Here is a 57,671-nt window from a genome sequence, read left to right on the forward strand (position 1 = left end):
TATCTCTCTATAGTATAGTCTGTAAAGCATAGGATTGTTTCATATATCAGTATTAAGTGCTTGGGTAATCATTTGTAAATAAGTAATTTACAGGTTGTTGCACTTAACAGCCAGGTGATGCAGCTAATTAAATGCTACTTGTGTGCCTGCCCGCGTCCTACTTATTGCTGTGTATAATTTCTGAAAGGTAACTGTAATGCAGAGGTCTCTATAAGTGTTGATATTTAATAGCGAGCTGGTGTTTTTCATAATTTGCACCTCATTTTGCCAGAGCAGGAGCTAAAGGTAATTTTTGGCAAAGAAGTTGCTTTTATACAACTGGCTGTCGCTTTTGCGTTTTAAGTATGTGGCCTTTAAGTTTACTTTCTCTGCTATGCTATACATTAAAAGATTAACCATTGTTTTAGGGCTTGTGCTGACTTCTGTGTTCGGTATGCAAGCTACTGCAGCAACTGTTGCAGCGCCTGGCTTGGCTGTTGCACCTGCTGCTGTAGGCACACGCGATATTGTTCAGGAAATAATTAACGTTATCGGCTTAAAGCCCCGTTTCGAGTTGCTTCCGGCTGATATCGATAATGCTGCTGCTGTGGTGTACAATGGCAAGCGTTATATACTTTACAACGAGCGGTTTTTGGCTGCCATAAACAATGCCGTGCACACAGACTGGGGCGGGGTAAGTATAATTGCACATGAAATAGGGCACCACCTGAATGGACATACATTAAGTAAAAGCGGCAGCAACCCAGGCGATGAACTGGAAGCCGATGAGTTTTCTGGTTTTGTACTTCGTAAAATGGGCGCGAGCCTTGCAGAGGCGCAGGCAGCAATCAATTTATTGTCCGAAGAAAGATCATCACGCACCCACCCCGGCCGAAACTACAGGTTAGAGGCTATAAGCAAAGGCTGGAGAAGCGCCAATGAGCAAGTGATGGCAAGTGCAAAGCAGCCGCAGCCAGACCAACGAGCCATTGCCAGAGGACAACCTCAGCAACAGCAGATGCAAAGTCAGCAGGGCCAGGTGCAGCGCGCATCTTTGGATAGCCGTTTGGTACTCTCAAGAGTGCATTTTTCGAAAGCACCGCGTGAGGAGTTTTACATTACAACTAAATTGCAGTTGGTGCACGTAACCACCGATGGCATTCGGATCATAGGTAAGTTAGCTAAAACAAATAACCCGGAATTTCCTTACTATTTCGAAAGCAACCAGTTGCAGCCTGTTTTTGTAACGGAACGTGGCGTGCTGGTAAACAGAAGAGGAGAAAAAGTAGGCTATCTGGCTTAATTCTAAAGTATAATTGCAAAAGCCGCAACAGGTATGTCGCCAGTTGTGGCTTTTACGTTTTAGTATGTATAGTATTTTAGCTATATTGCTTTACGTTATACTTAACACATAAGCCAACTCTATGAAATTTCTGAAAATACCTGCTGCTTTTTTTGCTTTGCTTTGCCTGAGTGCCTGCGACGAATCCGGACCTTGCCTGAGCGGTGAAGGTGATGTAGAGGCTCGTACAATAGATATTGGTAGTTTTGAAGGAGTGAAAGTACAGGGGAGTACTAAAGTATACATTCAGCGCGGAAACAGGCAAAAAGTAGAAGTGAAGGGGCAGCCGAATATTTTAGATGAACTGGAGACAAATGTAGAAAGCGGAGTATGGGAAATTGGCTTTGACCGCTGCCTGCGAAACCACGAAACTGTTGAAGTATACATTACAGTACCTGAACTTAATTTGGCAACTGTCAGCGGCTCAGGGTATATTGAGCTGGAAGACAGGTTCAGGGCGAGAGAGTTTGAGGCAGCTGTTTCGGGCTCTGGCGATATCAAGGGCAGGGTAGATGCAGAAAACCTGACTGCCCGCATCAGCGGCTCCGGCACCATTGACTTGGCTGGCGCAGCCAGAGAGCAGGATGTTCGCATATCCGGTTCTGGTAGCTATTACGCTTATGACTTACGTTCGGAGCGTGCAGAAGTAAACATTTCCGGATCAGGAAAAGCGCAGGTAAAGGCCTCCGATAAACTTGATGCCGGTATAAGCGGAAGTGGCCGCGTGTACTACAAAGGAAACCCAGAAACAAATTCAACTGTTTCAGGGTCTGGTAAATTGATTAAAGATTAGCATGACTATAAAATTAAGAAATTACCTGCTGGTGCTGGTGCTTTTAGTAGCCGGTGCAGCCTGCAAAACAAAAGATGACTTTGATGCTTTTAAGGCGGCAGAATACAGCCTTAAAGGTATAGATGAGGTAAGGGTAAATGGTATCAACCTTTTGGAAAAGAAGCGGGCAGAAGATTTTTCTTTTAGCGAAGCTGCCGTTTTATTTTCTGCCTTCTCTGAAAACAAGCTAAATGCTACCACCACTCTTAACCTAAATGTAGAGCTGGGCGAGGACAACAAAGACAGAACCATGACTGTTACACAACTGAAGTGGCAGATGCTGGTAAACAACGAGAAAGCCCTTAGTGGCGTGATACAAGAAGCCATCCAGTTAAAGAATGGCCTAAACACGATAAAAGTAAGCTCACCGCTGGCTGTAGCCCAGGAGAGTGGCGGCACCAGTTTAAACAGTTTGCTGCGGATGGCTACCCTCCTGAACCAGGAAAAAGGCAAAGCCCAGGTACAGCTGCAAATTAAACCAACCATAGAGACTTCCGTGGGACCAGTAGAGCTTCCCGCATTCATCAATATTAAATAAACAAGAAAGCCAGGTTAACCACTTGGCTTTTTTTATACGGTGTTTGCCCACACAAGGCTGTGCAGCTAATTACATAAGCTGTAAAACTTTTTTCTGCTGCGGCCGTAGTGGCACGTTCCTTGCACTAAAAAAGACGAAACAAATTGTAAATTTTAAAGCCAGACCAGATGATCAAGCCAAAGAAAAGCGATCTGATTTTAAGCTATAGACAAGGTGTAGCGGCAAGTGCCATGAGAACTTATATGCGTAGCAGCGGATGGGTACCAAAAGGCGAAACACAAGGATACAAAGAAGACCTTACGCAGGAAACAGTACAGAACAAATCCACTAGAATAGCAAGTAAAAACCAGCCACCCCGTCAAAGAAACTGGGTGGCATGGGTAAAAGCATAAGCAAAGGCATTTGCCAGGCACCGCTACATGTATTATCTTCAGACTTTTAAAAGCTATGAAGAAACTGATCTTGCTGGCGGGCCTGGCCGCCATACCTTTACTCGGAAGTGCCCAAAAACTTCCGCTAAGCTCAAAGCAGCTACTGCACGATATTAAAGTACTTTCAGCAGACTCCATGCAGGGGAGGCTAAGTGGCTCGGAAGGAAGCAACATGGCGCAGGAATATATCCTGAAGCGCTTTGCGGAAATAGGGCTGAAGCCGTTTAACGGGAATTACAGGCAGCACTTTAAACTGGAAAGCCGCAGGCTAACCGTAGACAAAGCAACAAACCTGGTAGGCTACATCCAAGGCAAATCTTCTAAAGCAATAGTAGTAAGTGCCCACTACGACCATGTTGGCGTCAGGAATGGCGAAATTTATAACGGCACCGACGATAATGCCTCTGGTGTGGGGGCTTTGTTGGCTGCAGCTGCCTATTTCAAGAAAAATCCTCCACAGCATACTATAATCTTTGCTGCATTTGATGGTGAAGAATTAGGTTTACAGGGAGCCAACGCCTTTCTGGAAAATCCTCCTGTCGCGCTGGAGCAGCTTATACTTAACGTTAACATGGATATGCTGAGCATTAACAACAAAGGCGAGTTATATGCTAGCGGCACCCACCATTATCCGCAGCTTAAGCCATACTTGCAGCAGGTAGCAGCCTTGCCCCATGCAAAATTGCGCATCGGGCACGACAGACCAGAGCAGGGGACAGATGATTGGACTTCTCAGTCAGACCACTTCCAGTTTCACAAGCGCCAGATACCTTTCGTATACTTTGGCGTTGAAGACCATCCGCATTACCACAAGCCCACCGACGACTTCAACAACATCAACCCAACGTTTTATGCCGATGCCGCTGCATTGGTCATTAATTTCTTAATACTTGCCGATAGCGGTTTAAGTGAGAGGAAGGCGGTAAAGTAAGCAATGCCCTTTAAGTTATTGTAAGTAAGTTGTTTATACTAGCCTGAGGCTATGCTATAACTTGTTTGATCTAAGTATAAACATCTTGCTATTTGTATAATTCCAATATTAAGATATAAGTATAATGAAATCATCATCTTTTTATTTGATTAATCGTAGATAAAACAAAAGCGAAGGGTACTGAGAATTGATAGTATAGGCAGCTTTTGACGATCAGAAGCCAGCACTATAGTTTTGCCAGAATAAGTACCTGTCGCGCTATTGTTGTATAATCTATCTCACGGTGTATGAGCAGAAACCTTAGCTGTTTCATCATTTTTATATTTGTTTTTTTACTGTTGCCACTCGGTACGCAGGCCCAGGGAAATGCAATCCAGCGAATGGGTAAAAGCAAGCTGCCGGAGCGTGGCCTGGTAATAGTAGCAGGCGGCGGTGTTGCTGCAGTTAAAAGTGATATTTGCGGCAGCCCCGAATGCAATGATCTGGGGCTTAATGTAAGTGTAGGTGCGTGGTATAAACTGTCGCCTTTTGTAAGCTTGGCAGGTGGCATAGATTACGTGCGCCTCGGAGCCGAAGAAAAAGACATCCGAAAGCCTCGCAATGTCGCCTTTCAATCAGAGGTGATTGAGGTTACAGGTACTGTTGTTGTAAACCTGTTGGATAGCTACGCTGGGTCTGGCAAGTACAGGTCGTCCCGGAAGCGTTTCGTTGTACCTTATGTAAGGGGCGGCGGCGGATTTGTATACTATACGCCCACCTCATTTCCAAGCGAGTCTGATCTGGAAGATTCCCAGACAACCTACGACCCGGAACGAAACTACCCTGCCATTGCAGCTGTGATCCCGTTTGGCGGCGGCCTGCGCTTCCGTTTTTCCGATGAGATAAGCGTTGCTGGCGAGGCCATTTATCATATCACCACAACAGACTACTTAGATAATATCGGCCCAAGGTTGGGTAGCCCTGGAACAGATCACTACGGAGTGCTAGCTGTTAAAATTATGTATACCCCCATCATCAAGAACAAAATCTTCAGCAAAAAAGCCCAGATTAACTAACCTGCAGTCTTAGTAGATAATCTAACTTGCTTCTGTTTGCAGCCGTAGAGGTAAAGCGACAACAAAACCAATTTAGCGCTACTATGAATGCAAACGACAAAAGTAAACTCTGGTGGTTAGCTGCCGGAGCAGGTGCCATATTTGCTGCCCGCACCGTTTACCGTAACCTCACAGCTTATGATTTCTCTGGTAAAACAGTTCTGATAACCGGCGGTTCCCGTGGGTTGGGGCTTGTAATGGCGCGCCAGTTAGCCAAAGAAGGGGCCCGCCTGGTACTGTGCGCCCGCGACGAATTTGAGTTGGAAGACGCGCGCATGGAGCTTGCCGGTAAGGGCGCAGACGTGCTTGTGCAGAAGTGCGATGTAACCGTGGAGCAGCAAGTAAACGACATGATCACGAATGTACAGAACGAGTACGGTCCGATTGATGTGCTGATAAACAATGCAGGCATAATAAGCGCCGGCCCCATTGCCGAAATGACTGTGCAGGAGTTTGAAGAAGCCATGAACACACATTTCTGGGGGCCTGTGTATACTACATTGGCGGTGCTGCCAAGTATGAAAGCGCGCGGAGAAGGCAGAATACTGAACATAGCCTCTATTGGAGGAAAAATAAGTGTGCCGCACCTGGTGCCGTATAGCGCAAGCAAGTTTGCGCTGGTAGGTTTATCGGAAGGGCTGCGTGCCGAGCTGATGAAGTATAACATTACGGTTACTACCGCTAACCCCGGGTTAATGCGCACGGGCAGCCCACGGCATGCCATCGTTAAAGGCCAGCATAAGCAGGAGTATGCCCTCTTCAAGATATTGGACTCTAGTTTGCTTACTTCTAAAAGTGCAGAGGCTACCGCTAAAAAGATATTAGATGCCCTGCGCCACGGCGATGCCGAAATAACCACAACGCTGCCAGCTAAAATGGGTGCCCGACTGCATGGGGTATCGCCATCGCTGATGACCAGTATCTTTGGACTTGTAAATAAATTGCTGCCCGGCGAAGGCGGTATTGGCAAAGCAAGAGCAAAAGGCTATGAAAGCGAGTCTGAATTATCCATGTCTAGCTTAACAGAAAAGACCCAACAAGCAGCTATACGCAACAACGAAGTTTAATATTTATACTTTACATATACTTTATACCTTTGCCTAAGCCGTATTTTTGGCTTTAGACAGAAACTTTATGAAAATCAATAACAGAGAGATTGCCTACAACGGCTACTTTAAAATTTATAAACTAACGGTAGAGCAGGAGGGGCAAACATTTACCCGCGAGCAGTTTGACAGAGGAGACGCTGTAGCCGCCCTTATCTACGACACTCAAAAGCAGGAATACATACTGGCAAGGCAGTTTAGGGTTGGCCCAGAGGACGCCCTCACGGAAGTGGTAGCTGGAATGGTTGACAAAGGAGAGGCCCCCGAGCAAAGTATAAGTCGCGAAATTGAAGAAGAAACAGGCTATGAAGTGGATAAACTGGAGCACCTGCATACTTTTTACTCCTCGCCGGGTGGCACAACCGAAAAAGTGATGTTATACTACGCTGAGGTATCAAACCAACATAAAGCTGGCGGTGGAAATGAGCATGAAAATGAGCACATCGAGATCATACGCCTTTCTGCGGAAGAGTTGCAGCAACTGCAAACCCCGGACGCTAAAACAATAATTGCCCAGCAATGGGCAAGGCTGCAAAAGCAGGCTAAGGTGTAATTGGGGCCACCCAAGTAGCTGGTTTCCCTTATTCAAGTGCCTGTGGTAAGGTGCAAAGGGTATTCATATTGGTTCGCGCTAAGATGTTTATACTTGATCTGAGGGGAATGGTAATGTGTTATTTCTTTGCAGAGAGACTAGTATAGAATTGCAGGCTTGCAATCGGTGTAAGGGATACCGTTATTATGATGCATTAAGTATAAAAGCAGGCTTATAACCTGCTTTTATACTTAATGCTATTTTTTTGTTCCTCTTACTACACTTTGGGCATCGGCTGCACCTTCTAACGTAAGGTATTCCGCCTGTAAAGTCCTGATTTTGATTTTGTCTGTTGTTGGTATCTGCCCTTCTACCTGGCCACGGCGCTCGTTTAGCTGCCCGTATACATTATCCACGTAATCCCAGTCATCTTGGGTCCAGTTGCGGCGTTTGGTGCGAACGGTACCCATAAACGTTAAGTAAGCTTCGCGTATGTTGCCTGCAGTTACCTTATCCAGGTCTTTATACTCGCGCAGTAACTGGTCTTTAAACTGACTTAGCTTAGAGGCATCAAGTGGTTGTTGCTGACGTCTTTCCTGGCGGGTTTCCCAGCGTTGGTAGCGTTCCTGCAAGTCGCGGTACTCTTGTTTCGATTTATCAGAAAGGCTGTCAAAGTTCTGTTCCAGGCGGGCGTTGCGCTGGCGGAGTTCCTCTTTAACTTTTGGCCAGTTTTTCCGGATTGCCGTGTCGCCTTTTTCTGACTGTTGGTTAAGCCAGCCCCTGAATTCCTCGAGTTGTTCTTCTGCGGTTTTGCCCGTCTGTACTACCTTTGCTGTGTCTTCTCGTTCTGCGGTGTCAACGGTAATCACTTCTGTATCGTCGGTAGTGCGGCGGCCTTCGCAACCCCACATAAGACTTATAAGACAAAGCCCGGCAATATATTTGGCTAGTTTTTCAACTGTATTCATAGTTTTATACTTCAGGTCTTTCTATTCTTAATTCTGCCTTTCTTACGGATACCAGTAATGTTAGATACTTTGCTTTAGGGGCCTGCAATAAGCGGTTTGTCCTTGCTGATGCCGTCGCCGTAAGAAAAGTACTTATTTACAGTAACGGGTAATTTGCCACGTGCCGGTATTTTACCGAACAGTATTTTGGCTGCTGCCTCCTGCGAGTGGAAATGTGGCTGGTAAGCCATGATCAACACCCTGCTATTTTCGATGCCCGGAAACTGATTTAGCGCATAAGCATTATCAAAAAGCGCAATAACGGCTTTGTTTGAGTTGGCAAGTTTCTGAACAAGCGCTGTGGCCTCTTTTGAGTAGCCAAGCTTATTGCTGGGGTTAATGCTGGGGCCATACAAGGCCACTAGCACTACATCATACTTCTGTAATTTTTTCCAGAGAGCATCGGCTTCCTTTTTCTTTGCTTTCCTGGATATGACAAAATCAGTTGTAGAAATCTGTTCTTTTACCTCCTCCTGGAAAAAGCTGGGGTTCTTAAGGCCAAATCCTACTGTGGCCACTCTGGTGCGTTTTTTAAGGCGCAGCGGAAGCATCCTTTTATTGTTTTTCAGCAGCGTTATCGATGCCTCGGCCAGGTCACGGTTTGTGCTGTCGGCCAGGGTGCTGTTTAAGTCTTCGTACAAATTATCCAACTCAATAGGTTTATACTTGTCCAGGCCCAGCCATTGCTTTGCCCTTAGCACACGACGGCATTTTTCATCTAATTCTTTTTGGCTAAGCTCTCCGCGTGCAACCGCCTCTTTTATGGCTTTTATGGCTTTGGGTACATTGTTGAGGCGCTCCAGAATGTCGTTTCCGGCGATAAGCGCCCGGGCTTCGGCTTCTCCGGGTTTAAAGTATTTGGTTACGCCCTTCATCACCATTGCATCTGTAATTACCAGGCCTTTAAACTGTAAGTCTCTTTTAAGCAAACCTTTTACAATAGGTTTAGATAGGGTAGAGGGCAGGTTTTGAGTAGAGTCCAGCATCGGGATATGCATGTGCGCCACCATAATGCCGCCCACGCCATGCGCTATCAGTTCCTTAAAAGGATAAAGCTCCAAAGAGTCGAGGCGTTCTTTTGTGAAGGGAATAATCGGCAGATCGTGGTGCGAGTCTACATCAGTATCGCCGTGCCCCGGAAAGTGCTTGGCAACGGCTATAATTCCGTTTTCCTGCATGCCGCGCATAAACGCCAGGCTTTTGCCTGTTACATCCAGCCTGTCTTCGCCAAAGGCACGGTAACCTATAATTGGGTTAGCAGGGTTGTTGTTTATATCGGCAACCGGCGCAAAGTTTATGTGCATGCCCAGGCGTTTAAACTCTGCGGCAACCTGCGCTCCCATACTATAGATCAGGCCATTGTCTGCAACGGCCCCCAGCATTTGCTGGAAGGGGTAATGCACAGTGCTATCCAGGCGCATGCCTACACCCGTTTCGGCATCCATAGATATAAAAAGGGGTACTTTAGAGGCTGCCTGGTATTTATTGGTAAGTTTTGCCTGCCGCACCGGCCCCCCCTGGAAGTATATCAAGCCGCCAACCTTATACTTTTTGATCAGCCGCAGAACATCTGCCTCATACTTGGGTCCCTGGTCAGAAAAAGCTTCAATAATAATGAGCTGTGCAATTCGCTCGTCAGGGGTAAGGGCATTAAACACGGAGTCTACCCAATGGCTGTCGTTTTCTTCCAAAGCTTCAATCAGCGAGGCTGCCCGTACATAGGGTGCCCGCTCGGTTACATAACCGGCAGTAGCTTTTGCATGCGACTGTTGCTGCGTATCTGCGCCCTCGCACGAAAGCAGAAAAAGCATCAGCACACAAAGCAGCAAGTGCCAAAGCTGTTTAAGCGGCCTCGAAGTATATAGTTCAGCTGTATAAAACATGATAGTATTACTACCGCCCTTAGCAGTTTTAATGGTATAAGTAAGATACTTACTGCATTTTTTACCGGCGGGTTCCGGGAGTCGTTTGTTTAGAATACGATAAACTTGTCCTATTTAGCTAACTATTCGCTGGTGGGCTATGTAGTTTTAAGCTATATTGTAGGTTATCAAATCATATTAAAATCATTTAACTTAATAAGGCAGTCAATGGCAGGCAACGAGGTTTATACTTCTGAAAATGATAACGCACATTTCGCTTACAGCTTTCTGCCCGGTGCTCTTTTCGTGGCGTTGCTATGCCTGATAAGCCTGCTCAGTTACCTAACAGGTGCTGACCTGGCTTGGCTTGGCGTGCGCCCGCGCAACATTTTTGGGTTGATAGGCATTGTTACTAGCCCGCTTATACACGGCGATCTGCTGCACTTGCTTTCCAACTCTTTCCCATTGGTGCTGCTTTCGGGGTTTATACTTTTCCTGCACCGCAAAGTGGCGCTTCAGGTAATGGTGCTGGTATATGTGCTGAGTGGTGCACTTACATGGTTTATCGGCAGGCCTTCTTATCATATCGGGGCAAGCGGGGTAGTATACGGCCTAGCTGGCTTCCTGCTGTTTAACGGCTTTTTGAGGCAAAACCGTAGTGCAATGGCTGTGTCGTTGGCCATTCTTTTTTTGTACAGCGGCTTGTTTTATGGCCTGATCCCAACTGAGGAGCGCATATCGTGGGAGGGGCATGTTGCCGGTTTTGTGGCTGGCTTAGCCGCTGCGCTGGTTTACGGCGAAGGTATGACAGGCAAGAGGACTGTGCCCACCTACATCGAGCCTAGCGTGGTGCAACGGCACGTAAGCAATACGATTGGCCCCCAGTACCGGCACATGTATATAAACTACATAGTGCCCGAACCGATGAAAGACAGAAGCCATTTTTATACTTTAAATACCGAAACAGGCCAGGCCGCAGCCCCAACCAACGCAGCTCATCTTTCGTCTAAACCAAAACAACTTGGTAGAACAAAACATGGGTAACGATAAGGCAGGAAGCACAAAAGAGAATTCAGGAGCCAGAAAAACGAGCTTTGACAAGGCTCCGAAGAACAGCAGTTCGCAAAAGCAGAGCAAGTGGCCACTAATAATTACGGTCCTGCTTCTTGCAGCCCTGGTTGGTTCATACTTCGTTTTTCCGGGGTTTCAGGAAGAGGTAAACGGAGCTTGGGAGGTGTTCTCTAGCGGAGATAAGCAGCGTATCTCGGAGTGGGTAAGCCAGTTTGGTTTCTGGGGGCCGTTTTTTATCATACTTGCCATGATTGCCCAGATGTTTTTGCTTGTGATAAACGTGGTGGCGCTTATGCTGATAGCCATTATTGCTTATGGCCCGGTGTGGGGTACGGTGATAGCGGTAGCCGCTGTTGTAGTTGCCTCTACTGTTGGTTACCTGCTGGGGCGTGGGGTAGGTGAGGCAGGAGTCTCTAAAATGATCGGACACAAGACTGAGGAAAAAGTGATGGGTTTTGTGGAGGATTATGGTTTATGGGCTGTCATAATTGCGCGTATCTCTCCGTTTCTTTCCAACGATGCCATCAGTATTGTGGCCGGCCTTGCAAAAATGAACTACTTGAGGTTTATGGGGGCAACACTAGTCGGTATTGTGCCGCTTGCAGTACTGCTGGCATGGCTCGGCGAGAACAACGATAGGCTTAAAACAGGCTTGATATGGGTGTCAGCGGTAAGTTTAGCTGCCTTTATAGGGTACATCGTCTACGATAAGTATATTAAAAAGTAGTTGGCGTTCTGCAGGAGTATTGCTTTATTTATATATCACAACGCAACTCCTACACATGAACAAGAAACACCCACTTACTCTATTGCTGGGCTTTGGCAGTACAATTGCCATGGCACAGCAGCAGGAAGTATATTTTGCAACTAACCCAAGTATAAGCCCCGATGCCAAAACCATTGTATTTAGCCACGAAGGCGACCTTTGGCAGGTGGCCAGCAGCGGCGGAAATGCCACGCGCCTTACCGGCATGGCGGGCAACGAAACACGCCCACGCATTTCCCCGGATGGCAAATGGGTAGCCTTCACGTCATCACAGTACGGCAACCAGGACGTGTTTGTAATGCCTGTGGGTGGAGGCGAAATAAAGCAACTGACTTTTCATGAAGCCTCAGATGAGGTGGATTCGTGGAGCTGGGACTCAAAGACCATCTACTTCACCTCTGACCGCTACAACCGCTACTCCGCGTACAAAATAGATTTAAACGGCGGTACACCGCAGCGCATGTTTCAGCACTACTTCCATACGGTGCATAACGTGGCCGAGCACCCTACCAGCGGCGAGATCTTTTTTGATGAAAGCTGGGAAAGCAAGCTGTTTACGCAGCGTAAAGGATACAAAGGAGCCTATAACCCTGATGTGCAATCATACAATACCAAAACTAAAGAGTACAAGCGCTATACCGACTATAACGGCAAAGACCTTTGGGTAACTATTGATAAGCAGGGCACTTTATACTTTGTATCGGATGAGGCAAACGGCGAGTACAACCTTTATACATTCAGGGACGGCAAAAAAACGCAGCTTACCAGCTTTGATACATCCATTAAATGGCCCTCTGTTAGTGCCAACGGCGAAAAGGTTGTTTTTGAAAAAGATTACCAACTTTATGTTTTCGATAAAGCCACAGGCAAAGCAAATAAAGTACAGATAAATGCCCTGCAGAACAGCACCCTCGAGAAAGAGAAAGACTATACGGTAGCAGGCAACATCACCAACTTTGACGTATCGCCAGATAACAAAAAGATGGCTTTCGTGTCGAGAGGCAAGTTGTTTGTGTCTGATGTGAAAGGAAAGTTTGTGCGCGAAATACCGACACGTGCAGGCGAAAGAGTAGGAGAGGTGCTGTGGATGGAAGACAACAAACGCCTGGTATACACCCAGACAAACAAAGGCTATTTTAATCTTTTTGTCTCTGCTGCCGACGGAAGCACCAAGGAAACTCAACTGACAGATGAACTGCAGAACAACCGCAACATTGTATTCAGTAAAGACAGGAGCCAGGGGGTATACTACAGCGGCCGCAAACACTTAAAGCACCTCGACTTAAAAACCCTGAAAACCAAAACGCTGGTAGAGGATGAAATCTGGGCCATGTATAACTCAGACCCTAGTTTCTCCCCGGATGGGAAGTATGTTTTGTTTACAGCCTACCGCAATTTTGAGGAGGATATTTTTATACATCACCTGGCTGATAACAAGACTTTTAACCTGACTAACTCAGGTGTAACTGAAACTGCGCCGTATTGGTCGCCGGACGGCAATTATGTATACTTTGCTTCTGATCGCACCAACCCAAGTTACCCTTACGGAATGAAAGACCCTGACTTGTACCGCATTGCGTTGAACAAGCTGGAGCAACCCTACCGTTCAGATAAATACGATGAGTTATTTGCAGAAACACCAGTAGCCGGCGAAGACAAGGAAGACAAAGCTAAAAAAGGGAAAAAACCAGGCAAAGAAGCCAAGCCAGAACCAGCCAAGAATATGGTTACCATCAACCTGGATAATATTCAGGATCGTTGGGAACGCGTAGCCGAAAGCTTTGGCAGCCAGGGCAGTCCGAAAGTATTGCAGAAAGATGATAAAACGATGCTGCTGTTTACATCAGACCACGGCGATGGAAAAACAAACATCTGGAAGTATACTACCAGCCCATTTGAGGAACCTAAAACGGAGAAAATTGCCGGCGCAGCTTCACGTTCCATCAGCCTGGCCACCGCTGATAATACCCATTACATGCTGCTGAACGGCAATATCCATACTTTAAACCTGGAAGGCAGCAAGGTAGAGAAAATTGAAGTAAACCATACTTTCCGGAAAAACCTGAAAGATGAGTTTAACCAGATGTTCTATGAAATGTGGGCAGGCGTAGACGAAAACTTCTATGACGATGACTTTCATGGGATTGATTGGAATAAGAAAAAAGAAACGTATGCCAGCTTTTTGCCTTATGTGTCTAGCCGCGCTGACCTGCGGATACTGTTAAACGATATGCTAGGCGAGCTAAACTCCTCTCACATGGGTTTTACCTCAACAGGAACAGAAGAAGCCGCATACTATAAAACACGATCGTTGGCAACCGGACTGCTTTTTGAAGACGATAAGCCATACCAGGTAAAAGCGGTAGTGCAGAAAAGTGCCCTTGATGTAAAAGGCAAAGACATAAAGCCTGGCGATGTGTTGGTAAAAGTGGATGGCCAGCCTGTGGACCAGAAGCAAAACCGGGAATTTTACTTTATGAAGCCCTCTTTGCTTGATGAAACAGAACTTACTTTCACCAGAAGCGGCAAAGAGTTTACCGTTAAAGTGCACCCACAGAACTATGCCAGTCAACGCGAAAACATATACGATGAGTGGGTAACTGCAAATCAAAAGTACGTTGACGAAGCATCAAACAACAACATTGCCTATGTGCACATGAAAAACATGAGTACGCAGGCGTTGGAACAGTTCCTGATCGAGATGACCACAGAAGGTTACCAGCGCAACGGACTTATACTTGACCTACGCTACAATACCGGAGGCAATGTACACAACGATGTACTGCGTTTCCTGGCCCAGAAGCCTTACCTGCAATGGAAGTACCGTGGCGGCGCATTAACAAACCAGCCAAATTTTACACCTGCTGCCGGGCAAATGGTGCTGCTCATGAACGAGCAAACCCTTAGCGACGGCGAAATGACTGCTACCGGCTTTAAAGAGTTAGGCTTAGGTAAAATTATTGGTACAGACACCTACCGCTGGATCATTTTTACCTCTGGCAAACAACTGGTGGATGGTTCGTTTTACAGGCTGCCATCCTGGGGGTGCTATACCTTGGATGGCAAAAACATAGAGCGAGAAGGCGTGCAGCCCGACATCTACCTGCAAACCACTTTTAAAGATCGCCTGGAGAACAAAGACCCGCAACTGGAGCGTGCCATACAGGAAATACTAAACTCACCACAAACGAAGCGCTAAGTATAAATTAACGTACATCAGAAACAGCAAAGGCAGCCAAATTTGGCTGCCTTTGCTGTTTTTATACTTGTGCCCGGGCTTTTTGAGAAGAAGGGTAGAGTAAGCCCAGGTAAGGCTGTAATTTGCAGGCTTTTATATAATGTTTGTAACTGCTGATGGACTTAATCATGCCGCAAAAAAATAATATAGAAAACCACAAATAAAGTTACCATTTATAGAGGCTAGTGCTGTAAATAAATAGTTTAAATATTATATTAAATGCATAATTTATATAAATAGATATAATGTATTTAATTCAAATTTATATAATACCAAGAAATAGTTGAAAAACAGGCACCTGACTTAAAAAACACATATTGTAAAACCATTCTTGTAAAGCGTCGTTTAAGCCTGTTATTATTACCTAAATCGATGTTTCACGAAATGGACTGCTTATGTTTAGGATAAAATTACTGGCAGCCATGCTCTCAATGGTAGTAGCAATGGCCGAAGAGTTTTCCTTTTTTACTGCTGATTCCCACACTCCGAAAGTCGAAGAAGAGGTGTTAGGCTGGCCCCCTGAAGATGACCGCCACACAGACTTAGAATTACCAACTACCCCCGAAACTATAACCGTTAGAGCTTCAATCTACCACCCAGAGCCTAACCAAACCGACTCCACTCCCTTTATCACGGCAGACGGTTCTCGCATCAACAAAAAAAATCCTAAAAAACACCGTTGGATAGCCGTATCCCGTGATCTGCATAGCAGGTGGGGCGGAGAGTTAAGCTACGGCGATTCGCTGTGGGTAACCGGCATCTCAGAAGAGTTAGATGGAGTATACATTGTAAGGGATGTGATGAACAGGAGAATGCACAAGCAAATCGATATACTGGTTGGTAAAAAAGACCGTATCATGGGCCTATGGAATAATGTGCAGATTGCCAGGCTGGATTAACGAATACAAATTTGCTGCTAAACGAACAGACGCCACTTCCGTAACCTATGCCCATATAGTATGGCTACAGCAGGCCATACTTTAGGAAGTGTAATGCGCCAATGGGGAAAAGTAACTTAAGGAACAAAGCTAAAAAGCGCCTGCTTACCCGTGAGCGCCACGAGTTGCTGAACAGGTTGCAGGAAAGCCTGGAAGTGCCCTTGATCTTACTTGGGTTTATTTGGCTGGTCTTGCTTGTTGTTGAGTTTATTTGGGGGCTCAACCAAGTGCTGCAACTCATCAGCCTTATCATATGGGTCATCTTTATACTTGACTTTGCTGTTAAGTTTATACTGGCCCCGCATAAACTTAACTTTCTCCGCAGCAACATCCTGACTACGGTTTCATTGGTAGTACCTGCGCTACGGGTGTTCCGGCTAACGAGGGTTTTCAGGGTGTTTAGTTCTGTGCGGGCAGCCAGGGGCCTAAGGCTGGTTAAGGTTATTGGCTCTATAAACAGGGGCATGCGCAGCCTGGGCAAAACCATGAAGCGCCGGGCCTTTGGCTATGTGGTTGCGCTTACTTTGGTTGTGATTACAGCGGGAGCGGCGGGGATGTATGCTTTTGAGCAGGAACATGGATTAAAGACGTATGGCGAAGCCCTCTGGTGGACTACCATGCTGCTAACCTCAATTGGAAGCGACTACTTTCCGGTTACGCCTGAAGGCAGGATCTTATGCCTGTTGCTGGCATTATATGGTTTTGCTGTATTTGGGTATGTTACGGCTACGCTTGCTACTTTTTTTATAGGGCAGGATGCAGAAAGCAAAGACGCAGAACTGGCAGGTGCCCGGCAGTTAGAGGCCTTGCACCTGGAGGTAAAGCTGCTCAGAGCCGAACTAAAGGCAGCTGCTCAAGACCCAAACAACCCTGTGCCGCCAACTGACCAGGTTTCTCCTAAAGTATAACTGCCGTTTGGCATTTTTGGCAAAATGGGTATCTTAGAATGATAAAACCAAAGATACCATGACACGCCAGGAAGCACAGACCATACTGCACAGCATGACAACCAGCGAAAGCCTGCTGCGCCATGCACGCACCGTTGAACTTGTAATGGAGGCCTATGCCCATAAGTTAGGCGAGAATGCAGAACAATGGGCAATTACAGGCCTCTTACACGATGCCGACTACCAGGCATACCCAGAGCAGCACCCCCACATTATTGTAAAGTTGCTACAAGAGAAAGGCGAAACAGAAGTGGCGCACGCTATATCTGCGCACTATACTAAGTGGGGCGTTAGCTACGACACCTTATTAGATAAAGCCTTGATAGCTTGCGATGAGCTGACTGGTTTTGTGGTAGCTTGTGCCCAGGTAAGGCCGCAGCGACTCGAAGGCCTGGAAGCTAAATCTGTTATTAAGAAATTAGGTCAGAAAAGTTTTGCCGCCTCCGTTGACCGTGAAGAGGTTAGCAAAGGGGCAGCGCTGTTTGGGGTAGACCTGAAGGAGCATATTGCCTTTATCATAAGTGTTCTGCAAAAGCACCAGGAAGAACTGCAGCTGGAACCACAGGTAAAGATGGAATAGTATAAGTGTACCTATTAAAGAAAAGAGCAGCCACGCAGGCTGCTCTTTTCTTTAATAGGTTATATGCAGTTGTGTTGGCTCAACATGCTTTATGAAAATAGAATCAACTTTAGTCAGGCTTGTGCCGCTAGCCTCTATCGTATACGAATAGCGCACATATTTATTAGCGATGGCGTAGGCGCCAACACTATATCCGCTTATACTATTGCCTGCATACACTTGTGGGCCCACCACAGGTACACGCTTATTTACGTTCTCAAACTTTATCGTTAGCTTGTCGGTGGGGTTGGCATCTGCGTTGGTAATATTTAAAACAAGGCTACCAACTGGCTCCATGTCAAAAACAAAGTCCTGCTTCTTTTTCAGGCTCTCCATAATCTGGTAATCCGAGACAATGGGAGGCAGGTTCTCGAATCTTTCGTTATACTCTATGTGAGTGTACGTATAGTTTTCCTTCGCTACCCTTAGTTTGTAAGGGCTTTCTTTCCATTCAAATTTAAACTTAAAATTGCCAGCAGCATCGGTTTTCTGCTCCGCGATTACGCGTGCCCCACCCAGTAACACGTCATCATTTTCAGACAATGTTACTGTTGCACCCTCAAGAGGCTGGTTTGTAATATGGTCAACAACTTTGCCAGTTGCTTCTGTTGTAGGATCCAGCACGCTGTTTTCACAACCAAACAAGAGTATAGCCACAACAAAAGCAGCCCTAAGCCTTCCCGACATAAGTAAGTTAAATTGTTAGGATTGATCTGATCGTTTTTGCTTCCGCAGGCAATGCATTAGTATCTATAAGCGTAAAATGCGCCTGTAAAGGCTATACCTGCGGCTGGTTAAGCTGTATAATAACCTAAAACTTTAAAGCCTTCTGCATCATCTGGCGCTTCTACCACCTCATCAATTACATACTGCACTTCTTGTTCTGTCCATTTTTCCTTTTCAGCAGCTTTTACAAAAATATCGAGGCCGGCAAAACGAGAGCCTTGGTTAGGTAAGGTTACTTTAACTTTCTTCTTGATGTTCATAGGGCGTTCATTTAATCTGCAAATGTATAAAAATTAACAAATTAGGTGCCACTTATTCGTAATTGCCTGTTGTGTAAAGCTATATTCTTTAGGCTATTAAGGTAATTTATACATCATTTCTGAGGCAGGCAACATGCCTGCTTATGTTAACCCTGTTCGCTTATGTGCGTTGATATAGCTATAAAAGCAACATTACCTACCCTTAGCCTATGGAAAAAGAGACGATTACGCTTGAACAGTTACGAGGATTAGATGACCTTACCCTTTTACACTATGCAGCGCCGATTATTATACTATCGGTGGTAGTGGAGTGGCTGGTAGGGCTGTACAATAAAAGGGATTATTACGATAAGAAAGATTTTATGGCAGCGCTTACGATTGGCGCAGTCAATACTGTGTTAAGTGGCGCACTTAAAATCTGGTTGTTTGCCGTGGCTATGGTGGTGTATAATATAGTGCCCTGGGCTATACCACGTGTCTGGTGGGGATTTATTATATGTTTTCTTGCCGTGGATTTTTGCCGCTACTGGGCACACCGTATCTCGCACGAGCAGCGGTTTTGGTGGGCTACCCACGTAACGCATCACTCCTCCGAAAAAATGAATTTCTCGGTTTCCTTCCGTACCGGCTGGACGCAGCAGTTAAAGTTCGTGTTTTTTCTGCCTGTGCCCTTCATTGGGCTTGATCCGTTTACATTTTTTATCTGCCACCAGATAGCCGTGCTTTACCAGTTTTTTGTGCACACCGAGCTTGTTAAAAAATTACCGGCACCCATCGAGTATATCTTCGTTACGCCATCGCACCACCGGGTTCATCATGGCTCCAACGTAAAGTACATCGATAAAAACTACGGTTCCACGTTTATCTTCTGGGACAGGTTGTTTTGTACCTTTCAGAAGGAAGAGGAGCATCCAACCTATGGCTTAACCACGCCTGTTAAATCTTTTAACCCTATCTACCTTGTGTTTCATGAGTGGGTGGATATCTGGGCAGATTTAAAACATGCCAAATCACTAAAGGAGGTGTGGGGGATACTGTTTAAACCGCCGGGAGCAATTGTTACCGAACACCAGCGTGCAAACCAACAAAAGCATAAGCAGGATATAACAACAGAGGCAGGTGCTGCAGAAAACAAGATAACGCTGCAACAGGTAGATGCTGCTGGCGCCGCTTAAAAGTATAAACCCATAAAGCACGAAAGCAGGACCTGATCCTGCTTTCGTGCTTTATGGTGATGCGTGTTAGTAACTGCTTTGCTGGCTCATGGGGCCTTGCTGCCTTGCTGACGGGTTACTTTTAGCCTCTTTAGGCACACCCATTTTTTCTTCGCGCCGATCCTGGTACTGCTGGAACTGCATCGGCGTAAGCACATCTTTAATCTGAGACAATCTGGTCTGGCTGATAATATCAATTTGCTTCACCACCATACGCGGGTCGTCTTTATACTTTACTTTTGCCTCTTCCACCTGTTTCATGCCATTCAAGTTGATGGCTTTTATCTTTACTGTCTGCTCAGGCGTGAGGCGCAGGTGCTTAGCCATGCTGGCTGTAATATCGGTGGCGCGCTGCTCCAGCGCTTGCTCAGTAGGTGCCTTTTGCACGGCAGGTGTTTGTGCGTTGGCAAGGCTTCCTGCAAAAGCAAATAAAACGGCTACAATTATTCTTTTCATACTATGTGGCTAATTTCTATATGCTCCTCAGAGCAAGTATCGTTCCTGTTTATACTTTAGATCAAGGATTATTTGAACACCGGCAGTTTTGTTATAGTTTCTGGTAAACGCTAGCTCTCGTTGTAAAAGTATACCTTGTAAAAATGCATGCCGCGCTCCTGGTCAAATCCACGCTCTACAAACTGCTCGCTTTGTTCCGGGTTGTAACCACTAAACTTAATCTCTATTTGCGTGTCTAGCTTTATAAAGTTCCGGAATTTGCGCTTCATGTTTTTTACGGTGTTTTTGTTGATGGCAAAGTCCGTGAAACCTTCAATATCGCGCTCTTCTGCATATGCCTGGCTGTAATTCAGAAAGCGTTCCTTGGCTTCCGGCTCATCAATTACGCTGCTGGTAAACTCCTCCAGGTCAAAAGTCTCGCTTTTAGAGAAATAGTCAACAGAGCGGCTAATAAACTCAACCTGCGCTTTCTTACTTTCTTTCTGGGCAAACACCTCTTCAGAGAAATCCTTGCAGAGGTTCAGAACTGCTTTGGTGTTAAAGTTTGTGTCTTTTAGCTCCGTTACGTTCAGGAAATCTTCTTTCCAGAAAGCTGCATCGTATCCATTGGCATCTACCAGTTTTACCCTGAAACCATCTTCGGCCTCTGTGTTGAAGATCAGGCAACCCTTGTCAACGCCTTTCAGGTTCACGCCGGCATGGTAGTTCACATTTAAATCATCCCCCTCGTCCTGAAAAGTAAGAAACGTGTCTTTGTTCTCTGATTTAAAAATACCTACTGCATCCACGAAATCGTCTTCCATCAGGCACCCGGAAAAGTGCACCACGTATAACTCGCCGCTTTTTACTTTCGGATGATCTGACTGCTCGTACAGGTGATGGAGGATGTGTACAGAATACTCGTGGAATTTACTTGGCTCCGTGAAAATTAGTGCGGCATAGGCAAACATTTCGTTCAGGGCCAGGTCTGAAGTATGGGTAAACCTGAAAAACTCCTCCTGCTTAAACGGCGTCAGAAAATAGTTAAGCAACAGGTCCGACAGCTGCTCATCGCGCAGGTCAACCAGCTCTTTAGAAATCACTACGCCTTCTTCCTTCGATTTATTTCCCACCCTGTGTACCGCCAGCTGCTTCAGGCGTACCTGCGTTTTATCCTTCATTACTTATTGGCTATTCTGTTGCAGTTGCAAAGGTATGGATTTGAGGCTTATCGAAGTATAAGGCGGCTGTTTTCAACTTGATTTTATACTTGCGTTGGTTTTATTATTTTGATATTCAGTAATATATGGTTTTAAGGTTGAACTTTTTTTAAGTAAGCAATTTTTTTTGGCATGGTTTTTCCATTGTGCCATTGCAAGCAGCGCAGCTTATTTAAACAGAACAGACCATTAAAGATTACTACCATGAAAAAGATATTTTTACTTATCGCAGTTGTGCTGGGCTTTGCGGCCACTAAAGTAAATGCGCAGCAGCAAAACCCTATCCGATTTGGCGTTAAGGCCGGGGTAAACCTTGCAGAATGGCAAGGCGAAACAGTAAACAGCGCCCAGAATTTAATCGACCTTTCAGATGGTTCTGTAAGCCGTAAGATGCGCGAAGGTTTTCATGTGGGGGGCTATGTAAGTATACCGCTTGCTCCAGGTTTCGAGATAGAGCCGGGTTTGCAGTACTCACAGAAAGGTACCCGCCTGACAGGCAAAATTCCGATTGAAGAAATAGATTTTCTGAATACCAACCTTACCCTGACAAATAAAGCAGAGTATCTGGATTTGCCGGTGCTGGCGAAAGTGTACGTAGGAGAGGGGTTCCATATTTATGGTGGCCCGCAGGTATCCTACCTGTTGTCTAACAAGGTGCAGGCAGAGGCTGGAGCATTGGGTTTTAAAGCCCTTAACAAAGAGTGGGATGTAAAGAACGGCTTCCGCGAGATTGACTTTGCTGTAACAGGCGGTGTAGGATATAGATTTGCCAGCGGCCTTAACTTAAGCGCAGGCTACGACTACGGGTTAAGCTCCATCGACTCTAACAACAGCTTCGAAACGTATAACCGTGTAGTGAAGGCATCTGTAGGTTTTACCTTCTAATAATAAAGATTATTTGTGTTTTGGTGATTAATGGCAGGCTGCAACCAACGGTTGCAGCCTGTTGTTTTAAAGTATAAAGGGCCGCTAACACAACTGTTAGCGGCCCTTTATACTTTAATCAATCAGAGGCTATCCTGGCAGGGTATTACGATTTCTTGTAAGGGAACTTCTTAGATGAGTTACGCATCAAAGCATTGGTAAGCGATTGTCTGTTGCTGCCTACGCTGCCCGATGCAGCATAATCATACTTCCACATTAAGTCGCCGGCATTGCCTTCGTGTATGGTGATAGTGGTGTTTACAGAGTTTGTAGAGCCCCATGCACCAACAAGTAATCCTACGGCAATAGCTGCACCATCAGACATCGGCTTAGACATTGTTGCTTTACCTGATACAACTGCATCAACCCCTAACAACTGGCATATTTCGTCTTTAGACTTCAGGCGAAGTTCTTCGTAGCTAATGCCGTAGCTGCTCAGGATAGAGTTCGTTTTGCTTACATCCTGGAAGTTTACAGTATACTTGTCTTTGCTCATTTGCTTTAACAAGTAGCCATACACATCACTTTGGATGCCGTAACCATAATCGCGCTGCTGGTCTTGCACCATTTCTGCAGTAACGCCTTTCGGTAATCTCCTGGACTCGATAGTTACCTCAAACGGCATGATCGCCACAATTTTATGTGAGTTCTTTACTTCTTTAAAAGAAGCAGCTTGATAAATTTCTGGGCCGCAACTTGCAAACGTAAAGCAAATTAAGGCGAATAGTAAAATCTTTTTCATTGGCTAAAAGTTAGTTTTCTATATTACAGCCGGATAGCTAAAGTTTAATGCAAAGCCTTATATGCTGCTAAACGTTTTAGTGCAACCATGTTAATGAAATATATAGGCTTTGATTCCATAAATATAATATGAAATAACTATATATAAGCCAGTATAAACTTTATTTAAGTTAAAAATATACTTGATTAATTAAAGTATAAACATTGTTTTAAAATGAAGCACGCCCAGTTGTGCAGGTGTAAAGTATAGAGCCTGCATGGCGCAGGCTTCATGAAAGTATAAAACAGCTAAAATCTAGATCATAACACTATTGTGCACACAAAGCCTATAGCCGCGCCCATGTATGTTGATGATCTCTACTGAAGGATCCTGTTTTAGATTCTTGCGCAGTTTGGCGATGTATACATCCATACTTCGGGCAGTAAAATAGGTGTCTTCGTGCCATATCTTTTCCAGCGCCTGGTCGCGGGGTAATACATCGTTCAGGTGCAGGCAAAGCATCTTCAGCAGCTCTACCTCTTTTGGTGATAGCCTTACTTCTGTTCCGTTTATGGCCAGCATGCGCAGGTTCGATTCAAAAGTATAACGACCAATGGTAAAGCGTGTCTGCTCTTTCTGTTCTGCCTGTAGCGGCGCCTTCCGGTTAAGTACAGCCTTAATTTTACAGAGCAGTACTTCCGAATCAAATGGCTTTGTAATGTAATCGTCGGCACCTATCCTAAAACCTTCAAGCATGTCTTCTTTCATGGCCTTTGCAGTCAGAAAAATAATGGGAGCCTCCGGGTTAAGCTTCTTTATTTCGCGGGCAAGGGTAAAGCCGTCCTTTTCCGGCATCATCACATCCAGAATACACAGATCATACTTGCCTTTCCGGAAGGCCGTAATACCCAGGCAACCATCTTTGCACAGCGTTACGTTATAATCGTGCAGCTCCAGGTAATCGCGCAGCACAATACCAAAATTAGGATCGTCTTCGGCAAGCAGTATGTTCATGGTGCTTTAATTTTGGTTGTATCATACCTCATTTATAATTTAGCAGGGCAAATCCCAGGCATAACTAATGCGTTCAATGTCGATCAGCTAACATATCGGTAAGAATATCTCAAAGCGGCTACCTTTGCCGGGTTCACTTTTGAGGTGCACATTGCCTTTGTGCGCTTGTACTATGGCTTTAACATAGCTTAAGCCCAGGCCAAAGCCTTTTACATTGTGCAGGTTACCTGTGGGCACCCTGTAAAATTTATCGAAAACGCGTTGCTGCGTTTCTTTACTCATGCCCATGCCTTTGTCTTCTACGGCAATCAGCAAGCCGCCATCAACATTTTGCGTTACCAGGCATATGTCCGGGTTATTGGGCGAGTATTTGTTTGCGTTGTCAAGCAGGTTACAGATCACATTAAACAGGTGCACTTCGTCGGTGCTCAGTTCGTGCTGCAGGGCGTTAAGCTGTATAGTTACCTGGCCCCTGCGTTCTTCTACCTGCAGCCGTATGCTTTCAATTGCCTTGCCAATAAGCAGGTGTACATCTACTGGCTTAAAGTTAAGTTTAAAATCGTTTTTCTCGAGTTGGGCTATCTGCAACACATTCTCTACCTGGGCATGCATGCGCTTGTTTTCCTGACTGATAATGCCGGTATAGTATTTTATCTTTTCGGGATGCTCGTAAATTTTCGGGTTAGCGATAGAGTCGGTGGCCAGCGAAATAGTGGCAATCGGTGTTTTAAACTCGTGCGTCATGTTGTTGATGAAGTCGTTCTTCATCTCCGATAGCTTTTTCTGCTTGTAAATGATATGGATGGTTGTGCCAAAGGTAGCGATGATAACCAGCGTAAACAGCGCGGATAAAGAAAGCATTCCCCACAAAGATTTAAGGGCATACACCCGGCTGTCGGCAAAGTATACCCCCAGATAATCCGGTTTCTCAAAAATATCGTTCGGGAACAGGCTGGCTTTATACTTAGGCTGGCTTGTTTGCTTTAGTGGTTTTAAGTTATGGGAGGCAACGGTATCGTTTTTACCTGACACTACCCAATAGCCAAAGTCCATGCTGATGCCTTTGTTTTCCAGCTCAGTTTTAAGTAGAACGGGTAGTGTTTGCAGGTTCAGGCGGTTTGTCAAAGGCTCGTCCTTTACCACGTACTCCACCACCATTTTCTGCACTACATCGTTTAGCTTGCTTTTTTTTACCTCAATTTTGCTGATGTTGGAAGGGTTGGTTTTGGAGTTAGGCAATTTAGCAGGCTTTTGCGGCTGTTTTTCAGCAGTTAAGCTGTCTTTTGCCTTGGGTGCTTTTGCTGCGAACACCTGAGCCTCCTGCATTGCTGCAGTACCGAAGCTTTCCCTGTAATAGGTTTTGTTATACTTTGCTGGGGTAGTGGTGAAATTAAAATGCTTTGGGGCAGCGTTGGTACTTACATAAATAGGCCTCTTGTTATCTCCTTTGCTAATGAAAATGCTGTCGTTTTTAATACTGACGGAAGCCATCCCTGCTGCCTGACCGGTGCTGTTGTGCCTTGTTTTTTTCAGGAGACTGTCCAATTTAGAGGAAATGATGCGTAGCGTATCCACGGAGAATTTTACAGAGCCCCTGTCTATCCTTATAAAATTGGAGGTGTCAGCTAATTGCCCTAAAGTATAAACAGCATTTCTGCGCAGTTGGGCTGCCGTCAGGGAATCAACTTTGGTGCTGGCAATTTGCTGGAAGTAAGCTATGTTACGATTAGCAGTTGCGGGAGCACTTATAGTTTTGAAACCGGTTACTTTCCCTGTAGCTTGCCTTACTTTTGCTGTATCCGGTTCATTAAAGAATATATGCACGCTATTTTCAGGCGCATTACTATCTCTTTTAAAAGTGAGACTTTGAACAGTTGTTTGCTGTGCAGTATTAGCTGATGCTTTCGGTTTGCCTGTAGTGTTGTAAGTAGCTGTGGCAGGTAAAGTGCGTGCAGCAGGTTTTAGGGTAGCAGCCTTACTTTCAGTTGGATTAGCGGTAACTGCTATTTCTTTTTGCGGGGTTTTTGCCAGCGTTTTTTCGGCTGTTATGGTATCGGGTTGCAGCGTTGCCATCTGGCTTGCCACAACGCTGGCAGCTTCCTGTGTTTCCAGCTTCTCTACTAGCCGGGCCAGCGCCTCATTTACGCTACGGTCAAACTCTGCCTGTTTTACCTGTATGGCATCGTTTATCCAATAGAGCTGCAGCCCCACTACTCCCAGCAGGGAAATGCTCATCAGCACCAGCACTCCGATTATGACATTCTTGCTCACTAAACAAATTTATACTTTTAGATTGGTATGTGCCCGAACTTTAACTTTTCTTTAACGCTTTTCCAAAGTCTGATGCTTTGTTTGTAAGTAGCTGCTATATATTGGTTTATATACGCATACTTCACATTTGGAAAAGTAGGTTTAGCTTGTCTCAACTTTAACATTTCGTTAACAGACTTTAACGTTGCCTTAACCATAACCGGTAGTTTAAGGGCGTACCTTTGATTATGTAAAATGAAAATCAGGTACTATGGACTACATCACTACACTTCAGAATTTTATCAGGTTTATACTTAGCCTGCTGCTCGCCTTGCTGCCCCTGTATACTATTGTAGCGCAGGAGGCGCCCAAAGCCGAAAAGAAACTCCACATAAAGTATATTGAGACCAAAGACGGTGTTGAAACAGTTAAAGATACGACTATCACCATAACCGAAATGACCATGACGCTGCCAAGCTTTTCAGGCTTAAAAGCAGACACAGCTGCCTTGCGGAAGCTAAGTAACAGAACGTTTAAGTTTGCAGACACAACCCGCTTAAAAGCAGCTACCGGCAAAAATGTGAAAGTGTATAAACTGAATGGGAAACTAACTGAAGCAGAACACGCCGCTTACATAAGCCATCTGAAAACTTCGCAAAACGACAGCTTACTTAATGTATTGCTAAAGAATGGTAAGATAGCAGCTCTTCAAGGGGATAGCCTGCGTGCAGTAATGTATAAAAGGCTGGGTAAAGCTGACGGAATTCATACTTATACATTTGATAAAATAAACCCTAAAGGTGTGTTACGGGTGCATACTGATACACTAAAATCGGTATGGTTTAGCCACAGGGATAGTATAAAGCATGTAGGGCCTGTGCACGCTGAACGCATCTATATCCGGAAGAGAGACAAAAACCTAACCGTTGATTCGCTGGTGCTAAAGGCAAATGGGAAAGTGATGTATAAGCTCATAACCAACGATAGCACAGCTAGTGCGCCTGTTTTCGGGTTAGGTGAGGCCGGAGAAGCACATTCATTTCAGCAATTTACCCTGGAGCCAGGTAAAGTTATCGCTATTGTAGTAACAAAAGCTACGGTGCAGGACCTGACAGCAGAAGATGTAGCGGCACTTAAGAAAACAGGTGCTTCTGTAGAAACGAAACCCAAGGAAGAACTGAAATTGGAGAACGTGGAATATTACCCTAACCCGAACGACGGTAGGTTTAACCTGCGCTTCGAACCGGAAAATAAAGGAACTACTGTAGTTAGCGTAATAGATAGCAAGGGGGAAGAAGTGTTTGTGGACACAGTAGAAAATTTAAACACAGCATACAGCCGCCAGATAGACCTCACTCCATTTGGCAAAGGTTTATACTTCCTTCAGATAGCACAAGGCAAGCGCTATTTCACTAAGAAAATATTAGTTAGGTAATTTGATTTAAGGGAATACATGCAAAAAAGCCTGCAGAAGTTCTGTGGGCTTTTTTTATACTTTGCGTATGAGTTAAGTGTAAAACTAAGAATGTAGCTATGCAGCCTGTTAAAACTATACTTATACTTATCATGAAGTTTTTCTTGTTGCCTGCGGTAGCGTTTGCGCAGGTACCCGACTCTCTTAATGCCACGTTGGACGGTTATCAATATCCTTATGAGGTGAAGCACATCACAATAACGCTTGAGGGGCAGCCGGTTAAAATGGCATACATGGATGTAGCTGCCAGTAAAGGCGGCAGCAACGCCCCTGCCGTAATGCTGCTGCACGGTAAAAACTTTTTCGGGGCTTATTGGAGGCAAACTATCGATTACTTATCTAAAAATGGTTTTAGGGTAATTGTGCCGGACCAGGTTGGTTTTGGGAAGTCTGATAAGCCGGAAGTATACTATAATTTTCATCAGTTGGCGCAAAACACGCAGCAACTGTTAAAGCAGTTAGGGGTGCAGCAAATAGCTGTAGTGGGCCACTCCATGGGAGGCATGCTGGCTACCAGGTTTGCACTTATGTATCCTGAAACGACGACGAAACTGGTACTTGAGAACCCGATCGGGCTGGAGGATTACCGTTTGTTTGTTCCTTTCAAAACGCTGGATCAGCTACTGGAGAATGAGAAAAAAACAACAGAAGAATCAATCCGGAAATACCATCAAACCTACTACACATCCTGGAAGCCTGCTTACGACGAGTGGGTAAAAGTGCCTGGGGCCCAGACAAGGCATACTTCTTATGCTAAAGTCGCTGAAGTAGCCGCTTTAACTTACGCCATGATTTACCAGCAACCTGTAGTTTATGAATTTGAGAAGCTAAAGGTACCGACTTTGCTTATAATAGGGCAACAGGACAGAACTATAGTAGGTAAAGGGTATATTGAGGAGAAGCAAAAGCTTAAAACGCACGGCCAGTACCCGCAGTTAGGGCGTTCTACGGCTAAGGCCATACCGGGTGCAAAATTAGTGGAGTTGCCAAATGTAGGCCATATTCCCCATTTAGAGGCGACAGACATATTCCATCAGCACTTGCTGCCTTTTTTAAAGTAGCAAGGTTGCTTTTATACTTGCCATAAAATACAAAGGCTATTACAGCATTGGGTTTGATTAATGGTGGTGGTGATGGTCGTGGTCGCCTGGCTTGCTGTTGTAGTTTGCAATGGCACCAAGAGTAAAGAAAATTGTCCAGCAGGCATAAAGCGCCATAAAGTCTTCAATTCGTTTTCCAATCAGCACCAGTACAAGGTGTGCTACTAAGGTCATCACAAACCCCGTGGCGGCAACAAACTGGTAGGAGTTCATTTCTCTGGGGTCGTAGATTTTTGATAATTTCATGCAGGTGCTGTTTAATTCTATGGCATTAACGATTTAATGTGGCGAGAGGTGCCATAAATGCTAATTTTTAGCAAATATAACAGTTCGGTATTGTTGTTGTTATCATCATGCTGTCTAATAAATTTAATTCTATGTATAAAAAACTGTTCCTGGCTATGCTGCTTGCGTTTACTGCTTTGCCTTTTTATGCGAAGGCAGGAGTAAGAGTTATGGAAAAGAGAATTACCAAACAAGAGGCAGATTTCTATGACGGTGTTAGCCGGCTGCTGCAACAGCATGTAGTTAATGGGCAGGTAAAGTATAAAGCCCTCCAAAGAGATGAAACTAAACTGGATGGTCTGGTTAAGCAGATAGCGCAATATAACTTAAGTGCCGCTTCCGGCTCCGAGAAAAAAGCGTTTTACATAAATGCTTATAATGTGTTGGTTTTGAAGCAGGTTTTGATGCAATACCCTGTTAAATCAGTTATGGATGTTGCCGGCTTTTTTGATAAGCAGAAATTTAGAGTGGCAGGAGAGAGCCTTACGCTGAACGAACTCGAAAACAAGAAGCTACGTGCTCCTTATCAGGATGCCCGCATACATTTTGCGCTGGTTTGTGCTGCTAAGTCTTGTCCGCCGCTGTTAAACAAAGCTTATACTCCAAAGCTTGTTGAAAAGCAACTTGAAAGCCAGACCAGGCAAAGTTTACAAAATCCAGATTTCATCAAGATCTTACCTAAGCAAAAGCAGGTTCAGGTATCGGAAATTTTTAAATGGTATGAGGCCGATTTCCTGGCAGAGGCGCCTTCTGTTATCGCCTATATAAATAAGTATACTTCCATGCTGATTCCGCCCCAGTACAATACTAGATACTATACTTACAACTGGCAACTGAATGAAGCATCTAATTAACTTTAGTTTATTTATTATGTTAAGTATAGGTTGACTTTCTGAACACCATCAGAGGGGCAGCGTATATACAACTGTAACTAAACTTAAGAACTATGGCTTCAAATACAGAAGATAAGAACCGCGAAGATCTTGACAATATAAATAGTGACTACAACAAGCGTGTAAAGCTTGGCAACCATCCAGATCCATCAGCGAAGCGCAATATGGGGCCAGGAGGTACCACGGAACGTGCAGGGCAAAAAGACAAGCTTGGAAACCTGCATATCGGTGGAAATGAGGCTACCGGCTATGGCGGCAATAACCCTAACAGCACAGAAGAGTTTGCGCAAGGGCCTGGTTTCGAATTTGAAGGTAGTGATACAGGCATGGATGACGATGTAGCAGGGGTACGAAGCGGTGACCAACCCTTTGGTGAAGATAAACAAGAACCTGATGATGCGGATTACAGCCGCAGGTAAAACAAAAAAAGGGAGCCTCAATAGCTCCCTTTTTTTGTAGCCTTTCAGTAAAGGCCTACTTTGCGGTTGGCCTTTACTATCTGCGGCAGGTTACTCTACTTCCGATACTGCTATGTGCCTGGCAGTATTTTTTCTTTTATACTCAGCAAATGCCTGCAATTGGTTAGCATTAAGTATAGCTGTCAGTTTCGTCTCAAAGTCTGTTTCGATTTCCTGCAGCTTTAGCTCTAATGCTGCTACATTATCTTTCAGGCTTTCTCTTGTTGCATCTTCTGCAGCTATTTTCTCGCGGTTTAATGCCTTTAATTTTATATACTCCATTTCGTTTAGCCTCAGCTCGTTTACCATGGCTCGTGTTAGTTCTGTACATTTTGCCTCTTGCTCCCGAGTTAGAGTGTAATCACCGTATTGTGCAAATACGTTAGTTGCTGAGATAACTGTAATAACAATAAGTAGAAATAAATTTTTCATAGGATAAGGGTTTAAAAAGACTTTCGTCGCTAATGATAAATCAACAATATTAGTATAGTCATATAGTTGATAGTTTGCTTTACGCCCTTACTTTATATAATGTTATGGGTTTATTTAAAATAAACAAACATTTTAGATTGTCTATATTAAATATAGAAACCTTAGAATATTTAAATATTATGCTTGTAAAGCTTCCTGTGCATGTTACCTTGCACAGGAGCAGCAATTGGGAATGGTATAGTTTTTTGGTGTACCACTATAAAATGGCAATACTGCAGCTGGATTATCCTCGAACTATATTGCCTGGGGAGGGGGGAATAAACTTTGTGCCCGTTAATCAGCTCTTAAATAATGGGCAACAGCAACAGAAAGGTTTAACAGGGGGCTAATGTTATGGTGCTGTATATAAAAAAAGAATCAGCTTGTAGGGCTGATTCTTTTCTTTAAAGCAAGATGAATTCTTCTTTTCTTTAAAGCAAGATGAATTCTTCTTTTATGATAGCGAGTATTTCTGGAGAAAGTGGTTTTGAGAAAAAGTCTCTAACCTCGTCATGGCTTTTCGCACAGATAATATCTTTACGGTCTACAGCAGAGGATAGCATAAACAGGCTGCATTTTTTTGTAGCGCATTCCGATATTTTCCGATACTCCTGTATAAAGGTCCAGCCGTCCATACCTGGCATGTTGATATCCAGAAAAATTAACTCCGGAAAATTAGCTGGATCATGCTCTGCTGTGCTTCTCAGAAACTCAAGTGCATCTTGTGCCCATTCAAAGCTAACTACCTCTTCTGCGAAGTTTTCATTTTTAATAATACTCTCACAAACAAAGTTATTTACTTGATCATCATCTATTAAAACAACCCTTCTTAACGTATACATCCTTCTACTCCTGGTGCTTTAAATATATTTTGAAAATACTGCCAAGATCAACGGTGCTATCCACTTCAACTTTTCCTCCGAGGAGTTCAGCCTGTGTTTTAACTAAATGCAACCCGATGCCCTTGCCATCTTTGTTATTGTTGTGAAAACGTTTGTAAAGGCCAAAAATTTTATCCCGCTCTTTGGTCAGGTCTATTCCCTGGCCATTATCTTCGACTTCGAGGCAAATATACTCAGATACCTTGAATGTCTTCAAGCGTAAGGCTAATTTTCTGTTTTCAGACCTGTATTTTAATGCGTTTGTAATTAAATTCTGCATGATGCTATGCACATAGCTTCTAAGAGCCACAATTTCAGGAACCTCACTAAAGTCATAATCCAGGTCAATTTCGTCTTCAATATCTGATTCCGGAATGCTGGCTAATATGAAATCTAGCGTTTGTTTGAAGTCAACTTTTTCCCGTGCCTCGTCTACTTTGCTTCTGATTGTAAGAATATCGTTCAAGTCGCGGATAGTGCTGTCGAGCAACTTTGCTGAAGTGGCCAGGTTATCAATGATACGCCCGTTAAGTGCCGCCTCTGGCCTGCGACGGTCGTAAATAGACGTTAGGCCCAAAATGTTAGCAATTGGCGCACGTAAATTGTGTGACACTATGTAGGCAAACTGCTGCAGGTTTTTATTTTGCTGCATCAGTTGATGTGTTAGTTCTGTCCGTTTTTCCTCAGCATCTTTAAAAGCAGTAAGGTCAAAAGCAGAGCCAGCTATACTTACAACCCTGTTGTTCTCATCAAGTTTAGGCGATATGCGCAGCATCACCCACTTTGGCTTGCCGTTGCTGTCTAAAATGCGCACTTCGTTACTTGATCTTCTCCCTGCGAGTGTATCTGAAACAATGCGAGGCAAAACTTCTTCTTTAACTTCAGGATGAATAATCCTGGCCCACAGTTTCCGGTCCTCAAAAAAACTCTCTTCCTGGAAACCGGTTACCTCAAGGCACTGCGGGCTTATGTAATTGATGTTAAACTCGGCATCAGTAGAGAAAATAACTTCCGGAATGTTCTCAAGCGTAGACTGAAGTAAATGCTGGGCTTCCCGTATATCTCTTTCCGCTTCTTTATACTTTGTTACATCCTGTACTGTACCAGACAGCTTCACGGCTTTTCCTGCTGTATTAAACTCAGCTTCGCAAATTTCATGGATATGCCGTATAGTGCCATCATCTAACACAATGCGGTGTTCTACTGCAAGTGGCACATTAGTTTCTGTTGCCTTGTTATATGTATCAACTACTTTTTGGCGGTCAGCGGGGTGTACTTTGTCTTTGTACGCGTCCAAAGTTGGTTCAAACAGGTGCTTCTGCTCCCCGTAAATGTTAAAAACTTCCTCAGACCACTGCAGCACATTTGTTTTAAGATCCAGTTCCCAGTTGCCAAGCTTTGCCAGTTGCTGTGCCCTTGATAGTTGGGCTTTGTTATGCCTGATGGTTTCGATGGATCTCTTTTGCTCCGAAATATCCAGCACATTTAAAGCAACGGCCAGTATTTTATTGTCGTGACTAACAACTGGGCTAAACGAAACTTGATACCAACCCTCACGGTAGCTTGTCTCATAACTTACTGTTTTCCCTTGCATCGCTAAGGCGTGATCCTCTCTAAGGTCTTCAACAAGCGACTCCTCTACAAAATCACAGAAATTCTGGCCTACTACCAGGTTTGTAAAAGTTTTATGATTTAAAGTGCTGTCTGCTTTTTTGTTAAATGAGAGTATCTTCAACTCATCGTCCAGCATGTAAATCGCTTTGCTGGAGCTATCAAGTAATGCTCTAAGGTTAGCCTCGTTTCTGGCAAGTTCTTCCTGGGCTTCTTTCTGTAGTGTAATGTCTATTAAAGTACCGTTAAAGTTTACAGAACCATCCATGTTTCGGGTCGGTAAACTGTGGCCGCGCACCCACTTCCATCTGCCCTCAATTGAGTTCCACAACCTGGCTTCCACATACCAGGGCTTAACTGTCCGAATTGCCTCTTTTATCGACTTGAATACATTTTCCTTTTCTTCAGGGTGGAGCTGGTCAAAAATTTTAGAAGGTGTCTGACATACTTCTTCTGGAGATAATCCATAAATGTCTCTTATACCGTCGCTGATAAAAGGAAAGCTGAAGTTTGCATTTTCGTCAGTCCGAAACTGGTACACAGCACCAGGTATACTAGAGCTTATCTCGCGTAATAGCTTTTCGTTTAACTCAGTTTTTTCTATGGCTTTATATTGATCATCAATATTAACTGCTACTACCAGCCTGGGTATAGTGTTCCCAACTTCGGGTAAGGCATGCGCGTGCACTTCCACCCAAAAGTCGCTTCCGTCTTTGCGCCTGTGCTTAACGTTGCTGAATACCTCATGCGGCTTTGTTCGCGGTATTATATTTTTAATGTAGGAGTCTACATCTGATGGTATTTTAAGGTCGTATATATACTTTTCCAGAAACTCCTCCTGCGTATACCCATATACTTCTGCAGCTGCATTGTTTACTTTCAGTATCTTTAGCGTTTTCAAATCGTAGATCCACATGGGTATCGGGTTGCTGTTGAACAGCGTTTTATAAATATGCTGGCTCTTGCTAAGTTCTTTCTGTAGCTCTTCCCGCATCTTTACTTCATTGCTGAGCACAACATTTTCGCGCTTTAATTTTTTAAACAGATACTGCATTAAAAATACAGCGCATGCTGTCGCCAGCAGTACCAGAATCAGCAAAATCTCCTGGTATTTTACAAAGCCGGCCAATAAGCGGGATGCCTGTGAATCTCGTTTGTCTGCAGATTTTTGAAAGTTTATGCTAAGTTGATTTAAGTATTTCTGGTGCAGTTTATCCACCGGCACCAGGTAAGCTTCTTTATAAAGCTCCGCACGTTCTGGCTGCCCACTCAACGATAAAACAGTTACACTATCAATATGGTGATAAGAAGAATTTCTGTAGGCAACAAGCTGGTTAAGCACCTGCCTGTTACTATCGCTAACAATAACTTTATCTAACTCTTTGATTATCTTGGTATTTGAATCGTGCGCTTCCTTCAGCTGCACCGCCAGAACCGCCTTGTCATTTGTAGCAGGGTTGGTTAAATCAGTTAGCAGCGAAGTGACTACATCTGCGTTATGGTGGAGTTTATTTACTAATTCTAACTTATATATTGTTTTAGACAGGTGGTTACTGTAATTCTCCTGTACTTCGCTTGCGCCAATAAATGAAACAGATCCTACACCTACCAGTAAAGCAGCCAGTATTGTAAAAATTACACCTACTAGTTTAACTGTATGGTCGCGTTGGCTTTCGGGTTTAAACTGCGTATTCTCCGGAGAGTTTTGCATTACGTTTGGCTAAGGGTGATTATCAGCTAAATTTAATGAATATAGGGTAAAATACTTCTCATTCACTTGTTATAACCTTACATAAGCAAAGAAATCAGCTATTAAGTTCCTGCTGTGGCACTTATAGTTTAATCTTTTGTATCAGATTTTAATATTTCTTAAGCTAGATCTGTTTTTAAAAGATATGTAAAGTATAAGCGTAATTATGTAAGAAGTAAACTAATGTGTAGCCGTAAATTTGTACTATAAATTTAAGAATACCACAATGGCTAATGTCACAGATAAAACACTAACCAAGGCCAGCTTTCCGGTGGAGGGGATGACCTGTGCTTCCTGCGCGAGCAGCATCGAAAGCATGCTGAAGGCGACAGAGGGCGTAGAAGAAGCAAATGTGAACTTTGCAGCCAAAACCGTGCAAGTTACTTATTCGGCTGGGGTTACCTCTCCTGATAAGCTAAAAGGCACCGTTGAGGAAATCGGCTTTGAGTTGCTGATAGAAGATACAACCCAGGATGAACTGGAAGAAAGACAGGCAAAAGCGCTTGCCGATCTGAAACGCAAAACAATCGGGGCCATTATATTGGCGACACCAGTTTTTATACTTGGTATGTTCTTCCACAACGCGTTTAGCTGGGGTAATTGGGCCATGCTCATATTTACTATCCCTGTGTTGTTTTGGGCCGGGCAGCGCTTTTTTGTAGGTGCCTGGGCACAGGCAAAGCACCTGCGCGCCAACATGGATACTTTGGTTGCGCTCAGCACAGGCATAGCCTTTATCTTCAGCGCTTTCAATACCATTTACCCGGAATTTTTCCTGAGCCGTGGCCTGATGCCGCATGTGTACTTTGAGGCCGTTGCCGTAATCATCGCTTTTATTCTTTTAGGCAAGTACCTGGAAGAAGGAGCAAAGAACCGCAGTTCGGCTGCTATTAAAAAGTTGATGGGCATGCAGCCTAAAACCGTACGGATACTGCGCGATGGAACAGAAATGGAAATCAAAACAGAGGAAGTGAAAATTGGTGACACCGTACTTCTACTGCCCGGGGAGCGCGTTCCAGTTGACGGAGCGGTACTGGCAGGGTCTTCTTATGTAGATGAAAGTATGTTGAGCGGTGAGCCGGTGCCTGTACCAAAGAAAGCCGGTGATTTGATGTATGCCGGTACGATAAACCAGAAAGGTAGCCTGCAGCTCACAGCCCTGAAAACCGGTGGCCAAACAATGTTGGCACATATCATCAAGCTGGTGCAGGAGGCGCAGGGCAGTAAAGCACCCGTACAAAAACTGGTAGATAAGATTGCAGGTATTTTTGTGCCCATCGTGCTGGGCATCGCCTTGCTTACTTTCGCAGCCTGGTTTATACTTGGCGGGGAAGCATACCTGACGGAGGCCCTGCTTTCCACTATTTCGGTGCTGGTAATTGCCTGCCCTTGTGCTCTTGGTTTGGCTACCCCAACGGCTATCATGGTAGGCGTAGGGCGCGGTGCAGAACACGGTATACTTATAAAAGATGCAGAAAGCCTGGAGCGCGCACAGCATGTAGATGTTGTTATACTGGATAAAACGGGCACCATTACTTTAGGCAAGCCAACCGTAACAGATGTTGTTTGGGGAGATATGCTGTTAGAAAAAGCACAGGCCGAGCAGATTTTCTTCTCGATGGAGGCGCAGTCGGAGCATCCAATTGCGCAGGCCATTTATACTTATTACAAAGAGCAGAAATGTAATAAAGTGGAACTTAGCTACTTTAGCAGCCTAACTGGCCAGGGAGTAGAAGCAGATTTTGAGGGAATACGCTATTATGCCGGCAACGAGAAGCTTTTGCAGGAGCATGGGGTTATACTTCCGGAGCGTTTAAAAAGAGAAGCAATGCAACTGCAGGAACAGGCCAAAACAGCTGTATACTTTGCAGATGCTAAACAAGCATTAGCAGTATTTGCCGTCAGCGACCCGATTAAACCGACTGCGGCAGCAGGTATAAAGGCCATGCTGGATGCAGGAATAGAGCTTTATATGCTAACCGGCGATAACAAACAAACCGCAGCAGCGGTATCAAAGCAGGTGGGTATTACCAATTTTAAAGCTGAACTATTGCCTGGTGATAAAGGTGATTTTATAAAAGAACTGCAACAGCAAGGCAGAACGGTTGCGATGGTAGGCGATGGTATAAATGATGCGCAGGCACTTGCTTTAGCTGATGTAAGTATAGCCATGGGCCACGGAACGGATGTGGCGATGGATGTGGCAGGCATCACATTAATGCGCTCTGACCTGCAGCAGGTTGCCAATGCTATTAAATTATCAAAAGCAACAGTAAAAACAATACGGCAAAACCTGTTCTGGGCTTTCTTTTACAATGTAATATGCATACCGGTGGCGGCAGGGGTGCTTTACCCGTTTACTGGTTTTCTGCTTAGCCCCATGCTGGCCGGTGCGGCTATGGCTTTAAGTTCGGTATCAGTAGTAAGTAATAGCTTACGGCTAAAAACTAAAAAGCTGGATTAAATAAAAATGTATAGTTAAATAATTATGTTAAGTAATAATAAAGCGATGAATACGTATAAGTTTAAAACAACAATAAACTGCGGAAGCTGCATCAAAGCTGTAACCCCTCACCTGAACAAACTGGAAGGGGTAGAGGAGTGGAATGTGGATACAAACAACCCAGACAAGATACTGGAAGTTAAAACAGGCACCCTGGATGCCCAGGAGATAAAAGCTGTAGTAGAAAAGGCCGGTTTTAAAGCGGAGCCGGTGCAGCAATAAAATTTTGGAAAAGATGACGTATCACAAGTGGGTTTGGCCGGCAAGGCTAAGCCCACTTTGTTTTTCGGAGCTGATCAGCAGCCTTTCGCGAGCGCAGCGTATACTTGTCTAAAAATATGAAGCAGCCAAATACTGCAGCGACTAGTAGCAAACCAAGTGCTTCACGTGCCTCTTCAATGTTTTTGATATCGCCGCTACCCACGCTTAAGCCTTCATACTTATCCGGCCACATGTACAGGGTACCTGCTGTGCAAAGTATAATAGCAACCCAAAGTAAGCCATGGGGCGCTTTATCAAAAGCCGACAGAAAACAAAGTACAGCAGACAAACCATAAATTGCCATCCATAAGGCAGGATCCGGGTCGTTGTACTGCATCGCCACAAACGATAGAAAAGCTAGGCCAAAGAGTATGGCAAGTATCTTCTTCAACATCATAGTAAGGTTTATACATAGCTATACTTCTATTTTAGCAAAAAGTTTACATGAAAAGAGACGGCCTTTTGAGCCGCCTCCCATCAAATTACATGTAGAACGATTGGGTAGTGTAGTGCGATTACCATGCCCACTCCGGGCACAATATTTTACCGGTATTGCGTAATTTAAAGCCTAAAACCACTTCGTGGCTACCTGCATTAGTGCCAGCCAAAGGCGAGGTGCTTGCATCGTAAGAGTAAGCCAGGTCTAGTAAAGGGCTTATGTTGATGCCCGCCATTGCCGCCACAGATTCCTGATGCCTGTAAGAAGCTCCTGCCCATAAGCGGTTGCTGTACATTACTTTAAGAGAGGCATCCACAGAAACAGGACTTGGCTGAGCCATTTTTACCATTACAGAAGGTATAACCGAAATGTAAGGCGTTACATCAACACGGTAACCTGCAGTAGCAAAGTAATGCTTTTGCAGCTCTCCGTTATTGTTTTCAGGAGACCCCGAAGATATGTACTCACGCTTACTAGGTACTAACTGTGCGCCAGCCAGCCCAACGTAAAAGCTTTGGGAGTACAACCAAAGGCCCATGTTTAGGTCAAACTTCACCTCGTTTATGCGTCCGTCCATTACAGCAGGATCATTGGGGTTTACAATCCGCACATAGCCAGGGTCCAGGCTATACTGTATCATACCAGGTGCCACACCAGCCGATAAGCGCAGGTCGCGGGTAATGGGCTGGTGATACGCATAGCTTACGCTGAGGCTGCCACGTTTTAAAGGACCTGTTCTGGTAGACATTGCCATGGCTCCAATACCATGATGAGGCTTTGCCCTGCGGTAGCTGCTGCTCCTTTTGGTAGTAGATTCTTTTGCTCTCTGCCCGCTATAAACCGAACTGGCCCCCATTCCTATAGGCATGTGCAGCGTAGCGTAGTATGACTCTGGTGCTCCCTCCAGCCCAGACCATTGGTGCCTGGTGCCTAATTTCAGGTCGGCGTAGCTTTCGATGCCTGCAATGGCTGGGTTAAGCAGGTAATTGTTTAAAGTATACTGTGAGTACTGTGGTTTTTGCTGCGCCATTGCGTGGCCGGCAAACATGAGACACACAAAACCTAAGGCTAAAAGTTTGTTCATAGATGATTACTTAACAATGGTAACGCTTCCGGATATTGGCTTTTCTGTTCTGTCTAACTGTATAATGTAGTAGTAAGTAGCTATCGGCAATTCTTTGCCCTGCTGAAGGCCGTCCCAAGGTGTGCCGTACCCATCAGATACAAACACCTGGCCGCCCCACTGGTTAAACACCTGCACTTTACAGTTCGGGTATTTTTCGATATTCAGGATTTCCCAGGTATCGTTCACACCATCACGGTTAGGGGTGAAGGTATTTGGCACGAAAACATGCGGCAGCACCGTTACTGTTACCTGGTCAGAGAAGGTACAGCCGCCTTCTGTCTCAACAGTTACCGTGTAGGTGGTGGTTACATCTGGTGTGGCAGTTGGGTTGGCAACATGCGGGTTACTCAGCGTTCCAGCCGGTGACCAAGTATACTTTATACCTCCGTTAGCCTGTAGCTCTACACTTCGGCCTTTAGCTATGGTCACATCCATGCCTGCGCTAACGTTTGGCTCTGATACAGTTACCTTTACCTCACGGCGCTCGCTGGAGCAAGATTGCGACACCTCCTGCACAAAGTATGACGTAGTGTGCTGTAACACAGGGGTAGTATAGCTGTTGCCGGTTGCAATAGGGTTTCCTCCTGCCGCGCTTGCATACCATTCTAACCTTCCACCTTTGCCTGTGGCAGTAAGCGTGGCTTTAGAACCGGCACAAACAATCGTGTTTTTAATTTCTGGGGCCTGTGGCAGCGGTGTAACAGTAATTTTTACCGCATCACTCACCAACCTGTCACAAGACTCTGAGGTAACTACCCTGCGCAGCCATACTGTTTGCGTAAGTGGGCTGCTGGTGTAGTCTTGCCTGTTGTTAGCGCCTGGTGCCGTTGTAAAACCTTTGTCAGGTCCTTCAGCGCTGATTTCCCAGAGGTAAGTATAAGTGCCGCTGCCACCTGTCGGTAAAGTACCCGTAATGGTTGATGGTGCTGTGCTGAAGCAAACTGTCTGGCTGGTGCTGATCTTGTTGTTGCTCATAGCTGGCTTCACCGTAATCATCACCGCTTCACTTGTTGTAGTGTTCGGCCCGGAGATTACAATGCGACGGTACCAGGTGTGCTGGCTTAGAACCGGCGGATTATAATTTTGCGTGTTGCTTACGCCCATCGCTGTTGTCCAGCCTGTGTTAGGGCCGCTGGTGCTCTGTTGCCAGATAAATGTATAGCCGCCTTCCCCGCCTGCAGGCGCTGTACCTACAATAGTTGCAGGCTTGTTGCCGAAGCAGATAACCTGATCTGCCTGTATGTTATTGTTGCCAATAGCTGGCGTAACCGAAATTTTAACAGGCTCAGACACAAGCTCACAGCCCCCGGAATATACTACTCTCCTGAACCAGGTATCTTTTGTGATGGCAGCCGGCGCGTAGTTTTTACCTGTGTTTGGTGCTGCTGCCGCTAAATAGTCCGTGCCGTTTTGGCTGTACTGCCACAGGTAAGTATAAGTATTATCGCCACCTGTAGGAGCAGAGCCTGTAAGTGGGGCAGGGGTTTGCCCGGCATAAATACTCTGCGACAGCGTAATCGTGTTTCTGCTGATTACCGGATTTACCTCCACTTTTACCACATTAGATACCATGGAGCAGGCACCTGAGGTAACCACTCTCCTAAACCATGTGGTAGTTGTTAATGCAGATGGCGTATAGTTTATACTTGTGCCTGCTGTTGCTACTGCTTTAAAATCTGTAGCTGTAGCGCTAGTGGTAGAGTATTCCCAACGGAAAGTATATGTGCCGTTGCCGCCTGTTGGCTGCGTGCCTTGCAGCTGCCGCGGAGCTGTGCCTGTACAAATAGCCTGGCTTTCAGATATCTCGTTGGCCGCAATCACGCCATTAACTGTTACCTTGATTGGCTCCGAATAACTCTCACAGTTGCCAGAAACAACTTTTCTGCGAAACCACGCGCTCTCATTTAATGCCTGTGGCTGATAGCTGGCATTGGTGCGTGTGCCCGGTGCATTAGTATAGCTGCTTCCGTCGTTGCTGAATTCCCAAGTATAAGTATAGCTGTTATTTCCGCCTTTTGGCGTACTTCCGGTTATACTTGCCGGTGTAGCTCCAGCGCAAATCGTTTGGTTGCCGCTTGTTAGAGTGTTGCCAGTAATTGCCGGCTGCACCGTAATTTTAATAGCTGCGCTCACATCTTGCTGGCATGGCCCTGATTTTACGACTCTCCTGAACCATGTTGATTTAGCAAGTGCAGCAGGAGCAGTATACTTTTCGGTATTGTTCACACCAGGGGCAGCTGTAAAATTGCTGCCATCGGTGCTGCTCTGCCATGCATAAGTATAAGTACCGTCGCCACCTGCCGGAGCTGAACCTGTTAACGCTACTGGCATTTCACCCTCACAAATTGTTTGTGCGGCACTAATGGCATTGTTGCTGATAACTGGTACGACTTCGATTTTTACGGCAGCGCTCGTGCTTTCTGCACATGGCCCTGATAATACTACTCTTCTAAACCAGGTAGTTTGGCTAAGTGCCTGCGGCTGATAAGAAATACCTGTTGCGCCATTTATACTTGTAAAGCCTTCTTCAGCACTTTTTGTACTGCGTTCCCAGCGATAAGAATAAGTGCCGCTGCCATTTTTCGGTTGTAAACCTGAAATCAAGCCTGGTACCTGGCCTGCACATATTGGCTGCTGTGCAGGAGCTGTGAGGATGTTGTTGCTAACGTTCTTATTAACTGTTACAGTTACTGCAGTTCGCTGGGGACTGCCACAGCCATTTGTATTAAAAGACTCAACATAGAAAGTTGTGGTAGCCGAAAGTGCAGGTGTGGTAAAGCTTTTGCCGGTAAACAAAGCATCCGTAGCCGTTGCTGAAGTATACCATTTGTAGTTGCTGCCCGTTTCTTTCACAGTAAGCGTTGCATTATTATTTTCACAAACAGTAACCGCTTGTACAGTAGGGGCAACAGGCAATTGAATTACGGTTACCTCAACTGCTGCAGATGTGCTGGTGCACGCACCTGAAGTTACCTCGCGCTTATACCAGGTGGTTTGTGTAAGTATGCCTGGTTTATAGCTAGCCTGAGTATTATTACCCGATGCAGCAGTATAGCTGCCGTTGGCGCCGCTTGTGCTATATAACCACTTATAAGTATAGATGTCGTTGCCACCTGTTACATTTGATGTGGCGGTAAGCTCTGGCGCCTCCTGGCCACTACAAATAGGTGCAACAGCGGCAATAGCATTGTTCTGAATGCGTGGGTTAACAAATACTGTAATGCTATTACTGATATTTGTGCCGCATGGGCCACCGCTAACAACACGCCTGAAGTGAGTAGTTTTAGTAAGTGGACCTGTTGCATAGCCTATGCCATTATTGTCGCCGGTTGCCAAGGCAAAGTTGCTGCCGTCGTGGCTCATTTCCCAGCGATAAATATAGTTGCCACTACCCTCAGTAGGTTGTGAACCCTGTAATACTGCCGGAGTTTCTGCCTCACAAATGGTGGCCTCGCCAGTTATAGAGTTGTTTGTAATAGGTTTATATACAGTAATCTTAACCGGTTGGCTATAATGATTTTCGCAGGTGCCGGATGTAATAACCCTTCTAAACCAGGTACTGGCAGCAAGTGGGCCAGGTGTATAGTTCTGCTGGTTATTTGTGCCTGAAGCTGCTTTATATGGTCCTTCTGCACCTGCTGTGCTTATTTCCCATTGGTAAGTGTAAGTTCCGCTACCGCCTTCAGGTTGTGTACCAGTAATTTCATCGGCTACGCTGTTTTCACAGATAATAGTGCTTGTACTGGTGGTTACAGTATTGTTTGAGATAACAGGAGTCACTTTTACTTCCAGCGCATCAGAAGTGCTGGAGCAGCTAACAGATTTAACTGTTCTTCTGAACCAGGTTGTTCTGGTAAGTACACCCGAGGCATAATTTTTTTCAGTAGCGCCGTTAATTTTAGTAAATCCTGCATCTGGTCCTGTAATACTGCTTTCCCACTCGTAAGTAAAAGTGCTATTACCGCCTTCTGGTGTAGATCCGGTTATGTTGGCAGGCTTTTGGCCGGCACAAATAGCAGGCACATTTGTTAAAGTGTTTTTGCTTAACACAGGGTATACTTCAACTTTAGCCTCCGTTCTAGGGCTTATACAACCATCTATGATGGCTTCTACAAAGTATGATCTGCTGCTGTTAACAACGCCTGCATCAAAGGTTCTGCTAGTAGAGATAACCTCTGTACTTGTGGCTGTTTCGAACCATTGGTAGCTTGTAGCATTGCCTTCTGCCACAAGTATGGCTTTACTGCCTGTGCCGCAAAGTATAACTGGCTGCACAACAGGAGCAGGGGTGGCAGGGCGTACTGTTACCTGAACAGCGCGACGGGGACTAGTGCAACCGCCTGCAATTGTTGTCTCAACATAGTATGAAACAGTCTTATCAAGTATAGGTGTGGTAAAGCTGGCTCCTTCGCCTACTTTAGTGCCACCTGTAGCTGCATCAAACCAAAAAATGGAGCCTGTAGGGTTTTGTACCTGCAAGGTGGTGTTAAAGCCAGGGCAAATAGTAGTACCTGAGGCTACTGGTGCTGTTGGCAAGGCATTAACCGTAACCTGAACCTGGTCTGTAGTGCGGCAGCTGCCGGTACCAAACGTATAGGTTAAGTTAAAAGTACCTACAGCGGCTGGGGTAAATTTTCCTGCTGCCGTTACATGTTGGCCCGACCAGGCACCGCCTGCCGGATTAGCCGTTAAGTTAAAGCTACCAGAGTTCAGGCACACTACTTTATCCTCTCCGGCATTGGCTACAGGCGCCTCATCTACAACAACTACCATTTTATCGGAGTTGCTGCAGCCCAATGAGTTTGTATAAGTATAGGTTAGTTCATACTTTCCTGTTTCTGAGCTTGGTGTAAAATTGCCGTCTGCTGTTACGTTTTCACCAGACCACACACCACCAGCAGGACTAGCCGTTAATTTGGTAGCAATGGGGTTATTGCATACAGTTATATCGCTGCCGGCATTAACCTGTGGTAGCTGGTTTACAGTAACTGTTATGGTTTTTGTGCTGGAACAGCCTGTTTGGGCATTGTAACCAGTTACAGTATAGGTTGTAGTGGCAGCAGGAGTGGCAGTAACAGAAGCACCGGTAGTGGCACTTAAGCCTGTTGCCGGAGCCCATGTGTATGTATCTGCACCACTTGCTGTAAGTATAGCCTCAGCTTGGCCTTGGCAAATAGCTGCTTTATCTGCAGCAACAGTAACAACAGGCAAAGGATTGACAACAACAGTATAAGTAGTTGTGTTGATACAGCCTGTAGTGTTGTTTTTGCCTGTTATAGTATAGGTTGTAGTTTGCGTTGGATTTGCCGTAACGCTGTTGCCAGTTGTGGTGCTAAGGCCTGTGGCAGGTGCCCAGGTATAGGTGTCAGCTCCGGTAACGCTAATGGTAGAGCTCTGGCCCAGGCATATTTCCTGTTTTGGAGAACTTGCCACCAGCTCTGGCAGCGCGTTAATTGTTATCTTTTGTGTGGCAGGAGCAGAAGACTGCCCGCACTCATTAAGAGCATATGCCCATACTTCATACACCGCTGGAGCATCAAAACTGATTACCGGGTACTGCGATGAACTGCTGGTGCCCTTTCCGAAAGTATAATCCCCTTCTCCGGATAGTACTTTTACTTCCCATCTATAAGCTGCTATAGTGCCAAAATTCGGCTCAAATGCAGGCTTGTGCTTGATATTAGCTTCTGTAAAACTGATCTCTTGAACACCGCAATAAACTTGGGCAGCAGGCAACGTGGCAGTAGGCGTACCCTTTATCATAATTGCCTCAGTTTTGGTGCTGGGAGAGCAACCGTTGTTGGCTGTAAGGGTAATGTTATAGCTGCCTGGTTTAGTAAAGTTGAATTGAGGTTCTTTGGCTGTAGCGCCCCCTGCAATTGCACCCCAGTTGCTCACAGCCTGGCCTTTCGCATCGGTAACGGTCCATTGGTAATTTATATTTTCTCCAACTGTTGTATTAGTAACTTTAACCGAGTTGTTAACACAGGCCGTTGCAGGATCTGGTGTTAAACTGAAGTCTGCAACAGGAGGTGCCACGATATTGAACTCCATCTCTTTAGAGCTCGATTCGCAGGTTGTGCCCGGGTCTTCAGGCGATACAGTTAACTTAACGGTGTAACTTCCTGCCTGCGTAAATACAATACGTACTTCACCATTGGCTTTTTGCAGATTCCAGCCAGTTGCCGGATCTATTTCCCATTCAGCAATATGCGGCATGTTGGCACCATAGCCATCATACCCGTTCGTGGATTTATCTTGCAGCACAATTTCCTGGCCCACACAACTACTAATTTTCTTTACGCCAATCTCCGCCTGAGGTCCTTTGCTGACTCTAATGCCTCTCCAGGTGTTTTCAGAAAAACTGCAGTCATTAGAGGCTCTACATGTTACTGAAAATCCGCCGGCAGGAGATGCTTCGGTAAAAACATGCTCTATGATAGGGTTTGCCAGTAGCTGCTGGTGTGTGCGTGTAAACGAAGGAGTGCCATCGTTTATAGTAAAAGTATATACTGTGTTATCAGGGTTGTTTTCGAAGCGGCTAACTTTAATTTCATGGGTAGCCGGTGCGCATGAAAAAGAGTTACCGCCCAGGTCTACCAGCACATTGGGGTTACTGCCGATATACACTCTCTTTTGCTCAGTTTTCTCGCAGCCGTCCTGGCCCGTAACAGTAAGTATTAAGGTATAAGACCCTGCTTTTTGGGCAACGTAAGTATGGCTTGTTTTGTCAAAATCTGCTCCGTATGTGTCAGATGTGCCATCACCCCAATCAATATGATAGCTTGCATTCGTAGCTTTTGATTTTGAAGTGTTTTCGAAATCAAACCTTACAGAAATGGTGCTGCCGCTATTGTTAAAGTTGCAGTAGGTAAAGCTTTTATTAAAGTTTGTGTTGGCAATGCTCGCATCTACGCTGCAATCGTCTGGTGCAGCATTTTTATAGCGTAGTTGGTCTTCTTCTGAAAGAGCTATACTTGGTTTATCATCTGCTGGCGGAGCAGAATTTACCCAAAACCCGTTAAGGGCAAAGATTAAAGGCAGCAAAAAGCTGGCTAAAATTGGCTTCATGGCTAAAAGCTGTAAAAGTTTTGCTGTTACAATGATGCATTGTGGCTGAGTTATAAAGCTCACTCAGTAGCTGGAGTAGCTGGGAAAGCAGCTTTTCAGGGTTTAAGCAGCAGCTTATAGCAAGCCGTGATGCACTAAAACAGACTAAGGCTTTCGTGCATCGACCCTGTATACTTTTCTCAGCCTCCCTGGCTTTTAGCGGTAATATGCAATATTGGGTTGATGTATAAGTGTAACATGTAAATTGTAATTAAATGGCAATATTTCTCCTCGTGCTCTAAACTTAAATCTGTAACCTTTTTTTCTGTCGCAATTTTATAAAAGTTTGAGGTGTGTCTATTGTGCCTATAATCAATCTGTTGTAGATGTTTTTTGTACAATTATAAACTGTTTGAATAAGTTCAAGAAGGAGACAGGTTTATTCTAAAAAAAAGCTTTATTTGCAAAGTGTTTTAATTAATTGTATTATTCTTATATGTTAAATAACATTAATCTTTTACATCAAAGGAAAACATTGCAACAAATTATTAATCTTGAAATAACTATATATAAGTATTGATATAAAAGTATGGTTAATCTAAGGCTGTGGCTTTTTGGGGTTAATCCGAAAAATCCCGGAAATAATTTCTTTGTCTACCTTCTGTAATTGCAGGTTATTATAGGCTGATTTAAAAAAGTACAAGAATCGCTAAGCGCTTTAAATATTCTTCAACTGCTTGATTTATTGAATTATTGAATCTAAAAACAGCCTCAGTTGAGCCCATATGTATATATAAGTATGTCTATTTTGTAATATTATAAAATTGGTTTTTTTTAATAGATATAGACAAAATCATAAACTTTCGCAAGGCGTCAGTCGTAACTTATGATATCAATCAACAGAGGATTTTATGATTAAATTTTCTGTGTTGATGAAGATAAATATTTACTTATTCTAATATTATAGTCTTGTTTGCCTGAAGGACATTCTTTTAGAGTTACTCCAAAGGAGGATGAAGATGCAGAAGTGTGGGCACAGACAGGAATAAAAATTAAGTTCTTTTAGTATGATTACAACATTACGCCTTTAACCATGAATAAATATCGTCACTACTATAGCTTTAACAGAGTACTCCTCTTAATCTTAGATATCACCCTCATAACTTTCGCTTTTAAGATTTCAAACCTATTCAGGTATGGTAGCCTTGATTTTGATTACCAGTATAGCGTTTTCTTTGTGCTGTTTGCGCTGGTGTGGTGGATCGTTTCTGGCTTCTCCAACTTTATCTTCCGGATTGATGGTTTGTTTTCTTGTGAGAAGAAAGTAGCTAACCTGATAAATGCATTTATACTACACGCTTTCATACTTGCAACGTGTATAGTGATTTTTAACCTGGAGCAATTGTCACGTTTGCTGTTGCTTTATACTTATTTGTCTACGGCCTTGCTTATTACTGTAAGTAGATTGCTGTTGCAGCAGGTGTTCGGGTATTTCACTAAATCAGATATGGCGCATACACGTTATGTGATTGTGGGTACAGGCCAGGCCGGTATTTCGCTGCACCAGACGTTAAATGCAAATGATAGCCTGGGTACAAAGTTTATGGGTTTCTTTGATGATAACCCTGACACGCTAAGCCCATACTACAGCCAGGTAAGGGGTAACGTAGATGACTTAAAAGAGTATTGCCTGCAACATAGCATTGACGAGGTGTATTATACCTTGCCGTTAAATGACCGTGCGCAGCTAGACGACTTGTCTGAGTTTGCAGATGACAACTTTGTGTACTTCCGTATTGTGCCTGACTTTAGTGCCATTGTGCAACGCGACGTGAACATGTACTTCTATCACAACGTGCCAATGCTTAGCATCCGTAAAGAGCCTTTGGAGCTAGCCTCAAACCGAGTGATTAAGCGTGCTTTTGACTTAGTATTCTCTTTGGCTGTTTCACTTCTGATTTTCCCTTGGTTGCTTCCTTTGATAGCACTTGCCATTAAACTGGAGTCTAAAGGACCTGTTTTCTTTAAGCAGCTAAGACCAGGCAAAAAGAACAGACTGTTTGTGTGTTACAAGTTCAGAACGATGCATGTAAACAACCAGACGGAGCTGCAGGCAACAAAAAATGATCCTAGAATTACCCGTGTCGGCCGTTTCTTACGTAAGACTAACCTTGACGAGCTTCCGCAGTTCTTTAACGTGCTGCTTGGCGATATGTCAGTAGTCGGTCCGCGCCCTAACCTGGTGTCGCAACTAGACCACTATTCTAAAGTAATATCAAAATACAAAATGCGCCACTTTGTTACGCCTGGTATAACCGGATACGCACAAGTTAGCGGATTCAGGGGCGAAACAAAGGAGCTGCGCCTAATGGAGAAACGTATAGAGTACGATGTACAATATATGGAAAACTGGAGCTTTATGATGGATATAAGAATAATTTTTCTGACAGTCTGGAACATGATAAAAGGCGAGAAAAATGCTTACTAATACAACCGAACCAAACACTATTACAGCTGAACCACCCTTAAAAGAAAAGCGGAAACTGATTACATCGCTTATTTCAGCTGGCTCTTTCAACAACTTCGTAGACCACATTTTTTGGTTAACCGAAAACAGAGAGTCCTCTTACGTATGCTTTGCGAATGCACACATGCTGGTAGAGGCTTACCGCGACAGAGAGTTTAATAATCTACTTAACAACGCTGATGTGGCCACTCCTGATGGAGGGCCCCTTTCCAAGCTAATGAAAGTGATGTATGGACAGAAGCAGGACCGTGTGGCAGGAATGGACATACTGCCCCGTTTACTGCAGGAGGCATCCATACGTGGTAAATCCGTTTATTTTTACGGATCTACAGATCAGGTTTTAGAGGCTGTGGTGGCAAAAGCAAAGCAAGAGCTGCCTAACCTTAAAATTGCTGGCTATTATTCGCCTCCGTTTCGCAAGCTTTCTGAAGAGGAAGATGCCGCTACTACCGAAATGATCAACAACGCCAACCCGGATATCATGTTTGTGGCACTAGGTTGCCCGAAGCAGGAGCGTTGGATGGCAGAGCATAAGGGCAAGGTCAAAGCATGTATGTTGGGTGTAGGCCAGGCTTACATGACATATGCTAACCTGGAGAAACGCTTGCCAAAGTGGGCCAGGGATTTATCTTTAGAATGGACTTATAGGCTGTGGCAGGAGCCAAAGCGTTTATGGAAACGCTACCTGGTTACAAACAGTATGTTCATATTCCTCATCTTGAAACTGCTCGTACAGAAGCAAACTCAAAGATCAGTTTAAGGCTTTTGCTTTAAACCGATTCATACTTACACACGAGACTTTTATACTACTTCTTCTCAACAGCCTGCGTAAACTTAAAAGTACGTGGCCTTCTTCATGCTTCGCTGGAAATGAAGGGACTTTGTGCTGGTGCAATTTTATTGCGTAGGCTCAAATCCGCTTGTAACAGCTTTAGGTTATGTAATTAAAAATTTTAGCTAAAAAAGTCTTCTTATAAACATCAAAATATAGCAATTACCGTATGATTCAAAAAAAGCACTAATAAAAGAAGTGCAATTATCTCTTATTAAGTGTTTTTACTTCAACCCTTTAACCTTTATATAAGATGAAAGCAGTTATACTAGCAGGTGGCTACGGAACAAGAATAAGTGAAGAGAGCGGCGTAAGACCAAAGCCAATGGTAGAAATCGGCGGGAAACCAATCCTGTGGCATATCATGAAGATTTACTCGCACCACAATATAAATGAGTTTGTGATTTGCTGTGGCTACAAAGGGCACATTATCAAAGAATACTTCGCTAACTATTGCCTGCATAACTCAGACGTAACCTTCGACATGCGCAAAAACAGCATGGAGATACATAGAAATAATACTGAATCGTGGAAAGTAACCCTGGTAGATACCGGAGAAGGTACTATGACAGGTGGCCGATTGAAACGCGTTCGTGATTATATAGGCGATGAAACTTTCTGCCTGACCTATGGAGACGGTGTAAGTGACGTAGACGTGACAGAGCTTGTGAATTTCCATAAGCAACAAGGCACCTTGGCAACTTTAACCGCTGTACAACAGCCAGGCCGATTTGGAGCCTTCAACCTAGCCTCTGATGTGACAAAAATCAACCAGTTTAAGGAAAAACCAACAGGTGGCGATATGCCATGGATTAACGGTGGTTTTTTTGTGCTGGAGCCAAGCGTGATCGATTACATAGAAGACGATAGCACGATCTGGGAAAGAGGACCAATGGAAAGACTGGCCGAAGAAGGAGAATTAGCAGCTTTCCGCCATACAGGTTTCTGGCAACCAATGGATACCCTACGCGATAAGCATGTGCTGGAAGAGCTGTGGCAAAAAGGCGAAGCCCCATGGAACGTATGGTGCAAGATGCTTTCCAAAGCCATCAATTAATCACTTCTGAACACAAACCCAACCCTTTCAAAAATAGATATATCATGAAAATTCTGATTACTGGAAATATGGGATATGTAGGCCCTGGTGTAGTAGACCAGCTGCGCAAGGCATATCCTAATGCTACATTAATAGGCTACGACATGGCCTACTTTGCCTCTTGCTTAACCAATGCCGCTGTGCTGCCAGAAAGTAAACTGGATATGCAGTTGTTTGGCGATGTTAGAGAGATTTCTGCAGAAACACTAGCCGGAATGGACGCTATAGTGCATTTAGCAGCTATCTCAAACGACCCGATGGGCACTCGTTTTGAAGATATAACACTAGATGTAAACTACAGATCAAGCATCAGAATTGCTGAACTGGCGAAAGAAGCGGGTGTACGCAATTACGTGTTTGCCTCTAGCTGCAGTATGTATGGCGCTGCCTCAGAGCAGGCTAAAACTGAAGACTCCGAACTGAACCCGCTTACAGCCTATGCCCGCTCTAAAGTAGCAACAGAGAAAGAACTGGAGCCGCTTGCCGGAGATGGTTTTACCGTTACTTGCCTGCGCTTTGCAACAGCATGCGGCATGAGCGACAGACTGCGCCTGGACCTGGTACTGAACGACTTTGTAGCTGGAGCTGTAGCAACCGGTAAGATTAATATCCTGAGCGATGGCACACCTTGGAGACCATTAATCCATGTTAGAGACATGGCACGTGCTATTGAGTGGGCCGTAACACGTGAAGCAAGTAACGGTGGCGAGTTTTTAGCGGTAAACACAGGATCTAATGACTGGAACTACCAGGTGCACGAACTGGCTAACGCTGTGGCTGATGTAATTACGGGAACGGAGGTAAGTGTAAATCTGGATGCCGCTCCTGATAAACGCTCTTACCGTGTAAACTTTGACCTATATAAGCAATTGGCACCAAACCACCAGCCGGCTTATACTTTAAAAGAAGCTATACAGGAACTGCGCGATGGCCTGGTGGCGATGGAGTTTAAGGATGGTGACTTCCGTAACTCGTTGTTGATGCGCCTGAAAGTGCTTACAAGCTTGCAGGAGTCTGAGCAAATAAACGGTCAACTGCAATGGGCACACCAAACAGCAAAATCATCAAATAAGGAATCTGAATTACAAACAGCATAACTGTAGTATGATATTTACAGAGACAAAATTAAAAGGTGCTTACATTATTGATGTAAAACGACTTGAGGATGAGCGCGGCTTTTTCGGACGTTCCTATTGCGAGAACGAGTTCGCTGAGCTCGGCATGACGACAGGCATCAAGCAAACCAACGTATCCTACAATAAAAAGAAAGGAACATTGCGTGGCATGCACATGCAAAACTCTCCTTACGAAGAAACAAAGCTGGTTCGCTGCACACGCGGTGCCATTTACGACGTGATCATCGACATGCGCGAAGATTCTGAGACATATAAGCAATGGATAGGAGTAGAGCTAACCGCTGATAACTACCGTATGCTATTTGTGCCGGAAGGCTTTGCGCACGGCTTTATCACCTTAGAGGATAATACCGACGTAACTTACCAGGTAACGCAATTCTATACACCAGGCTCTGAACGCGGCATCCGCTGGAACGACCCAGCCTTCAACATAGAGTGGCCTATTGAGCCAGTTGTTATTTCTGAAAAAGACCAGGCGCACCCCGATTTCGAGAAAGCGCTGACACAAGTATAAAAAACATACAGGAAAGCTGCTGGCAATGCGCCGGCAGCTTTCTTTCCTTAACCCTTTAAACTCAAAGTATAAAATGATATTAGTTGATAACGCCCTTGCCAAACGACACGCCGAAGGTAACCCTGTAAGAGTAGCCATGGTTGGTGCTGGTTTTATGGGCCGCGGTATTGCGCTGCAAATCTGCAAATATGTGCAGGGCATGGAGCTGGTTGCCATCTCTAACCGCAAACTGGAAAAAGCAAAACAAGCCTATACCGAAGCTGATGTAACTGAAGTGCAGGAAGTGGCATCTGTTGCAGAACTGGAAGAGAATATCCGCCAGGGCAAGTATAGTGTTACAGACAACGCCATGCTGCTTTGCGAAGCAGAAGGTATTGATGCCATTATTGAGGTAACCGGAGCTGTTGAGTTCGGTACAAATGTGGCTATGCAGGCCATCCATCATGGGAAGCACATTATCATGATGAATGCTGAAGTAGACGGTACTGTAGGCCCTATCCTGAAAGTATATGCTGATAAAGCTGGTGTTGTTTTCACGAATGCCGATGGTGACCAGCCTGGCGTAATCATGAACCTGGTTCGCTTTGTAAAAGGCCTGGGCGTTAAGCCTGTGGTTTGTGGCAACATTAAAGGCTTGCACGACCCGTATCGTAACCCGACAACGCAGGAAGGATTTGCCAAGAAATGGGGACAGAACCCAGCTATGGTAACATCGTTTGCCGATGGCAGCAAGATCTCGTTTGAGCAGGCCATTGTAGCCAACGGAACCGGAATGCGTGTAGCCAAGCGTGGCATGCATGGCCCAACCGTACTAGGCGGTACTTCGCTTAAAGATTGTTTTAAAGACCTTTACCCGCTGGAGGATGTACTGGAAGGCCCGGGCATTGTGGATTACGTGGTAGGAGCAGAGCCAGGACCAGGCGTGTTTGTATTAGGCACACATGACCACCCAACACAACAGCACTACCTGAACCTTTACAAGTTAGGCGAAGGCCCGTTATACTTGTTCTATACACCATACCACCTGTGCCATTTTGAGGTGCCAAGCACCGTGGCAAGAGCCGTATTATTTAATGATGCAGCGCTTACACCAATCGGGAAACCTTATGTAGAGGTAGTGGCAACCGCTAAAACAGACTTAAAAGCAGGGCAGGTGATAGACGGTATCGGCCACTACATGACCTATGGCCTGTGTGAGAATGCAGATACCACAGCCGCCGAAAACCTGTTGCCAATTGGTGTGGCAGAAGGCTGTGTGCTGAAACGTGATATCCCGAAGGATCAGGTAATTACCTATAACGATGTTATTCTTCCGGAGGGCAGATTAGTTGATAAACTGCGCCAGGAGCAGGCTGAGTACTTCGGAATGAATGCGGCCACACAAAAATCAGGGCAGTCTGAGGTTGAGGCAGCGCCGTCTGTGTAAAGTATAAATCTAAAGTATAAAAAGTCGCGCATCGTAGCCTTTTGAGTTGCGGTGCGCGCTTATTTTAAGATGAGTTCAACTCTGCCAATTGTTGGTATTATACCTGCAGCAGGCCTTGCTACCCGGTTACAACCTCTGCCTTTCAGCAAAGAGCTTTACCCTATTGGCTTCGAACAGGAGGGAGAAAGGATAAAACACCCTAAAGTAGTGGCCGCTTACCTGGTAGAGCGAATGGCAGCCGGAGGCGCAGAACAGTTATACTTTATACTTCGTAGCGGCAAATGGGATATTCCTTCATACTTTGGCGATGGCAGCAAGTATAACTTAAGTATAGCTTACCTGCTCATGGGGCTACCCTACGGTGCGCCCTTCTCTGTAGGTCAGGCTTATGCTTTTGTACAAAATAAACTGGTGTTGTTCGGTTTCCCCGATATACTTATTTCAGAATCAGATGCCTTTAACAAGTTAGTAGCCAGGCAAGCAGAAACAGCTGCGGATGTCGTGCTGGGTATATTTGAAGTGGACAATCCTAAGAAATGGGATGTGGTGGAGAGGCAAGATGATGGAAGTGTAGAGATTATCTACCCAAAGCCACACCAGGCCAATGCAAAACATGCCTGGGCTTTTGCCTGCTGGAGGCCGGAATTTACTGCTTTTATGCACAACTACTTGATAGAGGTAACAGAAAGTACAGCAGCAAGCCAAAAAGAGTTAAGTATGGGCCACGTACTTCAGGCGGCCATTAATAACGGTTTAAGGGTGCAAAGCGTACTGTTTGAGAAAGGCACCTGCCTGGACGTTGGAACACCTGAAGATCTTCAAAAAGCAATTTTAAAATTTACCTAATACACCTACATGCGCATCCTTATCATCCATAACCACTACAAAGAAGCAGGCGGCGAAGACACAGTTTTTTTTGCAGAAGCAAACCTTTTAGAGGAGCACGGGCATGAGGTCAGGAAACTGGCGCTTTCCAATAACAACGTTACAAGTATAAAGCAGAAGCTTGAGGCTGCTTTTGGCGTGATTTACAACCGCAGAAGCGCAAAGTTAATAGAGCATGAAATAAAGGCTTTTAAACCGGATGTGGTGCATGTACATAACTTTTTCCCGTTGGTATCGCCGGCTGTATTCTATGTTTGCCACAAGTATAAAGTACCCGTGGTAATGACGCTGCACAATTACAGGCTGATTTGTCCGAGCGCATTGTTGCACTACAATGGTAAAGTACAGCTGGAAAACGTGCATAAAGTATTTCCTACTGACGCAATACGTAAAAAAGTATACCGTAACTCAGCTTTCCAGACGGCCTCGGTGGTGCTGGCAACCGGAGTGCATAAGCTTTTAGGAACCTGGCAAAACAAAGTGACTAAGTTTATTGTGCTTACACCTGGTGCTGCTAACCTGTTCCTGAACTCATCGCTTAAACCCAAATCTGAACAATTGGTAGTTAAGCCTAATTTTAGTGAGGATATGGGCGTGGGAGAAGAAAATCGGGAAGATTATTACCTGTATATTGGTCGGCTAACTCCGGAAAAAGGTATCGAAACGCTACTAAAAGCGCAGCAGCTAAATCCCTTTAACCTGAAGATAGTAGGTGATGGCCCTCTCAGAAGCATGGTAGCGCAGCAGGCCGCGAAACAACCAGGGGTGGAGTATCTTGGCTTCAGGAAGCGGGAAGAGGCCATGCAACTGCTTAAAAAGGCTAAGGCGTTGATCTTTTCATCAGAGTGGATGGAAACCTTTGGGATGACGATTGTGGAGGCTTTTGCAACCGGTACACCTGTTATTGCTGCTAACATAGGTGGGGCGGCTCACCTGGTACAACACAAATACAACGGGTTGCACTATACTCCACAAAACGCACAGGAGCTAGCCGAACAAATAGAAGTGCTGGAGCAAAACCCCGTGCTTGCCCACGAACTAGGTAAGAATGCGCGCACTACTTACGAGCAGCAGTATACTTCTGAGGTAAATTATAAGCTATTGCTGCAGGTATACCAGTCCGCAATCGGGCAAAAAGAAAAGCTTGCCTCTACTACCTTGGTAGTAGAGGCAAGCTTCTAAAGGAGTTTTTTTATGTTTTAGGCTACTTCGGCTTGTTTTGCGGACTTGCGTCTTTCCTGCTCTTCTTCCATTTTATCAAGTATAGCCAATACCTTATCAGTTTCAACTACAAGGTGCTCGCGCTGCCCTTGGGTGGCATTTTTTACTTTGCGGTTGTTTTTGCAGATGATGTACTCATAATCCAGGTCTAGCTTCGTGGCAATGTCGTAGAACGGTTCAATTACGAATCCTTCATTAAATATCTCGATCATTTTGGTGCCGGGCCTGCAGAAGAACATGCTGATAAGGCCAGCGCCAGTTGCGCCCAACACCACCTTAGCTCTCGAAAACAATTTGATTTTCTCACGGATACTTAATTTACTTGATACTACCGTGCTGAAACCATAAGGTGCCAGTTCTTGCAGCAGCTCCTTCTCATTTTGTACATTACGGATGCTGGAGTCGCTTCTGCTTATGTACAAGCATGGCGCAGCAGGTGTGATCATCTCTGATTCTTCTTCGGCAAAAGGCAGGAACGACTCCCGGATATAGGTGCAGAGCCACTCTGGCACAAGCGTGTGGTTGCCGCGAGGCGCTGTAGAGGCTATGATGCAGTCGGCTGCGATATGCGGGTGCTTATCTCCCTCAATTATCTTTGATGCAGGTATACCCAGTAATTCTAAGGTTTCTACCTGGAAATCGTAACGCAGGCTCGGAACCATAAACCAGTCTACGCTATCGTAAAGGCCGCTTTTGCGCAGCAGGTGCAGGCGTGGCAGCACATCTATAAACCAATGGCCAATATTGTTTATCCCGGCGCCCCCTGTCAACAGCGAAAAAACGGTCCCGTCGAATTTCTTGGGAACAGTAAAGTAGCGTTGCTCAAAAATATTGTTCAGGTTTGGCTCTGTTACTTTGCCGCTCACTAAGCTCAGGGATACGTTCTCAATTACCCTGTTATACCGAGAAATTATGGCCACACTACTCTCATTGTCAGTATATAGTCTGCCGTTGGGTACCTCCACTACCATGTAGTTGGTGCATACCTGGCGTTTGGGTTTCCAGTATTCAGAGCAGGCATGATACAGATCCTCAGAGATCATCAGTTTGGTTTCATGCTTAGGATATACGCTATGCACCGTGATTTCCCGCGGATTGTTGCGCTCTGGTTCATCAAGATTTATACTGCACACACCTCCAGGCTTATACTTCGAGTTGTAGGGGATTATGCGGCCTAAAATCTTCTTAGAACGCTTTATTCCCTTTTGGTAAAAGGTCTTTATATTCATGAGAACGAGTCTGTGTTATCTAATAAACTATATATACTATGGTTAATAGCTTAGGTTATCTTTGCTTACGTTTTTAGTCAGAATACTTTACAAAAAAGCTGCCATCTTTTTCTTTTCCCGGCACATCGCCTTGCAAGCGCGCTTTCACCAGGTCGGCTGCCACCTCTACGGCAACATGGTTCCAATGGGCATCATCAGCAGGATACAGCGATACCTGCTTGGTTTGGTACAGTTCCTCAAAATTAGATTGCAAGTCTACGGCATCGACCTTGCGCTTGCGCAGTTCAGCCATCAGGCGTGGTAAAAAGTCGGGTTTCTTTTTTGAAGGCAACAACTGGTAATAAATGTTTTCTTTGTTAGGAATGGGCAGAAACAGAAACTTAATGCCTCTTTCTTCCAGCGCCAGCTTATATCCCTCCAGCACATCGGCTACATACTGTACCTCTGCCTCGCTAAAAGTGCGGTTGGCTGTATCGCCTTCAATAAAAAACTCGTTGCTGTAGCTG

At 44.9% G+C, this 57,671-nt stretch carries 48 protein-coding genes (1 of these 48 only partly in view); 30 read left to right on the forward strand and 18 right to left on the reverse strand.

Annotated features, from left to right (window positions below; genetic code table 11):
* Positions 1-292: 292 nt before the first annotated feature.
* The 8 genes from Q1A23_RS05095 (at position 293) to Q1A23_RS05130 (ending at position 6,806) form a co-directional block, all read left to right on the forward strand.
* Positions 293-1,282, forward strand: a complete 990-nt coding sequence (locus Q1A23_RS05095; RefSeq protein WP_299820426.1) for a membrane-binding protein — start codon at positions 293-295, stop codon at positions 1,280-1,282.
* A 121-nt stretch (positions 1,283-1,403) separates the two neighbouring features.
* Positions 1,404-2,114, forward strand: coding sequence for a head GIN domain-containing protein (locus tag Q1A23_RS05100; RefSeq protein ID WP_299820429.1), 711 nt, complete (start codon positions 1,404-1,406; stop codon positions 2,112-2,114).
* A gap of 1 nt (position 2,115) precedes the next feature.
* Positions 2,116-2,691: a hypothetical protein gene (locus tag Q1A23_RS05105; RefSeq protein ID WP_299820431.1), complete on the forward strand. Its 576-nt coding sequence runs from the start codon at positions 2,116-2,118 to the stop codon at positions 2,689-2,691.
* Between the two features lie 167 nt (positions 2,692-2,858).
* Positions 2,859-3,083 carry a hypothetical protein gene (locus Q1A23_RS05110; RefSeq protein WP_299820434.1) on the forward strand — a complete coding sequence of 75 codons (225 nt, stop codon included), beginning with the start codon at positions 2,859-2,861 and terminating at the stop codon, positions 3,081-3,083.
* A 55-nt stretch (positions 3,084-3,138) separates the two neighbouring features.
* Positions 3,139-4,053, forward strand: a complete 915-nt coding sequence (locus Q1A23_RS05115) for a M28 family peptidase (protein ID WP_299820437.1) — start codon at positions 3,139-3,141, stop codon at positions 4,051-4,053.
* 287 nt (positions 4,054-4,340) lie between these two features.
* Positions 4,341-5,108: a thrombospondin type 3 repeat-containing protein gene (locus Q1A23_RS05120; protein WP_299820440.1), complete on the forward strand. Its 768-nt coding sequence runs from the start codon at positions 4,341-4,343 to the stop codon at positions 5,106-5,108.
* 83 nt (positions 5,109-5,191) lie between these two features.
* Complete coding sequence (locus tag Q1A23_RS05125; protein ID WP_299820443.1) at positions 5,192-6,214, forward strand: SDR family oxidoreductase; 1,023 nt, start codon at positions 5,192-5,194, stop codon at positions 6,212-6,214.
* 67 nt (positions 6,215-6,281) lie between these two features.
* Entirely contained in the window at positions 6,282-6,806 is a 525-nt protein-coding gene (locus Q1A23_RS05130; RefSeq protein WP_299820446.1) for an NUDIX hydrolase, read from the forward strand.
* Between the two features lie 236 nt (positions 6,807-7,042).
* Here the strand turns inward: Q1A23_RS05130 and Q1A23_RS05135 are convergent, their stop codons facing one another.
* On the reverse strand, positions 7,043-7,753 hold the full coding sequence (locus tag Q1A23_RS05135; RefSeq protein ID WP_299820449.1) for a hypothetical protein: 711 nt from the start codon (positions 7,751-7,753) through the stop codon (positions 7,043-7,045).
* Positions 7,754-7,827: 74 nt separating this feature from the next.
* Positions 7,828-9,675, reverse strand: coding sequence for a glycoside hydrolase family 3 N-terminal domain-containing protein (locus Q1A23_RS05140; RefSeq protein ID WP_299820452.1), 1,848 nt, complete (start codon positions 9,673-9,675; stop codon positions 7,828-7,830).
* A gap of 207 nt (positions 9,676-9,882) precedes the next feature.
* Between Q1A23_RS05140 and Q1A23_RS05145 the strand changes: the two genes are divergently transcribed.
* The 6 genes from Q1A23_RS05145 (at position 9,883) to Q1A23_RS05170 (ending at position 17,194) form a co-directional block, all read left to right on the forward strand.
* Positions 9,883-10,698, forward strand: coding sequence for a rhomboid family intramembrane serine protease (locus tag Q1A23_RS05145; protein WP_299820455.1), 816 nt, complete (start codon positions 9,883-9,885; stop codon positions 10,696-10,698).
* Positions 10,691-11,452 (forward strand): TVP38/TMEM64 family protein, encoded by a 762-nt coding sequence (locus Q1A23_RS05150; RefSeq protein WP_299820459.1) that lies wholly within the window; start codon positions 10,691-10,693, stop codon positions 11,450-11,452. Before Q1A23_RS05145 ends, Q1A23_RS05150 begins: the two co-directional genes overlap by 8 nt.
* Positions 11,453-11,507: 55 nt before the next feature.
* Positions 11,508-14,690 carry a S41 family peptidase gene (locus tag Q1A23_RS05155; protein ID WP_299820462.1) on the forward strand — a complete coding sequence of 1,061 codons (3,183 nt, stop codon included), beginning with the start codon at positions 11,508-11,510 and terminating at the stop codon, positions 14,688-14,690.
* 434 nt (positions 14,691-15,124) lie between these two features.
* Positions 15,125-15,628 carry a hypothetical protein gene (locus Q1A23_RS05160; RefSeq protein WP_299820465.1) on the forward strand — a complete coding sequence of 168 codons (504 nt, stop codon included), beginning with the start codon at positions 15,125-15,127 and terminating at the stop codon, positions 15,626-15,628.
* Between the two features lie 101 nt (positions 15,629-15,729).
* Positions 15,730-16,575, forward strand: coding sequence for an ion transporter (locus Q1A23_RS05165; protein WP_299820469.1), 846 nt, complete (start codon positions 15,730-15,732; stop codon positions 16,573-16,575).
* A 58-nt stretch (positions 16,576-16,633) separates the two neighbouring features.
* The gene (locus Q1A23_RS05170) at positions 16,634-17,194 is read left to right on the forward strand and encodes an HD domain-containing protein (protein ID WP_299820472.1); all 561 of its coding nucleotides are present in this window, start codon (positions 16,634-16,636) and stop codon (positions 17,192-17,194) included.
* 51 nt (positions 17,195-17,245) lie between these two features.
* Here Q1A23_RS05170 and Q1A23_RS05175 read toward each other — a convergent pair whose 3' ends face one another.
* On the reverse strand, positions 17,246-17,920 hold the full coding sequence (locus Q1A23_RS05175) for a hypothetical protein (RefSeq protein ID WP_299820475.1): 675 nt from the start codon (positions 17,918-17,920) through the stop codon (positions 17,246-17,248).
* A gap of 107 nt (positions 17,921-18,027) precedes the next feature.
* The gene (locus Q1A23_RS05180) at positions 18,028-18,219 is read right to left on the reverse strand and encodes a hypothetical protein (protein ID WP_299820478.1); all 192 of its coding nucleotides are present in this window, start codon (positions 18,217-18,219) and stop codon (positions 18,028-18,030) included.
* Between the two features lie 209 nt (positions 18,220-18,428).
* Between Q1A23_RS05180 and Q1A23_RS05185 the strand changes: the two genes are divergently transcribed.
* Positions 18,429-19,394 carry a sterol desaturase family protein gene (locus tag Q1A23_RS05185; RefSeq protein ID WP_299820481.1) on the forward strand — a complete coding sequence of 322 codons (966 nt, stop codon included), beginning with the start codon at positions 18,429-18,431 and terminating at the stop codon, positions 19,392-19,394.
* Positions 19,395-19,460: 66 nt separating this feature from the next.
* On the opposite strand, the gene Q1A23_RS05190 is transcribed toward Q1A23_RS05185, so the two are convergent.
* Positions 19,461-19,889 (reverse strand): hypothetical protein, encoded by a 429-nt coding sequence (locus Q1A23_RS05190; RefSeq protein WP_299820484.1) that lies wholly within the window; start codon positions 19,887-19,889, stop codon positions 19,461-19,463.
* 110 nt (positions 19,890-19,999) lie between these two features.
* Positions 20,000-21,049, reverse strand: a complete 1,050-nt coding sequence (locus tag Q1A23_RS05195) for a nucleoid-associated protein (protein ID WP_299820486.1) — start codon at positions 21,047-21,049, stop codon at positions 20,000-20,002.
* A 243-nt stretch (positions 21,050-21,292) separates the two neighbouring features.
* Here Q1A23_RS05195 and Q1A23_RS05200 point away from each other — a divergent pair, with 243 nt between their 5' ends.
* Positions 21,293-21,973: a porin family protein gene (locus Q1A23_RS05200; RefSeq protein ID WP_299820489.1), complete on the forward strand. Its 681-nt coding sequence runs from the start codon at positions 21,293-21,295 to the stop codon at positions 21,971-21,973.
* 145 nt (positions 21,974-22,118) lie between these two features.
* Here Q1A23_RS05200 and Q1A23_RS05205 read toward each other — a convergent pair whose 3' ends face one another.
* The 3 genes from Q1A23_RS05205 to Q1A23_RS05215 form a co-directional block, all read right to left on the reverse strand.
* Positions 22,119-22,754: a hypothetical protein gene (locus Q1A23_RS05205; protein WP_299820492.1), complete on the reverse strand. Its 636-nt coding sequence runs from the start codon at positions 22,752-22,754 to the stop codon at positions 22,119-22,121.
* 294 nt (positions 22,755-23,048) lie between these two features.
* The gene (locus tag Q1A23_RS05210; protein ID WP_299820495.1) at positions 23,049-23,747 is read right to left on the reverse strand and encodes a response regulator transcription factor; all 699 of its coding nucleotides are present in this window, start codon (positions 23,745-23,747) and stop codon (positions 23,049-23,051) included.
* 87 nt (positions 23,748-23,834) lie between these two features.
* On the reverse strand, positions 23,835-26,018 hold the full coding sequence (locus Q1A23_RS05215; protein ID WP_299820498.1) for a HAMP domain-containing sensor histidine kinase: 2,184 nt from the start codon (positions 26,016-26,018) through the stop codon (positions 23,835-23,837).
* Positions 26,019-26,268: 250 nt separating this feature from the next.
* Between Q1A23_RS05215 and Q1A23_RS05220 the strand changes: the two genes are divergently transcribed.
* Positions 26,269-27,432 (forward strand): T9SS type A sorting domain-containing protein, encoded by a 1,164-nt coding sequence (locus Q1A23_RS05220; protein WP_299820501.1) that lies wholly within the window; start codon positions 26,269-26,271, stop codon positions 27,430-27,432.
* Between the two features lie 98 nt (positions 27,433-27,530).
* Positions 27,531-28,532, forward strand: coding sequence for an alpha/beta hydrolase (locus Q1A23_RS05225; RefSeq protein ID WP_299820504.1), 1,002 nt, complete (start codon positions 27,531-27,533; stop codon positions 28,530-28,532).
* Between the two features lie 57 nt (positions 28,533-28,589).
* Here the strand turns inward: Q1A23_RS05225 and Q1A23_RS05230 are convergent, their stop codons facing one another.
* The gene (locus Q1A23_RS05230) at positions 28,590-28,817 is read right to left on the reverse strand and encodes a hypothetical protein (RefSeq protein ID WP_299820507.1); all 228 of its coding nucleotides are present in this window, start codon (positions 28,815-28,817) and stop codon (positions 28,590-28,592) included.
* A 209-nt stretch (positions 28,818-29,026) separates the two neighbouring features.
* Between Q1A23_RS05230 and Q1A23_RS05235 the strand changes: the two genes are divergently transcribed.
* Together Q1A23_RS05235 and Q1A23_RS05240 are read left to right on the forward strand one after the other, a co-directional pair.
* Entirely contained in the window at positions 29,027-29,710 is a 684-nt protein-coding gene (locus Q1A23_RS05235; RefSeq protein WP_299820510.1) for a DUF547 domain-containing protein, read from the forward strand.
* Between the two features lie 92 nt (positions 29,711-29,802).
* Positions 29,803-30,168 (forward strand): hypothetical protein, encoded by a 366-nt coding sequence (locus tag Q1A23_RS05240; RefSeq protein ID WP_299820513.1) that lies wholly within the window; start codon positions 29,803-29,805, stop codon positions 30,166-30,168.
* A gap of 90 nt (positions 30,169-30,258) precedes the next feature.
* Here Q1A23_RS05240 and Q1A23_RS05245 read toward each other — a convergent pair whose 3' ends face one another.
* From Q1A23_RS05245 to Q1A23_RS05255, 3 genes are all read right to left on the reverse strand, one after another.
* Positions 30,259-30,639 (reverse strand): hypothetical protein, encoded by a 381-nt coding sequence (locus tag Q1A23_RS05245; protein WP_299820516.1) that lies wholly within the window; start codon positions 30,637-30,639, stop codon positions 30,259-30,261.
* A gap of 470 nt (positions 30,640-31,109) precedes the next feature.
* Positions 31,110-31,520, reverse strand: a complete 411-nt coding sequence (locus tag Q1A23_RS05250; protein ID WP_299820518.1) for a response regulator — start codon at positions 31,518-31,520, stop codon at positions 31,110-31,112.
* A gap of 4 nt (positions 31,521-31,524) precedes the next feature.
* The gene (locus Q1A23_RS05255; protein WP_299820521.1) at positions 31,525-34,881 is read right to left on the reverse strand and encodes a PAS domain S-box protein; all 3,357 of its coding nucleotides are present in this window, start codon (positions 34,879-34,881) and stop codon (positions 31,525-31,527) included.
* Between the two features lie 265 nt (positions 34,882-35,146).
* Here Q1A23_RS05255 and Q1A23_RS05260 point away from each other — a divergent pair, with 265 nt between their 5' ends.
* Together Q1A23_RS05260 and Q1A23_RS05265 are read left to right on the forward strand one after the other, a co-directional pair.
* Positions 35,147-37,384: a heavy metal translocating P-type ATPase gene (locus tag Q1A23_RS05260; protein ID WP_299820523.1), complete on the forward strand. Its 2,238-nt coding sequence runs from the start codon at positions 35,147-35,149 to the stop codon at positions 37,382-37,384.
* Positions 37,385-37,429: 45 nt separating this feature from the next.
* Positions 37,430-37,645: a heavy-metal-associated domain-containing protein gene (locus Q1A23_RS05265; RefSeq protein ID WP_299820526.1), complete on the forward strand. Its 216-nt coding sequence runs from the start codon at positions 37,430-37,432 to the stop codon at positions 37,643-37,645.
* A 46-nt stretch (positions 37,646-37,691) separates the two neighbouring features.
* Here Q1A23_RS05265 and Q1A23_RS05270 read toward each other — a convergent pair whose 3' ends face one another.
* The 3 genes from Q1A23_RS05270 to Q1A23_RS05280 form a co-directional block, all read right to left on the reverse strand.
* Positions 37,692-38,081 (reverse strand): transmembrane 220 family protein, encoded by a 390-nt coding sequence (locus Q1A23_RS05270; protein ID WP_299820529.1) that lies wholly within the window; start codon positions 38,079-38,081, stop codon positions 37,692-37,694.
* 118 nt (positions 38,082-38,199) lie between these two features.
* Positions 38,200-39,207 carry a type IX secretion system membrane protein PorP/SprF gene (locus tag Q1A23_RS05275; protein WP_299820532.1) on the reverse strand — a complete coding sequence of 336 codons (1,008 nt, stop codon included), beginning with the start codon at positions 39,205-39,207 and terminating at the stop codon, positions 38,200-38,202.
* Positions 39,208-39,213: 6 nt separating this feature from the next.
* On the reverse strand, positions 39,214-46,320 hold the full coding sequence (locus tag Q1A23_RS05280) for a gliding motility-associated C-terminal domain-containing protein (RefSeq protein WP_299820535.1): 7,107 nt from the start codon (positions 46,318-46,320) through the stop codon (positions 39,214-39,216).
* Between the two features lie 1,072 nt (positions 46,321-47,392).
* Between Q1A23_RS05280 and Q1A23_RS05285 the strand changes: the two genes are divergently transcribed.
* The 8 genes from Q1A23_RS05285 (at position 47,393) to Q1A23_RS05320 (ending at position 55,897) form a co-directional block, all read left to right on the forward strand.
* On the forward strand, positions 47,393-48,787 hold the full coding sequence (locus Q1A23_RS05285) for an undecaprenyl-phosphate glucose phosphotransferase (protein WP_299820538.1): 1,395 nt from the start codon (positions 47,393-47,395) through the stop codon (positions 48,785-48,787).
* Entirely contained in the window at positions 48,777-49,586 is an 810-nt protein-coding gene (locus tag Q1A23_RS05290; protein ID WP_299820541.1) for a WecB/TagA/CpsF family glycosyltransferase, read from the forward strand. Before Q1A23_RS05285 ends, Q1A23_RS05290 begins: the two co-directional genes overlap by 11 nt.
* Positions 49,587-49,911: 325 nt before the next feature.
* Complete coding sequence (gene rfbF / locus Q1A23_RS05295; RefSeq protein ID WP_299820544.1) at positions 49,912-50,715, forward strand: glucose-1-phosphate cytidylyltransferase; 804 nt, start codon at positions 49,912-49,914, stop codon at positions 50,713-50,715.
* Positions 50,716-50,759: 44 nt separating this feature from the next.
* Complete coding sequence (locus Q1A23_RS05300; protein WP_299820547.1) at positions 50,760-51,851, forward strand: SDR family oxidoreductase; 1,092 nt, start codon at positions 50,760-50,762, stop codon at positions 51,849-51,851.
* A gap of 7 nt (positions 51,852-51,858) precedes the next feature.
* Entirely contained in the window at positions 51,859-52,404 is a 546-nt protein-coding gene (rfbC, locus tag Q1A23_RS05305) for a dTDP-4-dehydrorhamnose 3,5-epimerase (RefSeq protein WP_299820550.1), read from the forward strand.
* 73 nt (positions 52,405-52,477) lie between these two features.
* A complete protein-coding gene (locus Q1A23_RS05310) occupies positions 52,478-53,830 on the forward strand; it encodes a Gfo/Idh/MocA family oxidoreductase (protein ID WP_299820553.1) in 1,353 nt (450 codons plus the stop codon).
* A 69-nt stretch (positions 53,831-53,899) separates the two neighbouring features.
* A complete protein-coding gene (locus tag Q1A23_RS05315; RefSeq protein WP_299820556.1) occupies positions 53,900-54,676 on the forward strand; it encodes a sugar phosphate nucleotidyltransferase in 777 nt (258 codons plus the stop codon).
* Between the two features lie 9 nt (positions 54,677-54,685).
* Positions 54,686-55,897, forward strand: a complete 1,212-nt coding sequence (locus Q1A23_RS05320; RefSeq protein WP_299820559.1) for a glycosyltransferase family 4 protein — start codon at positions 54,686-54,688, stop codon at positions 55,895-55,897.
* Positions 55,898-55,914: 17 nt separating this feature from the next.
* Here the strand turns inward: Q1A23_RS05320 and Q1A23_RS05325 are convergent, their stop codons facing one another.
* The gene (locus Q1A23_RS05325) at positions 55,915-57,165 is read right to left on the reverse strand and encodes a glycosyltransferase 61 family protein (RefSeq protein ID WP_299820562.1); all 1,251 of its coding nucleotides are present in this window, start codon (positions 57,163-57,165) and stop codon (positions 55,915-55,917) included.
* Between the two features lie 73 nt (positions 57,166-57,238).
* A protein-coding gene (locus Q1A23_RS05330) for a hypothetical protein (RefSeq protein WP_299820565.1) crosses the window boundary here: on the reverse strand, positions 57,239-57,671 show its final stretch. 629 nt of this gene lie beyond the right edge of the window; 433 of the gene's 1,062 nt are visible here — the last part of the coding sequence; the start codon falls outside the window, past its right edge; its stop codon occupies positions 57,239-57,241.

It is taken from the genome of uncultured Pontibacter sp. (genome assembly GCF_947492645.1).
Classification (GTDB): Bacteria; Bacteroidota; Bacteroidia; order Cytophagales; family Hymenobacteraceae; genus Pontibacter.

What these genes read in the sequence shown, in the direction of transcription:
- Q1A23_RS05110 (WP_299820434.1), top strand. Translation starts at nt 2,859, where the DNA reads ATGATCAAGCCAAAGAAAAGCGATCTGATTTTAAGCTATAGACAAGGT.
- Q1A23_RS05285 (WP_299820538.1), top strand. Translation starts at nt 47,393, where the DNA reads ATGAATAAATATCGTCACTACTATAGCTTTAACAGAGTACTCCTCTTA.
- Q1A23_RS05115 (WP_299820437.1), top strand. Translation starts at nt 3,139, where the DNA reads ATGAAGAAACTGATCTTGCTGGCGGGCCTGGCCGCCATACCTTTACTC.
- Q1A23_RS05145 (WP_299820455.1), top strand. Translation starts at nt 9,883, where the DNA reads ATGGCAGGCAACGAGGTTTATACTTCTGAAAATGATAACGCACATTTC.
- Q1A23_RS05140 (WP_299820452.1), bottom strand. Translation starts at nt 9,675, where the DNA reads ATGTTTTATACAGCTGAACTATATACTTCGAGGCCGCTTAAACAGCTT.
- Q1A23_RS05170 (WP_299820472.1), top strand. Translation starts at nt 16,634, where the DNA reads ATGACACGCCAGGAAGCACAGACCATACTGCACAGCATGACAACCAGC.
- rfbF (WP_299820544.1), top strand. Translation starts at nt 49,912, where the DNA reads ATGAAAGCAGTTATACTAGCAGGTGGCTACGGAACAAGAATAAGTGAA.
- Q1A23_RS05265 (WP_299820526.1), top strand. Translation starts at nt 37,430, where the DNA reads ATGAATACGTATAAGTTTAAAACAACAATAAACTGCGGAAGCTGCATC.
- Q1A23_RS05165 (WP_299820469.1), top strand. Translation starts at nt 15,730, where the DNA reads ATGGGGAAAAGTAACTTAAGGAACAAAGCTAAAAAGCGCCTGCTTACC.
- Q1A23_RS05235 (WP_299820510.1), top strand. Translation starts at nt 29,027, where the DNA reads ATGGAAAAGAGAATTACCAAACAAGAGGCAGATTTCTATGACGGTGTT.
- Q1A23_RS05320 (WP_299820559.1), top strand. Translation starts at nt 54,686, where the DNA reads ATGCGCATCCTTATCATCCATAACCACTACAAAGAAGCAGGCGGCGAA.
- Q1A23_RS05130 (WP_299820446.1), top strand. Translation starts at nt 6,282, where the DNA reads ATGAAAATCAATAACAGAGAGATTGCCTACAACGGCTACTTTAAAATT.
- Q1A23_RS05275 (WP_299820532.1), bottom strand. Translation starts at nt 39,207, where the DNA reads ATGAACAAACTTTTAGCCTTAGGTTTTGTGTGTCTCATGTTTGCCGGC.
- Q1A23_RS05205 (WP_299820492.1), bottom strand. Translation starts at nt 22,754, where the DNA reads ATGAAAAAGATTTTACTATTCGCCTTAATTTGCTTTACGTTTGCAAGT.
- Q1A23_RS05290 (WP_299820541.1), top strand. Translation starts at nt 48,777, where the DNA reads ATGCTTACTAATACAACCGAACCAAACACTATTACAGCTGAACCACCC.
- Q1A23_RS05230 (WP_299820507.1), bottom strand. Translation starts at nt 28,817, where the DNA reads ATGAAATTATCAAAAATCTACGACCCCAGAGAAATGAACTCCTACCAG.
- Q1A23_RS05160 (WP_299820465.1), top strand. Translation starts at nt 15,125, where the DNA reads ATGTTTAGGATAAAATTACTGGCAGCCATGCTCTCAATGGTAGTAGCA.
- Q1A23_RS05135 (WP_299820449.1), bottom strand. Translation starts at nt 7,753, where the DNA reads ATGAATACAGTTGAAAAACTAGCCAAATATATTGCCGGGCTTTGTCTT.
- Q1A23_RS05200 (WP_299820489.1), top strand. Translation starts at nt 21,293, where the DNA reads ATGAAAAAGATATTTTTACTTATCGCAGTTGTGCTGGGCTTTGCGGCC.
- Q1A23_RS05255 (WP_299820521.1), bottom strand. Translation starts at nt 34,881, where the DNA reads ATGCAAAACTCTCCGGAGAATACGCAGTTTAAACCCGAAAGCCAACGC.
- Q1A23_RS05180 (WP_299820478.1), bottom strand. Translation starts at nt 18,219, where the DNA reads ATGAACATCAAGAAGAAAGTTAAAGTAACCTTACCTAACCAAGGCTCT.
- Q1A23_RS05210 (WP_299820495.1), bottom strand. Translation starts at nt 23,747, where the DNA reads ATGAACATACTGCTTGCCGAAGACGATCCTAATTTTGGTATTGTGCTG.
- Q1A23_RS05100 (WP_299820429.1), top strand. Translation starts at nt 1,404, where the DNA reads ATGAAATTTCTGAAAATACCTGCTGCTTTTTTTGCTTTGCTTTGCCTG.
- rfbC (WP_299820550.1), top strand. Translation starts at nt 51,859, where the DNA reads ATGATATTTACAGAGACAAAATTAAAAGGTGCTTACATTATTGATGTA.
- Q1A23_RS05245 (WP_299820516.1), bottom strand. Translation starts at nt 30,639, where the DNA reads ATGAAAAATTTATTTCTACTTATTGTTATTACAGTTATCTCAGCAACT.
- Q1A23_RS05125 (WP_299820443.1), top strand. Translation starts at nt 5,192, where the DNA reads ATGAATGCAAACGACAAAAGTAAACTCTGGTGGTTAGCTGCCGGAGCA.
- Q1A23_RS05260 (WP_299820523.1), top strand. Translation starts at nt 35,147, where the DNA reads ATGGCTAATGTCACAGATAAAACACTAACCAAGGCCAGCTTTCCGGTG.
- Q1A23_RS05240 (WP_299820513.1), top strand. Translation starts at nt 29,803, where the DNA reads ATGGCTTCAAATACAGAAGATAAGAACCGCGAAGATCTTGACAATATA.
- Q1A23_RS05185 (WP_299820481.1), top strand. Translation starts at nt 18,429, where the DNA reads ATGGAAAAAGAGACGATTACGCTTGAACAGTTACGAGGATTAGATGAC.
- Q1A23_RS05310 (WP_299820553.1), top strand. Translation starts at nt 52,478, where the DNA reads ATGATATTAGTTGATAACGCCCTTGCCAAACGACACGCCGAAGGTAAC.
- Q1A23_RS05270 (WP_299820529.1), bottom strand. Translation starts at nt 38,081, where the DNA reads ATGATGTTGAAGAAGATACTTGCCATACTCTTTGGCCTAGCTTTTCTA.
- Q1A23_RS05300 (WP_299820547.1), top strand. Translation starts at nt 50,760, where the DNA reads ATGAAAATTCTGATTACTGGAAATATGGGATATGTAGGCCCTGGTGTA.
- Q1A23_RS05225 (WP_299820504.1), top strand. Translation starts at nt 27,531, where the DNA reads ATGCAGCCTGTTAAAACTATACTTATACTTATCATGAAGTTTTTCTTG.
- Q1A23_RS05175 (WP_299820475.1), bottom strand. Translation starts at nt 17,920, where the DNA reads ATGTCGGGAAGGCTTAGGGCTGCTTTTGTTGTGGCTATACTCTTGTTT.
- Q1A23_RS05315 (WP_299820556.1), top strand. Translation starts at nt 53,900, where the DNA reads ATGAGTTCAACTCTGCCAATTGTTGGTATTATACCTGCAGCAGGCCTT.
- Q1A23_RS05190 (WP_299820484.1), bottom strand. Translation starts at nt 19,889, where the DNA reads ATGAAAAGAATAATTGTAGCCGTTTTATTTGCTTTTGCAGGAAGCCTT.
- Q1A23_RS05120 (WP_299820440.1), top strand. Translation starts at nt 4,341, where the DNA reads ATGAGCAGAAACCTTAGCTGTTTCATCATTTTTATATTTGTTTTTTTA.
- Q1A23_RS05105 (WP_299820431.1), top strand. Translation starts at nt 2,116, where the DNA reads ATGACTATAAAATTAAGAAATTACCTGCTGGTGCTGGTGCTTTTAGTA.
- Q1A23_RS05325 (WP_299820562.1), bottom strand. Translation starts at nt 57,165, where the DNA reads ATGAATATAAAGACCTTTTACCAAAAGGGAATAAAGCGTTCTAAGAAG.
- Q1A23_RS05195 (WP_299820486.1), bottom strand. Translation starts at nt 21,049, where the DNA reads ATGAAGGATAAAACGCAGGTACGCCTGAAGCAGCTGGCGGTACACAGG.
- Q1A23_RS05280 (WP_299820535.1), bottom strand. Translation starts at nt 46,320, where the DNA reads ATGAAGCCAATTTTAGCCAGCTTTTTGCTGCCTTTAATCTTTGCCCTT.
- Q1A23_RS05150 (WP_299820459.1), top strand. Translation starts at nt 10,691, where the DNA reads ATGGGTAACGATAAGGCAGGAAGCACAAAAGAGAATTCAGGAGCCAGA.
- Q1A23_RS05155 (WP_299820462.1), top strand. Translation starts at nt 11,508, where the DNA reads ATGAACAAGAAACACCCACTTACTCTATTGCTGGGCTTTGGCAGTACA.
- Q1A23_RS05250 (WP_299820518.1), bottom strand. Translation starts at nt 31,520, where the DNA reads ATGTATACGTTAAGAAGGGTTGTTTTAATAGATGATGATCAAGTAAAT.
- Q1A23_RS05220 (WP_299820501.1), top strand. Translation starts at nt 26,269, where the DNA reads ATGGACTACATCACTACACTTCAGAATTTTATCAGGTTTATACTTAGC.